General features: G+C 36.1%; 55 protein-coding genes, 1 tRNA gene and 2 riboswitches (2 of these 58 cut by a window edge). Of the genes, 6 read left to right on the top strand and 50 right to left on the bottom strand.

Going from position 1 to position 57,671, the window contains the following annotated elements; translation table 11 throughout:
* The 5 genes from polA to ACWZFG_RS02625 form a co-directional block, all read right to left on the bottom strand.
* On the bottom strand, window positions 1-312 hold the start of the coding sequence (gene polA, locus ACWZFG_RS02645; protein ID WP_455577000.1) for a DNA polymerase I. 2,322 nt of this gene lie to the left of the window's left edge; only the first 312 of its 2,634 coding nucleotides appear in the window; it begins with the start codon at window positions 310-312; the stop codon falls past the left edge of the window.
* A gap of 135 nt (window positions 313-447) precedes the next feature.
* Complete coding sequence (locus ACWZFG_RS02640; RefSeq protein WP_147669921.1) at window positions 448-1,428, bottom strand: L,D-transpeptidase; 981 nt, start codon at window positions 1,426-1,428, stop codon at window positions 448-450.
* Between the two features lie 81 nt (window positions 1,429-1,509).
* Window positions 1,510-2,646 carry a two-component system sensor histidine kinase NtrB gene (locus tag ACWZFG_RS02635; protein ID WP_147669920.1) on the bottom strand — a complete coding sequence of 379 codons (1,137 nt, stop codon included), beginning with the start codon at window positions 2,644-2,646 and terminating at the stop codon, window positions 1,510-1,512.
* A 662-nt stretch (window positions 2,647-3,308) separates the two neighbouring features.
* Window positions 3,309-3,599 carry a cyclase family protein gene (locus tag ACWZFG_RS02630; protein WP_418627207.1) on the bottom strand — a complete coding sequence of 97 codons (291 nt, stop codon included), beginning with the start codon at window positions 3,597-3,599 and terminating at the stop codon, window positions 3,309-3,311.
* Between the two features lie 83 nt (window positions 3,600-3,682).
* Window positions 3,683-3,943, bottom strand: coding sequence for a cyclase family protein (locus ACWZFG_RS02625; RefSeq protein ID WP_177504952.1), 261 nt, complete (start codon window positions 3,941-3,943; stop codon window positions 3,683-3,685).
* Between the two features lie 206 nt (window positions 3,944-4,149).
* Between ACWZFG_RS02625 and nrdD the strand changes: the two genes are divergently transcribed.
* The 3 genes from nrdD (at window position 4,150) to ACWZFG_RS02610 (ending at window position 5,430) form a co-directional block, all read left to right on the top strand.
* Window positions 4,150-4,428, top strand: a complete 279-nt coding sequence (nrdD, locus tag ACWZFG_RS02620; RefSeq protein ID WP_309320789.1) for an anaerobic ribonucleoside-triphosphate reductase — start codon at window positions 4,150-4,152, stop codon at window positions 4,426-4,428.
* Between the two features lie 140 nt (window positions 4,429-4,568).
* A tRNA-Leu gene (locus tag ACWZFG_RS02615) sits at window positions 4,569-4,656 on the top strand.
* A 258-nt stretch (window positions 4,657-4,914) separates the two neighbouring features.
* A complete protein-coding gene (locus ACWZFG_RS02610) occupies window positions 4,915-5,430 on the top strand; it encodes a hypothetical protein (RefSeq protein WP_147669916.1) in 516 nt (171 codons plus the stop codon).
* Window positions 5,431-5,475: 45 nt separating this feature from the next.
* On the opposite strand, the gene ACWZFG_RS02605 is transcribed toward ACWZFG_RS02610, so the two are convergent.
* The 19 genes from ACWZFG_RS02605 to gpr all read right to left on the bottom strand — a co-directional run bounded on the left by ACWZFG_RS02605 (window position 5,476) and on the right by gpr (window position 23,983).
* The gene (locus ACWZFG_RS02605; RefSeq protein WP_177504951.1) at window positions 5,476-5,919 is read right to left on the bottom strand and encodes a hypothetical protein; all 444 of its coding nucleotides are present in this window, start codon (window positions 5,917-5,919) and stop codon (window positions 5,476-5,478) included.
* Window positions 5,920-5,924: 5 nt separating this feature from the next.
* Window positions 5,925-6,923, bottom strand: coding sequence for a flotillin-like protein FloA (gene floA / locus ACWZFG_RS02600; protein ID WP_177504950.1), 999 nt, complete (start codon window positions 6,921-6,923; stop codon window positions 5,925-5,927).
* A gap of 25 nt (window positions 6,924-6,948) precedes the next feature.
* The gene (locus ACWZFG_RS02595; protein WP_147669913.1) at window positions 6,949-7,587 is read right to left on the bottom strand and encodes an NfeD family protein; all 639 of its coding nucleotides are present in this window, start codon (window positions 7,585-7,587) and stop codon (window positions 6,949-6,951) included.
* Window positions 7,588-7,740: 153 nt separating this feature from the next.
* Entirely contained in the window at window positions 7,741-8,193 is a 453-nt protein-coding gene (locus ACWZFG_RS02590) for a GatB/YqeY domain-containing protein (RefSeq protein WP_147669912.1), read from the bottom strand.
* Window positions 8,194-8,216: 23 nt separating this feature from the next.
* Window positions 8,217-8,396: a 30S ribosomal protein S21 gene (gene rpsU, locus ACWZFG_RS02585; RefSeq protein ID WP_019553266.1), complete on the bottom strand. Its 180-nt coding sequence runs from the start codon at window positions 8,394-8,396 to the stop codon at window positions 8,217-8,219.
* Between the two features lie 88 nt (window positions 8,397-8,484).
* Window positions 8,485-8,832, bottom strand: coding sequence for a histidine triad nucleotide-binding protein (locus ACWZFG_RS02580; protein WP_147669911.1), 348 nt, complete (start codon window positions 8,830-8,832; stop codon window positions 8,485-8,487).
* A gap of 91 nt (window positions 8,833-8,923) precedes the next feature.
* Complete coding sequence (mtaB, locus tag ACWZFG_RS02575; protein WP_177504949.1) at window positions 8,924-10,225, bottom strand: tRNA (N(6)-L-threonylcarbamoyladenosine(37)-C(2))-methylthiotransferase MtaB; 1,302 nt, start codon at window positions 10,223-10,225, stop codon at window positions 8,924-8,926.
* Between the two features lie 21 nt (window positions 10,226-10,246).
* Window positions 10,247-10,993 carry a 16S rRNA (uracil(1498)-N(3))-methyltransferase gene (locus ACWZFG_RS02570; protein ID WP_147669909.1) on the bottom strand — a complete coding sequence of 249 codons (747 nt, stop codon included), beginning with the start codon at window positions 10,991-10,993 and terminating at the stop codon, window positions 10,247-10,249.
* 2 nt (window positions 10,994-10,995) lie between these two features.
* Complete coding sequence (prmA, locus tag ACWZFG_RS02565; protein WP_147669908.1) at window positions 10,996-11,934, bottom strand: 50S ribosomal protein L11 methyltransferase; 939 nt, start codon at window positions 11,932-11,934, stop codon at window positions 10,996-10,998.
* A gap of 71 nt (window positions 11,935-12,005) precedes the next feature.
* The gene (gene dnaJ / locus ACWZFG_RS02560; RefSeq protein ID WP_147669907.1) at window positions 12,006-13,142 is read right to left on the bottom strand and encodes a molecular chaperone DnaJ; all 1,137 of its coding nucleotides are present in this window, start codon (window positions 13,140-13,142) and stop codon (window positions 12,006-12,008) included.
* Between the two features lie 104 nt (window positions 13,143-13,246).
* Window positions 13,247-15,088, bottom strand: coding sequence for a molecular chaperone DnaK (gene dnaK, locus ACWZFG_RS02555; RefSeq protein ID WP_147669906.1), 1,842 nt, complete (start codon window positions 15,086-15,088; stop codon window positions 13,247-13,249).
* Window positions 15,089-15,134: 46 nt separating this feature from the next.
* Window positions 15,135-15,701, bottom strand: a complete 567-nt coding sequence (gene grpE, locus ACWZFG_RS02550; RefSeq protein ID WP_418626633.1) for a nucleotide exchange factor GrpE — start codon at window positions 15,699-15,701, stop codon at window positions 15,135-15,137.
* Window positions 15,702-15,726: 25 nt separating this feature from the next.
* Window positions 15,727-17,283 carry a TCP-1/cpn60 chaperonin family protein gene (locus tag ACWZFG_RS02545; protein ID WP_177504947.1) on the bottom strand — a complete coding sequence of 519 codons (1,557 nt, stop codon included), beginning with the start codon at window positions 17,281-17,283 and terminating at the stop codon, window positions 15,727-15,729.
* 73 nt (window positions 17,284-17,356) lie between these two features.
* A complete protein-coding gene (gene hrcA, locus ACWZFG_RS02540) occupies window positions 17,357-18,388 on the bottom strand; it encodes a heat-inducible transcriptional repressor HrcA (RefSeq protein ID WP_147669903.1) in 1,032 nt (343 codons plus the stop codon).
* 104 nt (window positions 18,389-18,492) lie between these two features.
* Window positions 18,493-19,653 carry a radical SAM family heme chaperone HemW gene (hemW, locus tag ACWZFG_RS02535; protein WP_455576999.1) on the bottom strand — a complete coding sequence of 387 codons (1,161 nt, stop codon included), beginning with the start codon at window positions 19,651-19,653 and terminating at the stop codon, window positions 18,493-18,495.
* Window positions 19,646-21,442, bottom strand: a complete 1,797-nt coding sequence (lepA, locus tag ACWZFG_RS02530) for a translation elongation factor 4 (protein ID WP_177504945.1) — start codon at window positions 21,440-21,442, stop codon at window positions 19,646-19,648. Before lepA ends, hemW begins: the two co-directional genes overlap by 8 nt.
* Window positions 21,443-21,529: 87 nt before the next feature.
* Window positions 21,530-21,766 (bottom strand): hypothetical protein, encoded by a 237-nt coding sequence (locus ACWZFG_RS02525; RefSeq protein ID WP_177504944.1) that lies wholly within the window; start codon window positions 21,764-21,766, stop codon window positions 21,530-21,532.
* Window positions 21,767-21,780: 14 nt separating this feature from the next.
* Entirely contained in the window at window positions 21,781-22,800 is a 1,020-nt protein-coding gene (gene spoIIP / locus ACWZFG_RS02520; protein WP_418626637.1) for a stage II sporulation protein P, read from the bottom strand.
* A gap of 211 nt (window positions 22,801-23,011) precedes the next feature.
* Entirely contained in the window at window positions 23,012-23,983 is a 972-nt protein-coding gene (gene gpr, locus ACWZFG_RS02515; RefSeq protein ID WP_147669898.1) for a GPR endopeptidase, read from the bottom strand.
* A 175-nt stretch (window positions 23,984-24,158) separates the two neighbouring features.
* On the opposite strand from gpr, the gene rpsT reads away from it, so the two are divergent.
* A complete protein-coding gene (gene rpsT / locus ACWZFG_RS02510; RefSeq protein ID WP_147669897.1) occupies window positions 24,159-24,425 on the top strand; it encodes a 30S ribosomal protein S20 in 267 nt (88 codons plus the stop codon).
* 126 nt (window positions 24,426-24,551) lie between these two features.
* Here rpsT and holA read toward each other — a convergent pair whose 3' ends face one another.
* From holA to ACWZFG_RS02380, 26 genes are all read right to left on the bottom strand, one after another.
* On the bottom strand, window positions 24,552-25,577 hold the full coding sequence (gene holA, locus ACWZFG_RS02505; RefSeq protein ID WP_177504941.1) for a DNA polymerase III subunit delta: 1,026 nt from the start codon (window positions 25,575-25,577) through the stop codon (window positions 24,552-24,554).
* Window positions 25,578-25,650: 73 nt separating this feature from the next.
* Window positions 25,651-26,055 (bottom strand): hypothetical protein, encoded by a 405-nt coding sequence (locus tag ACWZFG_RS02500; RefSeq protein WP_177504940.1) that lies wholly within the window; start codon window positions 26,053-26,055, stop codon window positions 25,651-25,653.
* A 352-nt stretch (window positions 26,056-26,407) separates the two neighbouring features.
* Window positions 26,408-28,465: a glycine--tRNA ligase subunit beta gene (gene glyS, locus ACWZFG_RS02495; RefSeq protein ID WP_455576998.1), complete on the bottom strand. Its 2,058-nt coding sequence runs from the start codon at window positions 28,463-28,465 to the stop codon at window positions 26,408-26,410.
* Window positions 28,458-29,342, bottom strand: coding sequence for a glycine--tRNA ligase subunit alpha (glyQ, locus tag ACWZFG_RS02490; RefSeq protein ID WP_147669893.1), 885 nt, complete (start codon window positions 29,340-29,342; stop codon window positions 28,458-28,460). The genes glyS and glyQ overlap by 8 nt, the downstream gene beginning before the upstream one ends.
* Window positions 29,343-29,685: 343 nt before the next feature.
* Window positions 29,686-30,438, bottom strand: a complete 753-nt coding sequence (gene recO / locus ACWZFG_RS02485) for a DNA repair protein RecO (protein ID WP_455576997.1) — start codon at window positions 30,436-30,438, stop codon at window positions 29,686-29,688.
* Between the two features lie 24 nt (window positions 30,439-30,462).
* Window positions 30,463-30,606 (bottom strand): YqzL family protein, encoded by a 144-nt coding sequence (locus tag ACWZFG_RS02480; RefSeq protein ID WP_147669891.1) that lies wholly within the window; start codon window positions 30,604-30,606, stop codon window positions 30,463-30,465.
* Between the two features lie 225 nt (window positions 30,607-30,831).
* Window positions 30,832-31,479 (bottom strand): DUF502 domain-containing protein, encoded by a 648-nt coding sequence (locus tag ACWZFG_RS02475; protein WP_455576996.1) that lies wholly within the window; start codon window positions 31,477-31,479, stop codon window positions 30,832-30,834.
* An 85-nt stretch (window positions 31,480-31,564) separates the two neighbouring features.
* Window positions 31,565-32,455, bottom strand: a complete 891-nt coding sequence (gene era / locus ACWZFG_RS02470; protein ID WP_147669889.1) for a GTPase Era — start codon at window positions 32,453-32,455, stop codon at window positions 31,565-31,567.
* A gap of 73 nt (window positions 32,456-32,528) precedes the next feature.
* Window positions 32,529-32,996, bottom strand: a complete 468-nt coding sequence (gene ybeY / locus ACWZFG_RS02465; protein ID WP_418627526.1) for an rRNA maturation RNase YbeY — start codon at window positions 32,994-32,996, stop codon at window positions 32,529-32,531.
* Entirely contained in the window at window positions 32,914-35,112 is a 2,199-nt protein-coding gene (locus ACWZFG_RS02460) for an HD family phosphohydrolase (protein WP_418627527.1), read from the bottom strand. Before ACWZFG_RS02460 ends, ybeY begins: the two co-directional genes overlap by 83 nt.
* 27 nt (window positions 35,113-35,139) lie before the next feature.
* Window positions 35,140-36,102: a PhoH family protein gene (locus ACWZFG_RS02455; protein ID WP_455576995.1), complete on the bottom strand. Its 963-nt coding sequence runs from the start codon at window positions 36,100-36,102 to the stop codon at window positions 35,140-35,142.
* A gap of 15 nt (window positions 36,103-36,117) precedes the next feature.
* On the bottom strand, window positions 36,118-37,281 hold the full coding sequence (gene yqfD / locus ACWZFG_RS02450; protein WP_455576994.1) for a sporulation protein YqfD: 1,164 nt from the start codon (window positions 37,279-37,281) through the stop codon (window positions 36,118-36,120).
* Between the two features lie 4 nt (window positions 37,282-37,285).
* Entirely contained in the window at window positions 37,286-37,555 is a 270-nt protein-coding gene (yqfC, locus tag ACWZFG_RS02445; RefSeq protein WP_177504934.1) for a sporulation protein YqfC, read from the bottom strand.
* A 116-nt stretch (window positions 37,556-37,671) separates the two neighbouring features.
* The gene (locus tag ACWZFG_RS02440) at window positions 37,672-39,168 is read right to left on the bottom strand and encodes an ATP-binding protein (RefSeq protein WP_418627435.1); all 1,497 of its coding nucleotides are present in this window, start codon (window positions 39,166-39,168) and stop codon (window positions 37,672-37,674) included.
* 250 nt (window positions 39,169-39,418) lie between these two features.
* Complete coding sequence (locus tag ACWZFG_RS02435) at window positions 39,419-39,631, bottom strand: cold-shock protein (RefSeq protein ID WP_147669884.1); 213 nt, start codon at window positions 39,629-39,631, stop codon at window positions 39,419-39,421.
* Between the two features lie 206 nt (window positions 39,632-39,837).
* The gene (locus ACWZFG_RS02430) at window positions 39,838-40,437 is read right to left on the bottom strand and encodes a hypothetical protein (protein WP_455576993.1); all 600 of its coding nucleotides are present in this window, start codon (window positions 40,435-40,437) and stop codon (window positions 39,838-39,840) included.
* Between the two features lie 137 nt (window positions 40,438-40,574).
* The gene (gene nifH / locus ACWZFG_RS02425) at window positions 40,575-41,390 is read right to left on the bottom strand and encodes a nitrogenase iron protein (RefSeq protein WP_455576992.1); all 816 of its coding nucleotides are present in this window, start codon (window positions 41,388-41,390) and stop codon (window positions 40,575-40,577) included.
* 26 nt (window positions 41,391-41,416) lie between these two features.
* Window positions 41,417-43,324 carry a VWA domain-containing protein gene (locus ACWZFG_RS02420; protein WP_177504932.1) on the bottom strand — a complete coding sequence of 636 codons (1,908 nt, stop codon included), beginning with the start codon at window positions 43,322-43,324 and terminating at the stop codon, window positions 41,417-41,419.
* 24 nt (window positions 43,325-43,348) lie between these two features.
* Window positions 43,349-44,374, bottom strand: coding sequence for an ATP-binding protein (locus tag ACWZFG_RS02415; RefSeq protein WP_455576991.1), 1,026 nt, complete (start codon window positions 44,372-44,374; stop codon window positions 43,349-43,351).
* A gap of 4 nt (window positions 44,375-44,378) precedes the next feature.
* Window positions 44,379-45,350 carry an ABC transporter substrate-binding protein gene (locus ACWZFG_RS02410; protein ID WP_455576990.1) on the bottom strand — a complete coding sequence of 324 codons (972 nt, stop codon included), beginning with the start codon at window positions 45,348-45,350 and terminating at the stop codon, window positions 44,379-44,381.
* 60 nt (window positions 45,351-45,410) lie between these two features.
* Window positions 45,411-47,303, bottom strand: a complete 1,893-nt coding sequence (locus ACWZFG_RS02405) for a TonB-dependent receptor plug domain-containing protein (RefSeq protein WP_455576989.1) — start codon at window positions 47,301-47,303, stop codon at window positions 45,411-45,413.
* Window positions 47,304-47,475: 172 nt separating this feature from the next.
* Window positions 47,476-47,652, bottom strand: a riboswitch (cobalamin riboswitch).
* Window positions 47,653-47,725: 73 nt separating this feature from the next.
* A complete protein-coding gene (locus ACWZFG_RS02400) occupies window positions 47,726-49,027 on the bottom strand; it encodes a nitrogenase component 1 (protein WP_455576988.1) in 1,302 nt (433 codons plus the stop codon).
* Window positions 49,017-50,306 carry a nitrogenase component 1 gene (locus tag ACWZFG_RS02395; protein WP_455576987.1) on the bottom strand — a complete coding sequence of 430 codons (1,290 nt, stop codon included), beginning with the start codon at window positions 50,304-50,306 and terminating at the stop codon, window positions 49,017-49,019. The genes ACWZFG_RS02400 and ACWZFG_RS02395 overlap by 11 nt, the downstream gene beginning before the upstream one ends.
* A gap of 15 nt (window positions 50,307-50,321) precedes the next feature.
* Window positions 50,322-54,047, bottom strand: coding sequence for a cobaltochelatase subunit CobN (gene cobN, locus ACWZFG_RS02390; protein ID WP_455576986.1), 3,726 nt, complete (start codon window positions 54,045-54,047; stop codon window positions 50,322-50,324).
* Entirely contained in the window at window positions 54,047-55,159 is a 1,113-nt protein-coding gene (locus ACWZFG_RS02385) for an adenosylcobinamide amidohydrolase (RefSeq protein ID WP_455576985.1), read from the bottom strand. The genes cobN and ACWZFG_RS02385 overlap by 1 nt, the downstream gene beginning before the upstream one ends.
* Window positions 55,160-55,316: 157 nt before the next feature.
* Window positions 55,317-55,643, bottom strand: a complete 327-nt coding sequence (locus ACWZFG_RS02380) for a hypothetical protein (RefSeq protein WP_418627442.1) — start codon at window positions 55,641-55,643, stop codon at window positions 55,317-55,319.
* A 203-nt stretch (window positions 55,644-55,846) separates the two neighbouring features.
* Between ACWZFG_RS02380 and ACWZFG_RS02375 the strand changes: the two genes are divergently transcribed.
* Window positions 55,847-56,683 (top strand): MerR family transcriptional regulator, encoded by an 837-nt coding sequence (locus ACWZFG_RS02375; RefSeq protein WP_455576984.1) that lies wholly within the window; start codon window positions 55,847-55,849, stop codon window positions 56,681-56,683.
* Window positions 56,684-56,774: 91 nt separating this feature from the next.
* A riboswitch (cobalamin riboswitch) is annotated at window positions 56,775-56,954 on the top strand.
* Window positions 56,955-57,100: 146 nt separating this feature from the next.
* Window positions 57,101-57,671: the 5' portion of a tetratricopeptide repeat protein gene (locus tag ACWZFG_RS02370; protein ID WP_309320253.1), read on the top strand. It continues 47 nt past the right edge of the window; 571 of the gene's 618 nt are visible here — the first part of the coding sequence; it begins with the start codon at window positions 57,101-57,103; its stop codon lies beyond the right edge, outside the window.

Genomic DNA, 57,671 nt, shown 5'->3' with positions numbered 1-57,671 from the left:
TAAGACTATACCAAAAACCTCAATTAACTCATGCAATAGAGGAATCTGCGAAGATAATTCACTCGGTGTTTGCTTACGCGTAGCTTTATATTCATTAAACAATTCATTACGAAAAGTCTTTTTCCCTTTATCAAACGCAATAACTAATCGATCCGGTTGTAACTCTCCAATTAATTTCACCAGCATACTAGCAAATCCATAGACAGCATTTGTGTATTGTCCACTTGCCGTAGATAACAACGGCAATGCATAAAACGCGCGATAAAGAAAACTACTTCCATCTATTACAACAAATTTTTTCACTTTTTCCACCCCATCATTTAACCTCTTACTTTATATATTTATTTTAGCTATAACCATTATAACATTTGCTATTCACTTGAAAAGTCCTTTAAAATATGATAAAAAGGGTAAATTCACTTTGAATTTACCCTTTCTTCAATACAATTAAAATTGTTCATTACAACTTTCAATTCTCATCATATTGCGCCCAGCATCCCAATTTGCATACAATCCATAAAGCGTATGTACATCATCTTTATTTATATATAAAATATTATCTCGCACAAATCCTCTTGCATTTCCATAATAGCTAGTCAAATTTTGTGTATCTGGATTCCATTCTACATTTGTTTTTTGCTCAATTGCAATTGGAATGACTGGTAGATAGTAAATACCATTTTGTAGAACACCACGTTTATCTATCTTTTTTCCATTAACTAAAATCGAAAATGACTTACCGAGTACCATCGGCTCACCATTTGAATAAGCTAAGGCTTCATATAGCTTATCATTATCTACAAAACCGTTTAAACCATATCTAGTAAGTTGTTTATTAATCCCATCCATCGTTATCGTTTGGCAACCGTATTCATCAGGATAAATTTTTAAACTAACGTTTCCATCTAAGCCCTCACAAATAATCAATCGTTGATATGTAATTTTGACTGGAGTACCTATTTGTACTTTTTCATATAAATCTTCAACGTCAGCTTCAACCATCCGTACACAACCATTAGATACATATCCGCCAATAGATTCTGGTTTATTCGTCCCATGAATACCATATACCCCGTCAAATTCAATCCAACGATATCCTAAAGGATTATCTGGACCCGATTCTATAATGACTAATTCTTCCTTATTATCCTTTAAACTATTAACATTTTCTTGAAACGGCTTTATCCAGATAGGATTTTTTTCTTTTGCCTTTACATTAAAATCACCTATAGGTGTCTTATTTTCTTTAGTTCCAATCCCTACATTATAAACTTTTATAGCCTTTCCATCTGCAAAAATCGTTAACGTACGACTTGGAATATTAACTACAATACTTGGATTTGTAATTTCAGCAGCAGCTACAGGTAGTATCATTATAGATATCACCATAAAGCTCATTGCTAAAATCAAACCAAAAGACTTAAGCACACTACAACATCCTTCCCTATTTTAACTTTATTCACCATATATGATATTCAGGAGGTTGTCACACTATGCTTAAAAGCTTGTCTACTGTAAATTTAACACTTGCTGATGTACAACGGACAAACGCCGGCTATTATCCTCGAGTACTGGTAAATAAATATGAACTTTAGTTCCTGTTGTATCTCCAGTTGCCAGAGTTAAATTAATAAACCCGCCATGCTCTGCTACAATTCGATAAGCAATCGGAAGTCCGAGCCCCATGCGATCAAGCTTTGTTGTATAAAAGGGTTCAAAAACTTTCGGTAATATTTCCGTTGGAACTCCCGCTCCCGTATCAACGATGGAAATCACAAGCATATTCGTTTCATAATCGCGCCAAGTTTTAACTGCTAAAACACCTTTATCTCCCATCGCTTCTAATGCATTTTGTAAAATATTTACCAATGCTTGTTGCAACAAACTTGCATCACCCGTAATCGTCGGTAAGCCTTTTATAATTTGTCTTTGTAGTTGAATCTCTTCATTTCCAAAATGATTAAATGTTAATAGTAACGCCTCATTTAAAATACGATTTATATCTACACCCGGCTTTTTTACGACTGAAGGTTTAGCAAACATGATTAATTCTTTGACAACATTATTTATATACGACACCTCGCCTAACAAACCTTCTAAGATATCTCGTTTTACAGTATATTTATCATTTTCTAATCTGCCAAGCATTAATTGTAAATACCCACTAATTGTTGTGAGCGGTGTTCTAACATGATGTGCAACACCTGCAGCAACTTCGCCAAGCGACATTAACATTTTAGTTGTGTGTATCTGCTTCAATGCCGCTCTTACGGCGGAAACATCTTGCATTATTATAATATGTCCGACAACACTACCTGTATTATCAAAAATTCGTAATGTATTTACTTGTAAATAAATCTGCTGCCCATTAATTTTTATCTTCATCGTTCCACATTTAATTTCTTCATCTTTTCCTACAGAAAAAATATTTAAAAATTCATCACCAAAATCAGCAAAAACCAATTCTGCTTTTCTGCCTATTATATCATGATGATCTAAATGACAAATTCGTTTGGCTTCATTATTTAGATTTTTAATACGATGATTTACATCTAAATAAACCACTCCCGTAGTTGCATTGTCAAAATATTCCTTATAATCATCTTCTTGTACTAACATTGATTTATTCGCAAGCGTACTATACATAATTCGCACCTCTTCATTTATCTTTTGTGCTTATAAAGATTCTTGTAAATATATGTATCTCCTGCTAAAAACGTTTAAAAAAATATCGTAAAAAACCGACATATTCTAAAAAAAAGAACCAGTAATTATCGACAAAATATAAGTAAATCTACAACTCAAAGAACTTTTTATTAAAAATAATGATACCAGCGTCGATAAGGCACCTTAATATAATACATTTTTTACCATACTATCCATTTATTTTTGTGAGTTTCTTACATATTCTATATTATAATTCATTAATACTTCAAAATTATTCCATTTTCCTCTTTTTATGGATTTGACGATTTTTCTTTTTGAATAAGATTTTTCTATACAAAAACTATTTAACAATGGTCAATCGTTTTCCTTATATAGAATTTTGATAATTTAAGAGTCTATCGAAAGAAATAATTCCATCGCGTATTGCCTCTTGTACAGCGCAACCTGGTTCATCAAGATGCCCACAATCATGAAATTTACACGTAGATGCAAGTTCTTTAATATCTAAAAATGTTTTAGATAACTTGGCATTATTATTTTAATCTATAATTTTACTCTTCCATTTCAAATCTACTTATTCGCTAAGCTTACTGAAATAAACATAAGCATTAACTAAGAAGCTAATGCTTATTATTCTAATATTATTCATCTGTTAGTCGTGCAATTGCACGAACTGGCGACCCATCTGCGCCTTTTATATTTAATGGCAAAACATAAAACTCAAAGTATTTGTGTCTCACACCATTAAGGTTCTTTAAATTTTCAATTAAGATAATATTATTCTTCAAAAATTTTCGATGATTCATAAAATCTGTCGAATCTACTGAATCAACAGAAATTGTATCTATGCCAAATCCTTTCAGATTAAAATTTATCAACCAATCTGCAGCGTCTTTGCTTAATATCGGATATCCATAATAGTATGCTTCAATACCCCACTACTTGCACCAATCTGTTTTTAACAGGAAAAAATCCGTCTGCTTTATCATTGATTCGTATTGTTTTAAATCCTCAATCAAAATTTTTTCCCAGCTAAATGACTCACATCTATAATTATTGCACACCCACAAAATAAATCGACCAGCAACCTATCTACTGTCAATCCATCTGACATCATATGATATGGAACATCTATATGTGTGCCAAGATGATAATTCATTGTTATTTTAGTACTATTATACCCATCTTTGTCAGCAATAGCTACGGTCTCAAAACGAGGTTCATCATCCTCTGGATAAACTATCATATTCGCTTCTAAATGAATGAGATAAATCAACTATTTTCATCATAAAAATCCTTCATTTTTTATTTAGTGAAGCTATTCACCTTTTATCTATTTCATTTTTAAAATATATAATTCGATGATATTGTATACCCTCCTTTTAAACCTATTATTTAATTTTCAATAATAAATTAATAACAATTTTCTAATGACAATCATTATTAAAATGTGATAAACTAAAAACAGAAAACTTTAGGGGGATTTATATGAATTATAAAGATATCAAAATTAATGTTATAGGAAATCTTGAAGACAAAGAAATTCAAGCATATGTAAACTATATCCACGAAAATAATCCAAATAGATTAATAGAGGAACTAGATATTAAAGTCGACGGAGACTATGTAGATTTGAACTATCGTTTAAAGCCTCTTTCTTTCGAGCGAATTCGCCGTATAACAGGTTATTTAGTTGGCAGCGTAGATCGTTGGAATAATGCAAAAGCAGCTGAAGAAAAAGATCGAGTAAAACATGGATAAATAGTCTTTTTACGAAAAATAAAAATATTTATTGCAGCCCAACAAGATAAATTTACAATAAATATTTTTATTTTTTTATTGACTTAATATGATTAAAATGATATCATATTAAATGTTCCCGATAGGAACGCTAAACAAATGCCGAAGTGGCGGAATTGGCAGACGCACTTGACTCAAAATCAAGCGTAGTTACCCTACGTGCCGGTTCGAGTCCGGCCTTCGGCACCAGTAAATTCAAGTCTTTGCAGATTGCAAGGGCTTTTTTTATTATGTTTTAACAGTATGGCGACATTATTCCATATGTACATTTAGCAGAACTATCGCTCTCTTAATCATCTTTACTATTATTACTTGTTTAGCTCACGTTAAGCAGTTTTTTATCTATATCATCAAAAGCAAATAAAAAATAATACTTATAGATTGCCTAAGTATTATTTTATGATAAACTGTAATTAAGATATATTTATATATAGGTGGTGGTTTATCATGAAATTTTTTTCGAAAATTTTTATTATTTTTTCCCTATTCTTTTCTGTACATTCTCCTTTTGCTTATGCTGAACTATCAACATTTGAAAGTTCTTATTCTAATGAAGAAACGAACTATTCTGTTTCATTAAAGCATTATACACGATATTTCCCTAAAGAAAATAATTCCTATCCCGTCTATGGATTACGTTTTGCTATACATAACACAGATAGCCCTTATATTTTCGAACAAGAAAATCCTCCGATATTAATTATTGATAATATAGAATATAAACAACGCGCTTCTCATCAAGACATTTTTATTTTTCACGATATAGAAGCTAATTATAACGGCACTACATATTATGACTCTATATTTATACGAACTTTAACAGAAAAAACTGTACAAGCCTTAATTACTGCAAAGAAAATTTCCATTATTATTCCCATAAAAAATCAAGCTTCCATAGAAATTGACTTACCAAAAGATATTGTAGCCGAATGGCGTAAATGCTCACTTTTATCAAAAAGTTAGATTCTAAAATACCCAGCCAAAAAATTTCTTTTGGCTGGGTATTTTTTATTTATTATTTTGCCATTCACCACGACAAGACTTGGTGGCCATATACTGATATGCTTTAGGTGGTTGTAATATCTGCGAGTAGGCAACAGCGTTCAGCAATACATCTGAATGAATATCTGCCGTCTTACGCACTACTTTATCACTTGTGGGCGTTTCAATAGCCACTTGCTTTGCTTCTATTGGCTTCGTCTTCGCTAATAAGTATTCTCGATATCTATTAGAGGCTGTATTAGCGATCGCTTCTTCTGTTTTAATCATAGGCTCTTCAATAGACACCTCTAATTTTTCTACCTTCTCCGCATTTGGATTTCCTTTTATCGTCGGAATTTCAAACCTCGGTTCATCTACTTCAGTAGGTTTCACATCTCTTTGTTTCTTTTTTCGCCCGCCAAAAATCCCGTAAAGAATAATTAACAGGACAAGAATATCTCCAAAATCCATATCAACTACCTATTTTGAGGCAGTTCGCCTGGACTTGCTTGCGGACCAGCCTTACTGATAGCTTCACGCATTTGCGTATCAGCAGTAATATTATTCATATTATAATAATCCATCACACCAATTCTACCTTCACGAAGCGCTAGTGCCATAGCATGCGGAACCTCAGACTGCGCTTCAACTACTTTAGCTTCCATTTCTTGCGTGTAAGCCTTCATCTCTTGTTCTTTTGCTACAGCCATCGCGCGACGTTCTTCGGCTTTCGCTTGAGCTATGCGTTTGTCAGCTTCAGCTTGATCAGTCATAAGTTCTGCACCGATATTACGCCCTACATCAACATCGGCTATATCAATTGATAGGATTTCAAATGCTGTTCCAGCATCTAATCCTTTTGAAAGAACCGTTCTAGAAATATGATCCGGATTCGCTAATACATCTTTATGATCATCGGATGAACCAACTGTAGTAACAATGCCTTCACCAACTCTAGCGATAATTGTTGCTTCACCAGCTCCACCCACTAATCGGTCAATGTTTGCGCGCACAGTAACACGTGCTTTGATTTTTAATTCAATACCATTTTGAGCAACCGCAGAAACAACAGGTGTTTCAATTACTTTTGGATTTACGCTCATTTGTACAGCTTCTAATACCTCACGACCAGCTAAATCAATTGCAGCTGAACGTTCAAAAGGCAATGGAATCTGCGCGCGATGTGCGGCTATAAGTGCATCAATTACTCGATCAACATTTCCCCCTGCTAAATAATGTGCTTCAAGTTGATTTACACTCACATCAAGACCTGCTTTGTTTGCTTTTATTAGTGGCATAACAATGTATGAAGGTGGTACCCTTCTCAATCTCATTCCTACCAATGTAAAAATTCCTACTCTAACCCCTGCTGCAATTGCTGAAATCCAAAGACCTAACGGTACAAAATGCAAAAAAACCATAATTGCAACAACTGCAACCACTAAAATTAAACCTGTCCCAAGTAATACATCCAATCTTCAATTCCTCCATTTCTTTTATTTAATCGAGTTGTCTTACAACAATTCGACTACCAAATACAGCAACAACTTTAACATTTGTGCCTTTTTCAATATAGCTTCCCTCGGAAACAACATCGATTTTTTTATTTTCAATAAGCGCTGTCCCTGAAGGACGAAGTTCTGTTAAAATAACACCTGATTTTCCAACTAGAAATTGATGATCATCAGCACTAACATATCCAGCTGTAGATGTTTCCATATCCTTTAAAACAACCTTTGACCACAATTTACTTGATGGAAGCTTTTTAACAATAAAACCAAAAAGAATCAATGATGCAATTATACTTATTACTAACAAATATATTGCCGTGCTGTCTCCACCTAGAGCCATAATAAAACTATATAAAACACAAATTACTCCTATTCCTGCAAATAAACCAATACTTGGTGTTAATAATTCAATAACAACAAATATGATTCCTACTAAGAAGAGAGCAATTTCGAATAAACTAACCAATCCCGTCATAAATTGACTGGCAAAAAATACGCTGGCGGCAATAAGACCAAATAATGCACCTACTCCCATCCCCGCTGTTTTTATCTCAACAAGTAGCGAAAGAAAAATAATCGTCATTAAAAGTATTTTTATGACAGGTAATGCCATAAACTCTGTTTGCATATGACCTTCCCCCCTTTTTGCAAATAAAGTATATAAACCTTATCAATTACTTCTTTAGTATATTCCACAAGTATAATTAAATTCCTCTATCTACTAGAAAGACTATATTTAGACAAAATAAAATCCGATGCTCAATTCAGCATCGGATCAAATTTATTGATTTAAAAATTCACGCACAATGGTATTAACAAGCTTGCCATCTGCACGACCTTTTACTTTTGGCATCAATACCGCCATAACTTTACCCATTTCTTTAGCAGACACAGCACCTGTTTGCGCTACTGCATCACTGACTAAAGCACGAATTTCTTCTTCAGTTAGTTGTTGAGGAAGATATGGCAATAATATTGCAATTTCTTGTTCAAGCTGTTCAACTAAATCTTGACGATTTCCTTTCTTGAACTCTTCCATCGAATCCTTGCGCATTTTTACTTCTTTAGCGACTATATCAAGAACTTCATCATCATTTAGTTCTTTTTTACTGTCAATCTCAACTTTTTTTATCGCGGCACGAACCATGCGAATAACGGAAAGACGTTGTTTACCAGCCTCTCTCGCTTTCATAGCCTGCTTCATGTCTTCAGTCAATTGCTCTTTAAGAGACATTTCAATTACCTCCGAAACGAAATTTAAGCCTTAAATTTGCGTTTACGTGCAGCTTCGGATTTTTTCTTACGTTTTACACTAGGTTTTTCATAGTGTTCACGTTTTCTAACCTCAGCAAGAGTTCCAGCCTTTTGGCAAGTACGTTTAAATCTGCGGAGTGCACTATCGATTGTTTCGTTTTTTCCAACTTTAACTTCTGACATCTATTTCTCCCCCCCTCCACTCGACATGGGAGTGTACTGCTTAACTACACCTAAGTATTATACATGAAATATAGTTTTATTGTCAACCTTAACCTGGCGGCCAATTCATTGATCGGCCACCTAAAATATGAAAATGTAAATGATCTACAGTTTGCCCACCATCTTCTTTGGTATTAGCAACTAAACGAAATCCTTTTTCATCAATTCCTTGATCTTTTGCAATACGTGGAATGACATTTGTCATGATATTCACCATCAATTGGCTATCTTCGTTCGTTACCTCAAGGAGGCTGGCAATATGTTTTTTCGGTATAACAAGAATATGAACTGGAGCTTCAGGACTAATATCATGAAACGCCATTACCATTTCATCCTCGTATACAAATTTCGCCGGAATTTCTTTATTGGCAATTTTGCAAAAAATACAATCCATCATGCACAAGCACCTCCTTTCAAACTACACGATCAGTTATACGTTGATATAATTCGTCCTCTTTTTACATTTCCCTGCTAAAACTTATAATCTTTTATTCGACAATTCGTTTTCCCCACAAACCATCTTTATATATTTTTTCTAAATATACTTTGTATATTTCCCCCGTATGAACACTATCAGAATCTACATAGACACGAATATAATTGTCAGTTAGGCCATCTGTAACCTCGTTATGTTTCGTTTCAAATAACACCTGTACTGTTTTGCCTACAAAAGTCTTATGAAATTCCTGCGCCTTTTCATCCGCTAATAATTGCATGCGATGCACACGCTCTTTTTTTTCATGCTCATCCACTTGATTCGGGTAAGAGGCTGCTGGTGTCCCCTTTCGTTTTGAATAAGGAAATACATGCATTTTAGAAAAATTCATTGTTCGCACAAAATTTAAACTTTGTTCAAATAGTTCTTCTGTCTCACCGGGGAATCCAACAATAATGTCTGTAGATATAGCAATGTTGGGGACTTTTTCAAACACATGATTTATCAATTCACGATATTCAGCTACTGTATAATGACGATTCATTGCTTTTAAAATATCATTTTGGCCTGCCTGCAAAGGTAAATGCAAATGCGAGCAAAACCTATTATCAAGAGTAAAAAGTTCAAGCAATTCTGGCGATAATTCAATGGATTCTAAAGAACCTAACCTTAATCTTTTTAATCCTTGGATAGATAATACAGTCTTAACTGCATCTACTAAATTTATATTATCCTCTAGATCACGTCCATATGCCCCTAAATGAATTCCTGTCAAAACAATTTCCTTAAATCCACCCTCTACTAATTTTTCCGCTTCTTTTTTTATACTCTCAAGTCTTCTTGAACGTAAAGGGCCTCTAGCATAAGGAATAATACAATATGTACAAAAATTTGTACATCCTTCTTGAATCTTAAGAAACGCACGAGTTCTACCTGGAGACTGAAATAGAGGAATATCTTCAAATTCTTTTGCTTTCATAATATCTGTAATGGCATTAATAACGCCTTCTTCTTTTGCTGCTCGTTCCACTAACTCAACAATTTTATGGCGGTCTTTAGTTCCTACAATAACTTTAACACCTTCAATTTCACTCACTTGATCAGGTGCTATCTGAGAATAACATCCAGTAACCGCGATAATCGCCTGTGGATTTAAACGCATTGCACGACGAATTAATTGACGTGATTTTTTTTCGCCTAAATGCGTAACTGAACAAGTATTGATTATATAGAAATCCGCATGTTCGTCAAAATCTACGATTTCATAATTACGTTTTTTAAATAAACCTTCCATAGTTTCGGTTTCAAACTGATTTACTTTACATCCTAAAGTAGTCAACGCAACTCGTGGCAAAAAATTCACCCCTCACTTCTTTTAACCTTTCATCATTGCTCCTAAGTCACCTTTTTCATACATGACTATAGCAGATGCTGCAATTGCCGCAGTTTCTGTTCTCAAAATTCTTTTTCCTAAGGTAGCTATTTTTAATCCAGCCTTTTGGCAAATCTCAACTTCATTTTTAGTAAATCCACCTTCTGGACCGATTAAAACAAGAAATCTATTTGCCAAAGATTCTGCAAGAATTTTTTTGATTGGTTCCTCAGCTTCTCCTTCATAACACATCAAAGCTTCAAGATTACTATCGATATTTTCCAAAAATATTTTCAATTCCGTAACGGATTCAACTGTAGGAAGAATTGTTCTCCCACATTGCTTTGCGGCTTCATCTGCTATCTTTTGCCATTTTATTTGCCGTGCCATTTTCTTTTTTTCATCATATTTTACAACACAGTTTTCACTGACAATTGGATAGATTGTACTGACACCTAATTCCACAGCTTTTTGTACAACTAATTCCATCTTATCTCCTTTAGGCAGACATTGCGCTAAAATAAGTTCAATCGGCGATTCTGTATTATTATCTAAAACTTCTTTTACCTCAGCAATAACCATTTCATCGCTAATTTCAATGATAAATGCCTCCATAACTTTACCACTGCCATCTACTACAATTAATTTATCTCCTAATTTATAGCGCAATACACGTCTAATATGGTGCGCATCACTGCCGTCAATCTTTATCTTATCTTCTACGACATCGGCAACAAAAAATCTTCTCAAAATCAGTTTCCTCCATTATGGATTACCATTGCCACCCAGCCGCCTTCTTCAATAACACGATCAACTGTTAAGCCATGATCAATCACAGCTTTTGTTACATCACTGAGACGATCAGCGATAATACCACTAGCAATCATCGTTCCACCTAGCTTTAGTCTATTTGGAATATCATCAAGCAAACGAATAATAATATCCGCAATAATATTGGCAATAATAACATCCGCCTTGCCATCTACATTTTTCAATAAATCACTCTGACCTGTCGTAATAATATCACTTACATGATTCGCTTCTATATTTTCTTTTGCAACACGTACAGCTACAGGATCAAAGTCTACTGCCGTCACTTTCATCGCTCCAAGTTTTGCAGCTGTAATTGCTAAGACCCCTGAACCTGTCCCAACATCAAATACTTCCTGTCCACCTTTGATAATCTCTTCTAAAAGGCGAATGCACATAGAAGTTGTATGGTGCGTTCCCGTACCAAAAGCCATTCCAGGATCAAGTTCAATAATAATATCATCTGGACTAGCATTATACTCTTCCCAAGATGGTTTGATTACAATGAGATCCCCAACTTTAATCGGATGAAAATACTCTTTCCACGTTGTTGACCAATCTTCATCTTGAATCTCTGTGCAGTTAATATCACCAAGACCTTTATCAATATTATGCCCAGCCAATTCATCTACCCGATTTTTAAACACCGCTAATTTATCATCGAGTTGCTCATCCACAGGCAAGTAAGCTTTCACTGTAACGATTTCTGTATTAGTTGCTTCTGGTATATCGGTATAATCCCAAGCACCTGAGGCACGATACTCGTTTACAAGTGCCGGATCTTCAATTACAACACCACTTGCTCCTACCTCATGAAAAATCTCTGCAATCACTTCCGTTGCTTCATGGGTTGTTTTAATACTAATTTCTGCCCATTTCATGAAAATCTCTCCCTTAACATCATTTGCCTTAGACGAGCAATGCCGAGGTTATCTGCCTCGGCTAACTGCTACTAAATATTAAATATTTTTTTAAACCAGCTTTTTTGCTCAGGATTCACACTTTCACCTGTGGCTTTAGCGAAATCTTTCAGCATTTGTTTTTGTTGTTCATCTAATTTTTGCGGTGTCAAAACTTTAATTTTTACATGTTGATCACCACGGCCTTGCCCTCTAAGATATGGAATGCCTTTATTTTTAAGACGTAAAATTGTACCTGATTGAATCCCTTCAGGGATTTTCATCTTCACTTTTCCATCTAGTGTAGGAACTTCAATTTCATCGCCTAATGAAGCTTGAACAAAGTTAATTGGCACTTCACAAATAACTTCTGTACCTTCACGAGAGAAAATTTTATGTGGTTTTACAAAAATGTATACGTATAAGTCCCCTGCTGGACCACCACGCATACCAGCTTCACCTTCGCCTGAAATTCGAAGTCTAGAGCCATTATCTACACCAGCTGGAATTTTTACGCTGATCTTGCGTTTTGCGCGTTTCTTCCCTTTACCACCACAAGATTTGCATGGAGAGTGGACAATTTTTCCTTCCCCATTACAGCGTTCGCATGTTTTCATATTTACCATTCTGCCAAATGGTGTATTTTGTGCAAATTGCACTTGTCCAGCTCCTTTACATTGCGGACAAGTTTCTGGATGTGTTCCAGGGGCAGCACCACTACCATGACAAACTTCGCACTCTTCAGTTCTTGGTATACTGATTTCAGTTTCCTTACCAAAAGCTGCTTCTTTAAAATCAATTTCTAAATCATAGCGTAAATCAGACCCACGTTCCGGTCCTGGACGACGAGAACCGCCAAATCCACCTTGACCGCCAAAAAACATATCAAAAATATCTCCGAAACCGCCGCCGCTAAAGCCTCCGAATCCACCAAATCCGCCTTGACCACCACCTGCACTGCCATCAAACGCTGCATGACCAAATTGATCGTATTGCGCTCTACGCTCTGCATTTGATAATATTTCATAAGCTTCATTTGCTTCTTTAAACTTTTCTTCTGCTTCTTTGGGATTTTCACGATTCATATCGGGATGATATTTTCTGGCTAGTTTTCTAAACGCTTTTTTGATTTCATCTTCTGATGCCGTTTTCGATACACCAAGCACCTCATAATAATCGCGTTTACTCACTTTACACCATCCTAAACTATCGTTCTGTAGTCATTTGACTCCGACCAAATAAATAAGTCGGAGTCAAATAGCTAATCTACTATCAATTTAATGTAACTTTACTATTATTTCTTTTCATCGTCAACTACTTTGTAGTCTGCATCCATAATATTTTCATCTTTTGGAGCTTGTTGAGCGTCATCCTGTGGATTTTGTCCTGGAGCTGCAGCACCTTCAGCTGCTTGATATGCAGCTGCACTCATTTCGTATAAAGGTTTTGTTAAAGCTTCTGTATCAGCTTTGATTGCGTCAATATCTGTACCTTTTAATGTTTCTTTTAATTTTGTCACAGCAGCCTCAATCTCAGATACTTTAGCTTTATCGGCTTTATCTCCTAAATCTTTAATTGTTTTCTCCGCTTGGTAAATTAAAGAATCTGCATTATTTCTTGTTTCTATTTCTTCTTTACGTTTTTTATCATCTGCAGCATGAACTTCTGCTTCTTTTACCATACGATCAATATCGTCTTTATTCATACCACCGGAAGAAGTAATCGTAATTTTTTGTTCTTTTCCTGTTCCAAGATCTTTTGCAGATACATGAACAATACCATTCGCATCAATATCAAATGTAACTTCAATACGAGGTACTCCTCTTGGAGCTGGTGGAATGTCGGACAATTCAAAGCGCCCAAGTGTTTTATTACCAGCTGCCATTTCACGTTCCCCTTGCAATACATGGATATCAACAGATGGTTGATTATCCGCAGCAGTTGAGAATGTTTGACTCTTAGATGTAGGAATTGTTGTATTTCTTTCAATAATTTTTGTACAAACGCCACCCAATGTTTCAATACCTAAAGAAAGTGGAGTTACATCTAATAGCAATACGTCTTTAACTTCCCCAACAAGTACACCAGCCTGAATAGCAGCACCAATAGCTACACATTCATCAGGATTTACACCACGATGAGGTTCTTTTCCTAAGTTTTTCTTAATCGCCTCTTGAACAGCTGGAATACGGCTGGAACCGCCAACTAAAATAACTTTATCAATTCCACTTGCTGAAATACCCGCATCTTGAAGTGCTTGACGAGTTGGTCCCATGGTAGCTTCAACAAGGCTAGCTGTTAATTCATCAAATTTTGCACGAGTTAATGTTAAATCTAAATGCTTTGGACCTGTCGCATCAGCTGTGATAAACGGTAGATTAATATTGGTAGATAATACACCTGACAATTCAATTTTTGCTTTTTCAGCAGCTTCAATTAAGCGTTGTGCAGACATCTTATCTTGAGATAAATCAATACCAGTTTCTTTTTTGAATTCAGCAACCATCCAATCCATTACACGTTGATCAAAGTCATCACCACCAAGACGGTTGTTACCGTTCGTAGCTTTTACTTCAAATACGCCATCACCAAGTTCAAGAATAGATACATCGAAAGTACCGCCACCCAAGTCAAATACTAAAATTGTATGCTCTTCACCTTTATCTAAACCATAAGCAAGTGAAGCAGCTGTTGGTTCATTAATAATACGAAGAACTTCAAGGCCAGCAATTGTACCAGCATCTTTCGTCGCTTGACGTTGGCTATCATTAAAATATGCAGGAACTGTGATAACAGCTTGAGTTACAGTCTCCCCTAAGTAAGCTTCCGCATCAGCCTTTAATTTTTGTAAAATCATTGCTGAAATTTCTTGTGGTGAATATTTTTTATCATCAACAGATACTTTATAATCAGTACCCATATGACGTTTAATAGAACTAAATGTATGGTCTGGATTTGAAACAGCTTGACGTTTTGCTAGTTGACCAACTAAACGTTCGCCCGTTTTCGAGAATCCTACAACAGATGGGGTTAAACGACTTCCTTCTGTATTCGTAATAACGGTAGGTTCTCCACCTTCCATAACTGCAACTACCGAGTTTGTTGTACCTAAGTCAATACCTATTACTTTTGCCATAATCAAAAATCCCCCTTGCAAAATATATCAATTTTTTATTTGAATATTAATTACCTATTACCTTAACCATACTTGGCCTAATTACGCGACCTCGTACACTATAGCCACGTTGCAACTCTTCAGCAATTGTATCATCTTCCTTAGTTTCATCAGCAATACGCATAATAGCTTCATGAAAGTTAGGATCAAACTTTTCACCAACAGCTTTAATCGGTTCTAGACCATTTTTTTCAAGAGTCGCTATAAATTGTTTTAAGATCATATCTACTCCTGCTTTAAAATTTTCTCCATCTGCACTTTCTACCGCCAAAGCTCTTTCAAAATTATCAAGTAAAGGTAGCAATTCTTTTATCAAATTTTGCGATACAATTGCTGATAGCTCTTCTTTTTCCTGACGAGTACGCCGTCTAAAGTTATCAAAATCAGCCTGCATACGTTTTAGTCTGTCAGCACTTTCCTGAACAAGCTTATCTTTTACATCTAATTCTTGTTTTAAACGTGTAACTTCTGCATTTTGTTCTGTTTCTTCTGGTTGAATTTGTTCTGTAGACTCATTTACTTCAGCTTTTTTCGCTAAATTTTCATCTACAGGGTTCTTTATTTCTTCAGCCATTAAAAATTTTCACCTCTTTAAATTATCAGTCAAGTAACTCTCCCTGACCTTTGCATTTCTTTTTTCTTATAATCGTGCCTATTCTTAAAATTGAAATTGCAATTTCACCAGCACTCTTTATAGCATAGTATTTTACTAATGCTGGATCAACTATTCCCTTGGAAATCATATCAGTAATCTTACCATTATCACAATCAACTCCCAATGCTCCATTTTGTTTGTCAAATTGAGCACCGATGACTTCCTCCACTTTTTCTAATGGATGATATCCAGCATTTTTTATTATTTGAGACAATGGAGCCTTTAACGCTTGCACAACGCATTCAACTCCATAGTCAATCATCCCTGCAAATTCCTTTTTACGGCTTTTTAAGTTGCGTGCTAACATAATTTCAGCAGCACCGCCCCCCGCAACATATCCACCTTTTACAGCAGCCTGAACACTTGAAGCAGCATCTTTCGCAATTCGCTCTTTTTCACCAGCAATTTGTTCCGTCGCTGCACCAACTAATATTGCCGCTGTCGGTATTCCTTTGCCGCCAAGAACGCGAACTTGCTGTAATTTTTCATCTTCAATTACAGATTCGGCATAACCTAAATATTTTTCTAACTCACTGAGTGATTTTTTTAACCCAGTTCTTTTTAGCTTGCGGGCACCAACATGCTCTGCTACCCGATTTAGGATTTCGTTTTCCACACGTCTTAATATCATAACGCCTGCATCTGTTAAAACTTCTTCAGCATCAGAATTTACTCCACGGTCAACTAAAACGAATTTAACACCTAAATCAATAATTTTTTGTAAATTCTCTTTAAATTCAGCTTGCTGTTTCATGTATTGCTGAAATCCACTTTCAGTTCCCAAAGCTTCACTGCTCATTGTTTCAATCTCTAAAGCATCATCAATCACTAAAATCTTAACCGATTCTAATGTATGCGGCATCTCAGTATTCATTCGCTTTTGATGAATCAATACACCACCAAAAACTTCATTTTCTACACCATTTTGCGAATACACGATATCTGACAGTTTAAACTTTGCATCACAAAGCTTATCTTTTCCTATAAGCTTTGCCGCTTTTATGACCATATCCGCAACATCATTATATTTGCGCCCAGCAATTATAGCAATATTGTATAAATATGGATCATCTAAGGAGATCACTTTATGACTACAGCTTTCTATTAACTCTAAGGATGATTGAATTCCATAGGCAATTCCATCAATTAATTTGGCTACAGGAACACCCCGAATAACTTTATCTAAGCCTTCTGAAACTAAACTGCTTGCAACAATCGTCGCTGTCGTCGTTCCATCGCCAACTTTCTCCTGCTGATTTTTAGCGATAGCAATCATCATTTGCGCGGCTGGATGATCTACTTCCATTTGCTCTAAAATCGTCACGCCATCATTCGTAACGATTACACCACCATCACGATCCACAAGCATTGTATCAAGTCCTTTAGGACCAATTGTGCCCTCTACTGCACTTTTTACAGCCCGAATTGCACTTACATTAGTCGTCAATGCCGCTAGTTTGTCTTCAACTTCAGCACTGCTTTCCGCTTGCTTCAACGCCATTAATTATAACCTCCAAAATCATCAGAGTTTCATCATTTCTACACTAGAAATTATTATGTACTATAGGCAATGCCTATAGTTTGTATTGTGTTAATATCTTTTCTAAATTGTTGTGCATAAATTCTAATAGTGACATTACTTTGCCATATTCCATCCTCGTTGGTCCAAGAACAGCAATCGAGCCAATGACTTGCCCCTCTAATTTATACGTTGCACGAATGATGCTACAATCCTTAATTCCACTATACTTATTCTCTTGACCAATTGTCACGATAATCCCCTGCTCATTTTCATGAGAGTTTAATAAATCGCATAAGAGCTGCTCCTCTTCAAGCATATTAAGAAGATTTTGCATTTTTTCGACATCACGAAACTCTGGCTGGTTTATTAACTGTGTAGTTCCGCCCATATAAAGGCGTTCCTTTTTTTCAACTGTCAGCGCACGAGCAATCATATCAATCGCACACTCAAATAAATCAGTATCAGCCATAACTTCCGCTTTAATTTTTCTTAATACGGATGGCTTAATAGATTCCAATGAACGACCTGCTAAATGTTTGTTAATAACACCAGCAATCAATTGTAAATCTTCTACTGCCGCACCTTTCGGTATCGTCATCAATTTATTTTCAACGAAACCAGCATCAGTCATAATAACAACAATCACACGTTTTTCATCAAGTGGTAAAAATTGCAGATACCTAAAATTTGCCTGTGATAACTGTGGCGCTAAAACTAAAGAAATATTTTTTGTCAGCCTTGATATAATCTTAGCTGTTTCTTGAAATACTTCTTCAGCACGCTTGGCTTTTGCCTTATACCAGTTACTGATTAAATTCATTTCATTTTCTGTAATAGCCTCAGGAGCTAACAAGTCATCAACATAGAGCCGATACCCTTTTACCGAAGGAATACGCCCAGACGACGTATGAAGCTGTTCCAGATAACCAAGCAATTCTAAATCAGCCATTTCATTGCGAATTGTCGCCGAACTTACCCCCAAGTCATATTTACGGGCAATCGTTCTTGATCCAATAGGCTCTGCGGTGGAAATATAGTCATTAATAATCGCACGAAGAATTTTCTGCTTTCGTTCATCAAGCATCTTCCCACCTCCTATTGTTAGCACTCTACACCAGTGAGTGCTAATGTCTAATTAGAAAATACCACTCATTCGTACGATTGTCAAGGCGTTATTATTTATTTTCTTTAGGAATCTAATAAAAATTCACAAAAAACCTGGTTACCATATTTCATTCCTAAGGAAGTTAAAAAAATTTGTCCATTCAATTCGGATAGTAATTTTTTTCTTTTTAAATTTTCAATAGTATCTCCATACAAATCTTTTAATTCATATCCAAAGGTATCCATAAATTCTCGGCAACTAATTCCCGTTTTTTTTCTTAACCCTAAAAAACAAAACTCTTCCACTTTATCTTTATGACTAAGAAGTTCTTCGTGCGCCACTGCATTACGTTCCCATTTTATTTTTTGTATATATTTTTCAACCTGCTGTTCATTATAAAACCTTTTATTTTGAAAACAAGAATGTGCTGCTGCTCCCAGTCCTATATACGGCAAACACTGCCAATATTTCAAATTATGACGACTTTCAAAACCAGCTTTTGCAAAGTTAGAAATTTCGTAGCGCTCAAATCCAAATGCCGGTAACTGCTTCATTACAAATTCATACATTTTATCTTCCAATGTTTCATCTGGCAAAAAAAGTTTATTTTGTTCTTCTAATTTTGCAAAGACTGTTCCCTCTTCCACTTTTAACCCATACACAGAAATATGCTGAATTGGCAACTTTATAGCCTCTCTAACACTGTATTCCACCTCATCCAGCGTTTGCTTCGGCAACCCATACATCAAATCTAAACTAATATTTTTAAATCCAATACTTGCCGCGTCACAAACAATCTGCCGTGCCTCATCTGCCGTATGAATACGCCCGATTCTTTTTAAAAGAGGATCTTGAAAGCTTTGCACACCAAAACTTATCCTATTTACACCAAATTCATATAGCCTGTATAATCCTTCTCGGTTTATCGTTTGTGGATTTACTTCTATCGTAAATTCGACATCATTTGTTAGCTTAAATTTTTTTTGTATCGTTTGTATCAAATTCGTCAGCAGGTGTATCGGCAATACCGTTGGTGTCCCACCGCCAATATAAACTGTATTTATTGAATAGGCAGATAAAAGACCGCCCTGTAAAGCAATCTCGCTAGACAAGGCGGTTATATATTCATCTTGGAGTCCTTCCTTATTTGCATAGGAAGGAAAATCACAATAAAAACATTTTTGCTGACAAAATGGAATATGCAAATATAAACCTAATTGCATCTTCTCACCTTCATCAATCAATTTTTAAAATAGCCATAAATGCTTCTTGTGGTATTTCCACGCTACCTACAGACTTCATGCGTTTTTTACCCTCTTTTTGCTTTTCAAGCAATTTACGTTTACGTGAAATATCTCCACCATAACATTTTGCCAGTACATCTTTACGCATCGCTTTGACCGTTTCGCGTGCAATTACTTTATTTCCTATTGCCGCCTGAATCGGAATTTCAAACATTTGCTTCGGAATAATCCCTTTTAATTTTTCAGCCAATTGACGTCCTCGATATGCAGCCTTGTCTTTGTGTACAATCACTGACAATGCATCAACAGGTTCACCGTTTAATAAAATGTCCAGTTTCACTAATATAGAAGTCTGGTAATCCGTTAACTCGTAATCAAGTGAAGCATAACCTCTAGTGGAGGATTTTAAGCGATCAAAATAATCGTAAATAATCTCACTTAAAGGAATATGATACGTAATCATTACGCGATCGACATCAAGATATTTCATATCTTTAAATTCGCCACGTTTTTCTTGCGACAATTCCATCACGGCACCAACAAAATCATTAGGAACAATAACTGTTGCTTTAACATACGGCTCATCAATATGATCAATTTCTGTTGCCGGTGGTAGATTCGCTGGATTATCAATTTTAAGCATTTCGCCATTTGTTTTATATACTTGATAAATTACGCTTGGAGCTGTTGTAATGAGCCCTAAATTATATTCGCGTTCCAACCTCTCTTGGATAACATCCATATGAAGCAATCCCAAGAATCCACAACGGAAACCAAAACCTAAAGCAATCGACGTCTCTGGTTCAAACAATAAAGATGCATCATTTAATTGCAGTTTTTCTAACGCATCTTTTAAGTTGTCATAATCAGAGCTATCCATTGGATAAAGACCACAATATACCATAGGGTTTATTCCACGGTAACCCGGTAAAGGCTCTTTTGCGGGTTTTAGTGCATCAGTAATCGTATCACCAACACGAACATCTTTTACATTTTTAATACTTCCTACTACAAATCCAACTTCACCGGTACTAAGTTCACCTATATTCGCTAAAGCGGGACGGAAAATTCCCACTTCAGTAACTTCAAACTCTTTATTGGTCACCATCATTCTAAGTTTCATCCCAGGCTTTATTTTTCCATTCATTACCCGTACATAAGCAATAACACCTTTATATGCATCAAAATGAGAATCAAAAATCAACGCGCTTAGCGGTGCATTTTCATCGCCTGTCGGTGCTGGTACCTTTTCAACTATTGCATCAAGAATCTCTTTGATACCAATACCAGCTTTTGCACTGGCAAGTACAGCCTCAGATGCATCAAGTCCAATCACTTCTTCTATTTCATGTTTTACTTTATCCGGATCTGCACTTGGCAAATCAATTTTATTTACAACAGGGATAATTTCCAAATTATGTTCCAATGCTAAATATACATTGGCTAAAGTTTGTGCTTCAATTCCTTGCGCCGCATCAACAACTAAAAGAGCCCCTTCACAGGCAGCTAAACTACGTGAAACTTCATAAGTAAAATCAACATGTCCTGGTGTATCAATTAAATTAATTTGATATGTTTCTCCATCTTTGCCCACATACTCTAAACGAACTGCTTGTGCTTTAATTGTGATCCCACGTTCTCGTTCTAAATCCATCTGATCTAATACTTGTGCTTCCATTTCTCGTTTTGATAATGTTCCTGTATATTCAATAAGACGATCGGCAATCGTTGATTTTCCATGATCAATATGAGCAATAATAGAAAAATTGCGGATATTTTTTATATTCATTTTTTCCTCCTGTACCTAAAACTGCAAACACTTCTTTAAATTATAGCATCTGCAAGATACCAACTGCAAGTATCACATCTATTCCTCTTAATACGGTTTTACCTTTTCTATAATTTGTTCCATATAGCGATTGCCCTCAAGATAGATATCTAAAGTATTTTCTTCGACTAAATCATAATACTTTTTGGCTTCTTCCTCAATAATTGGTTGATTTAATGTTAACTTATTTAATTGCATTTCAGCTGTTAAAATACCAACACTTACAAAAATAATAAAAATCACCATTCCTAAAACTATTTTTAAATCAAATGTGTTCTTTAACATCAAATCGACCTCAATTATTTGTTTTCTTGAATAATTTCGCTTAGAATATCTCCTAGTAAAAACATTGCTTGTTCGCCTTCCTCCAAACTCGTTTCCTGACTACCAACTTCTAGCAATAAAGCATGCGGATGTAAATGCTGATTATAACGCCAATCAACCAGTTGTATACTTTTTATCAAATCGGGATACTTTGCATCGCATTTAGTTTTTATTAATTTTGCAAAGGCGTAGTTTTCTTCCCAATGTGGTTGTGGTAAATCTGCCTGTCCTTGCGCCACAATAATCATAATTTGAGCTACATTTTTTCCTTGAATTGTCGTTACCACATTTGCCCTTTTATCAGCATCACGATGCACATCAAAAATCATTTCAATAGATGGATTTTCTTTAACAATTCTCGTTACTGTCTCCTCAGATTTACCATACGCTTTCATAAAGCTTGGATAATCATGAATCGTTTTATCATGTAAAGTAACAATATTTTTTTGTGCTAATGCTTGTACCAAAGCATCTCCAACTTCAACAATCTCACCAGTTTGCCCTCCAGGTGCATGAGCCGCCCCAGAACTCGGAATAAATGATTCTGCTGTATGTGTATGATATAAAGCAACAATTGGCTTACCTTTAGGAATTGTTTTTATCTTATCAAAATTCGGCAAAGCTGACGTATTTGAAGCAATCGCCGTCGTTGTCTTCACCGTAGCTAACACTGGAATTTCAGCCCTTATTAAAGATCGAATATCTTGTCTATCAATATTCGTAACAAGTCTTATCATATTAAATACACTTTGTCCCATTCCATTTTCCGATTTAGCCCCGTCTTTATTTACGGTTTCAATTCCAGGGATACCATAAGATAAAACTTCATACCATTTTGTATGTGTAGAGACAAACTGATTTCCATAAGCCGAAGCACTAGCAGGTACAGAATCCTCAATATAGTTTTGATATAATGTAGCAATTAAAAGAAACACTGCAAATACATTTATAAAAATTCGTCGTTTACTGGCCCATAATAGTTTTCGCCTTTGCATCCTAGTCACAAAAACAGCCTCCTACTTAAAGAATCTCTTGTCCATTGACTAACGTGTCATTTAGTTAAACACTATCTGCCAGCCTGTAGATTCCTTCTCTCTTTAGTGCCAAGTAATGCCTTCCACTAAATAGATTTATCATTTTTGTCCACATAAGATATATATGCAAAAGCCATCATAATATAACTAATAATATTCATTAATAAATTACCTAAAATTTCAAATATTGCGAAATGTTTTCTTCATTAATCACAGGATGCAACACTTCATTAATCGCACTAGCAATTATTTTAGAAATATCATCCATTAACCGATCAATTTCTTTTGGAGTCACCATTAAATCCCCCAAACTTTCAGGTAAAATCTGCCTAACAATAACCTGTTGTTCCGTTGGGGACAATTTTTCTAAACTTTTAAAATATCGTGCAAATTCAGCATATTCTTTTAATGTATTTATTGTATCCATGGCAATTGTGGAAGCGTGAATAACTGTTGGAACACCTATTGCAATCACAGGTCTGCCTAATGATTCTTCATTTAATCCAAATCTTTTATTACCAACACCAGACCCTGGATGAATTCCTGTATTAGCAATTTGAATCGTTGTATTAATTCTTTTGCTTGAAGCAGCAGCCAAAGCATCTATTGCTATGATAAGATCAGGTTTAACTTTTTCAACAACACCTTGAATAATTTCTGCCGTTTCCATTCCTGTAATTCCTAAAACACCAGGAGCTATCGCACATACTAAGCATACATCATTTTTTATCTCCTCAGTCAACATATCACCTAAATGACGGGTAACAAATAGTTTCTCTATAGCTTTAGGCCCTAATGCATCAGGCGTTACATGACGATTTCCTAACCCAACAACTAACACAGTTTTATGTTGATTAGCATCTACGATTATTTTTAATTCATCGGCTAATAAACGAGTAATTTTTTCGTGTAAGACTGGTATATTCTCTTTAATTCCCTGTGCTTCTATCGTAATATATTTTCCTTTAGGTTTTCCTAACGCTTTCTCAGCTTCATGATTCGTTACATCTACGCGAGTGATTAAAACATCCTCGTCTGTGCTTGTCACCATTTCCACTCCTGGAATATCATGAGAAATGCGTTTCGAAAGCATTTCTCTCGCCTCAATGGCTAAATCTGTTCTAAAATCTAAAAATTCCTGCATAAAAATCCTCCTTTATAAAAACTTTTCGACATTTTCAAAGTTTTAATTGACCAAATTTAAAAATTTCGCTATACTATTTTTTAGTTTGTGTGTTTATTTAACAAATCATGCTTGCTTTTTAGATAAGTACATGCTAGAATATCTAGGTAAACAAACCCTTAAGGAGGTGAACCACTTGCCAAATATTATTTCATCCGTACGTAGCGTAAAAACTGACGCTGAACGTCGTGCAAAAAACTTCGCTGTGAAATCAGCTGTTAGAACTGCTTCCCGTAAATTAATTGAAGCTGTTGAAGCTGGTAAAGCTGATGAAGCTAAAGCCCTCCTTATTGAAGCTACTAAAACGATTGATAAAGCTGCTGCTAAAGGTGTTTTCCATAAAAATGCTGCTGCTCGCAGAAAATCCCGTTTAGCTCGTAAACTTAACGCTTTAGCTAAATAATTTACATTGTGTAATTAAAAGCCTATTCACTTTAGTGAATAGGCTTTCTTACTTTATCTTTCCTAAAAAATCAATACATATACATATATACTTAATGGCAGACAGAAATATTTCCGTCTGCCATTTTTATTCACTGCACAAATTAATAATAATTCTTTCTAATGCTATACAATCAGCTTGACTGGATTTTAATTGATAATCCACTTCGGCTAAATCTATCAGCACTTGTTGCAACACTTCCTGCCTAAAAGATCTGCTTTTCTTCATTAATTTTTCCGCAATAAAAGGTACCACACCAAGGCTTTCCGCAATCTGTCTACTCGTAGCGCCTTGTTTTAACAACACATTTACTTGCAATAATTGTCTAGTATGTCGGCTTAACATCGTAATTAATCTCAACGGATGTTCTCCTGCAATTAATTGTTCCTCCAACAAAACCAATGCTTGCTTTAACTTCTTTTCACTAATTGCATCAAGCATTGCAAAAATAGAAACCTCTGGGATGCTACTAAATACTTTGATTAAATCCTCTTTTTCAATTCGCGTTTTATCAGTATATAGCGTTAACTTTTCAAATTCCTGTTCGAGATATCCCAATGAAATTTGTGCCATCACACTAGTTGCTTCTATAAAGTATTCATAAGCTTCACGAGAGAATTCCCGGTGAATCTCATATAATTTATTTTGCAGCCAATCTTTAATATCACGAGCTTTTATCGGCAATGCTTCCACATGTATTCCATGCTTATCAATGGCTTTATAAAGCTTTCTTCGCTTATCTATTTTGTCTACGGTCACCAATAGCAATATGCTATATGTCGGCATATCACTAAATAGCTGTATCAATTTTTCTTCATTTCTATTTGCTTGTTTCTCATTTGCATTTTTTCGCTCTTTAAATAAAGTACTATTACGCACGATAATTAAGTTTTTTTCACTAAAAAACGGCATTGACTCCACTGAATTTACAATTTCATCAACACTTGCTTCAGTGCTTAATATTTGTACCCCATCAGTGTTATTTCCTGGAAATGTTTTTTTTATCACAGCTTTTTCAAACTTATTCGCTAGATATGATTCTTCGCCACTAATTAAATAAAGCGATGAAAGCCCTTTTTTCTTTAAATTTGCGATTGCTTCAAAATAATTCATTATAACTCTCCATATTAATCAATATTAATAGCATACCATAAAATAATAGCAGGTAAACTAAAAAGTCCACCTGCTATTTTTTTATTTTTTTATTTGAAAGCTGCGCTATTAGCTCATCTATTACTATCTCATTAATCCGATTAAATTCTTGTGAATCATTATGATCTACATTCAATTTTTCAGCTTTTTCAATAATTAATTTTTGAAGATTATCTTTAGCAAAAATATTTCCTAACCGTCCCGATCCCTGTTTCGCAACACTATATGTATTTTCAAAATCATTTTTCTTGACTTTATAAATTTCTGTACACACCCTATTAGCTAAATCACTTTTAATGCCATGTTCCTTAACTAATAGCTCTTGAAGCAATACTGAAGCCACAGCTTTGTAATTGTACTTCATTCCCTGATACTTAATAACCGCAATAACAATAACACCTATAATACATATTCCTAATCCCATTACTGTAGTATCCACAAATCTACCTCTTTTCTCATAGTATTGTATCGAAATAATTATACAACATTTTACAACAAGCAACAACCCTAAGTTATAAAATACATTATATATTCCACTACTGTTTTATTGGCATAGACCAGCATCTAAAGCATATAACTAAACTTCTCTGTATTCCACTTAAAATTAAACACTATTTAGAATGTTAAATTTTAATTTATTTTTCTTTTGAATTTTTAGATATCAAGTAAAAAACAGCTGCTCTAAAACTCTCAATTTTTATATGAGAGCTAAGAGCAGCTCAATCTCTAAGTAAGGAGATTAGGGTTCAGATAGAGTAAAAAAACTATCTGAATCAAATCAACTTGATAACTTATACAATTTTACTAAAATCAGCAACTTGATTTACCATATTTGTGATACTGCTTAATAAAGCCAAACGATTTGTTTTGATTGCTTCCTCTTTATCCATAACCATAACGTTGTCAAAGAAGTTATCGATTGGTTCGATTAAATCCATCATTGCATCAATTGCACCAGCATAATCTTTTCCTTCGATTAGACTTTCAACCGCACTATTAACGGATACATATGCTTGATAAAGATTTTTTTCTTCATCTGTAATAAACAATTCTGCTTTTACAATTGCAGCTTTTGCTTTTTTCGCAAGATTTCCCACGCGAACAAAGGCTTGAATTGCTTTTGTCATATCGCGTTCTTCAATTTCAGCAGTCACAGCAATTGCCTTTAAATACACAGCATATATATTATCCATTCCCGTAGCAAGAACTGCATCAATAATATCATAACGAATATTTTCATCCGTTAATACATTTTTGATTCGTAACCGGAAGAACTCTTGAACATCCGCAATTAATTTATCTCGTTTTTCTATATCAGCAATCGATAATAAATTCATAGCTTCTTCAACAAGCCCCGCTAAAGAGACATCATATTTACCATCAATCAAAATATTTACAATTCCTAATGCTTGCCGACGTAATGCATACGGATCTTGAGAACCGGTTGGAATCAATCCGCGGCTGAACGTTGCCACAATATTGTCAATTTTATCCGCAATACTAATAAATTGACCAGCTACGCTTGCAGGCAATTCATCGCCAGCAAAACGGGGCAAATAATGTTCATAAATCGCTTGTGATACTTCTTTAGTTTCACCGTTTAATAACGCATATTCTCTACCCATAATGCCTTGTAATTCCGTGAATTCACAGACCATACCTGTAACTAAATCCGTTTTTGCTAATTTCGCACCACGTTCAATCGTTACTAGTGCAGATTGATCCACACCTGTATGTTTGACAAGAAAAGCAGATAATTTAGCTAAGCGTTCAGCTTTATCATAAATCGTTCCAAGACCTTCTTGGAACACTATTGTCTTTAATTTTTCCAGTCGATCAATCAACTTAACTTTGCAATCTTCTTCAAAGAAAAATTGTGCGTCAGCAAGTCTAGCTCTAAGTACACGCTCATTCCCATGTTGTACAATTTCTAAATGTTCTTTTCCACCATTTCTTACGGTAATAAACATCGGCATAAGAGATCCATCCGCTGCTTTCACAGGGAAGTAACGTTGATGTTCACGCATCGGTGTGATTACTGTTTCAGGTGGCAATTTTAAATATTTATCCTCAAAATTACCACATAAAGCTGTTGGATATTCAACTAAGAAAACAACTTCTTCTAATAAATCTTCGGAAATTTCAGCATTTCCGCCTTTACTTTCTGCCAATTCCAGAATTTGTTTTTGAATCATATCACGACGTTTATCTTGATCAACAATTACAAATTCTTTTTCTAATGTTTCCACATAAGAATCTGCATTTTTGATTACAATATCTCCTTTGCTAAGGAAACGATGTCCACGAGATACATTACCAGTTTTTACTTCCGCAACTGAAAAGTCAACAACCTCATTGCCAAATAGTGCAACAATCCATTTGATTGGACGAACAAACTTCATATCTAAGTTAGCCCAGCGCATATTTTTCGGAAAGTTTAAGCTATAAATAATCTCTGGTAAAACAGTTGCCATCATCCCTGAAGTTTCTTGTCCAACTTCATGTACCATCGCATAAACATAACCATCTTTGACAACTAAATCTTTGACATCAACTTTTTGTCCTCTAGCAAAACCCATACCAGCCTTTGTTGGATTTCCTTCCGCATCAAAAGCAACCTTTATTGACGGCCCTTTGTTTTCACTTGAGATGTCTTCTTGCTTATCTGCAACATTTTTTACAATCAAAGCAATCCGACGAGGCGTTCCATAAGCTTGCACTTCATCAAACGCAATACGAAGTTCTGCAAATTTATTTTTTGCTATTGTTTCTATTTGATTTAAAATTCCTGTCATAAATCTTGCGGGAATTTCTTCTGTACCAATTTCTAATAATAAATCTTTACTCACTTGCTTTACCTCCTTTTAACAAAGGATAACCTAACTCTTCACGTTGTTTTAGATATCCCTGCGCACATAATCTAGCCATATTACGAACTCTACCGATAAACGCTGTACGTTCGCTTACGCTAATCGCTCCACGTGCGTCTAGAAGGTTAAATGTATGTGAACATTTCAATACATAATCATAAGCTGGTAATACAAAACCCGCTTCAATAACACGAATTGCTTCTTTTTCATATTTATCAAATAACTCAAATAATAAATCAGTGTCAGCAAGCTCAAAATTATAAGTAGATTGCTCTACTTCATTACGATGGAATACATCTCCATAAGTAACACCATTTACCCATTCTAAATCGTATACATTTTCTTTTCCTTGAATATACATAGCAAGACGTTCCAAGCCGTATGTAATTTCCACAGATACTGGTTTTACATCTACGCTACCTACTTGTTGAAAATACGTAAATTGAGTAATTTCCATACCATCAAGCCAAACTTCCCAACCAAGTCCCCATGCACCAAGCGTCGGAGATTCCCAGTTATCTTCAACAAAGCGAATATCATGTTCTTCTGGTTTGATTCCAAGCTTTCTAAGACTTTCTAAATATAATTCTTGAATATTATCTGGTGATGGTTTCATAATGACTTGGAATTGATGATGTTGAAATAAACGATTCGGATTTTCTCCATAACGTCCATCCGCTGGACGACGAGAAGGCTCTACATAGGCAACATGCCAAGGCTCAGGCCCTAATGCACGCAAAAATGTAGAAGGGTTCATCGTCCCTGCACCTTTTTCCACATCGTATGGTTGCGATAAAATACAATTTTGCTTCGCCCAAAAATTTTGTAAAGTCAGGATAATGTCCTGAAATGTCATAAGAAAAATTCCTCCTTTAAATTAAAGCCTCGTTTTGACCTTTGCTACAAAAACAAAAATCTCGTCCCTGTAACATACATTGTTACAGGGACGAGATATACATTCCCGCGGTTCCACCCTGATTGGCATATTGCCCACCTTATAAATATTGTGAGGTTTACTCGCTTGCGCTTTCCTCTCACGGCTTGGGAACGCCTTCACCTAAATTGTCAAGCTTTCACTATCCTCGACTCGCTAAGATTAGGATACTACTTTCCTTCATTGCCTTCATCAAAACTAAGACTAAATCTACTATATACCCATTGAGTTTAACAAATTGCACATACTTTGTCAATTCTTAACCCTATGTATGAACTTTTGGCAACTCTGCCAACTGCTGAATAAATTCAAGTGATTTTAACGGCTTTTCCAGAATAAAATGCAAATAATCAATCAATAATTTCTCCACTTGCATTAGTACCGCTCCAGACACACTAAAAGATTGTGGCTCTTCCCAGTTTAAAGCTAATAGCTGGTTGATAAAGTCACGCATTTTTAACGAAAAAGAAATCTGTGGCAATTCCTTACATGCTTCACATACGATACCACCCTTACTCAATGAAAAAAATGAATCAGTTGCTATATGCTTTCCACATACCACACATTGTTCGTAATTCGGCTGGTAGCCTGTATATTCTAAAATCCGATATCCTGCTGCTAAGGCAACTAATCGAGGATTTCGTTTAGAAAACAATTGAAAAGCATTAAGTAGTAAATCATAAATATGCGGCTCCGGATGACGCTCTGGACAAACTTCATTTACCACTTCCGTCAAGAAAGCCGCATATGCCATACAATCTAAATTTTCCCTTAGCTGCTTAAACGCTTGCTTAGTTTCACATTGTTTTATTGTATCTAAACTATTGCCCCCCATCACCTGCAATTGCAGATGACTAAATACTTGCATGCCACCTGCAAGCGGACTTCTTGGTCGACGGCAACCATAAGCAACAGCTGCTATTTTCCCGAATTCTTTTGAAAAAAAATTTACCATTTTATCTGCTTCACCCCAATTGCGAACAGATAAAATCAAAGCTTCAGTTGCATATTGCGCCATTTTTACCTCAACCCATAAAACTAATTACTTATTTGGTATTTGTTCTAAATCATCTTTTTCTTTAGGCTGGTTATCAGCGAAATTAGTTGCACAATTCCGATACATTAAATACGCTTCTATTTGTCCAGTATTTTGAAAAATATCCCACATGACATTTCTAAGTAACACTAAACAACACCCCCGCCAAAGTTTATAGTTTTTCTCTCTCTCTCTACTACTCTACCAACGGAAACAAATTTAAAATTCGCCTAAACAAAGCGCCTATGAAAAATTATGATTCTATAAATCCCTACTAATAGCATAGCCTATTTTGATAAAAATATAAAGAGGATTTTAGCAAAAATTTTCCCAATTTCCATACAAAAATCTCCTATAAGTATAAAAGACGAATATTCATGAAAAGTACTTTGCATTTTTAATCGCATCTTTTATATATTGATTATAATTACCTGCATCACTAATATTTTCCATTTCTTTTATTGGCATTACCGAACCGGCTGTTAAAGTGTATTGTAATGCACTTTCTACACTTACATCAAGATAGATGACATCCTTTTTAGGAATAAGAATATTGCTTCCTGATGTTACATTTAAGCTCCAAGGAATAAATACGCATACATATTCATCATCAAGTTTCTCTGTAATTGCTTCAGATAAATCTGCCATAATAAAACCAACAGCTTTTACTCCTTGATGCGGATACGGAACAAGCACTGCCTGTTTAAATAAATTCTTTGATTCAAAAACAGCACTGGATAGATGCTTAACACTATTATAAATAAATTTCACAAACGGAATCTTACCAACAATAAATTCACCAAAATGAATAAATTGCTTCATAATCCAGCATGAAGACAACCATCCAATACATAAAATAAGACCTATAACTGTAACAAAGCCAATGCCAGGCACATCAATTGGGATATATTTTCCCAAGACACCTTCTGTAAATTGAAAAACTTCAACAATAACTAAAATTGTAATTGCAATTGGTACGATTACTAATAATCCATTAATAAAATATCGCGATAAAAATTTCATTTATTCTTCTCGTCCTCCTATACGATCATTCTACCATAAGGAAATTCAGATAGCAAAAAGAAAAGGGTGGCAATATCGCCGCCCTTTATTCATATCCTAAACCACGTAATATCCCATCACGATTACGCCAATCTTTTTTCACTTTCACCCATAAATCAAGATATACTTTCGACCCTAACAGATGCTCAATATCAGTTCTGGCAAGAGCCCCAATTTCTTTTAGTAATGCACCACGTGCTCCAATAACAATTCCCTTTTGAGAATCACGTTCAACATAAATCGTCGCCCGAATATAAACATCATCGTTTTCACGTCGTGACATTTCCTCTAAATCTACAGCTATTGCATGTGGAATTTCTTCACGAGTCAAATGTAATACTTTCTCGCGAATAAGTTCTGCTGCTATTAAACGTTCTGGCTGATCCGTAACCATATCATTTGGATAGTATTGCGGGCCTTCTTCTAAATGTTTTTTTATTTCATCCACTAAATAGTCTAAATTTGTATTTTGCTTAGCCGAAATTGGTACAACACCAATAAAATTATACCGATCTGCATATCGAGAAATCGTTGGCAAAATTTGTTGTTTATCTATTTTATCTATTTTGTTCACAACAAGCACAACAGGCTTTTTGGTATTTCTTAATCTTTCCAAAATATACATTTCACCTGCACCTAAATCTTCACTTGCATCCACAACAAATAAAATAACGTCTACTTCTTTTAATGTATTTTCCGCCGCACTCACCATATATTCCCCTAGTTTATGTTTAGGTTTATGAATCCCAGGTGTATCTATAAAAATAATTTGCGCATCTGGCTGTGAAAGTACACAAAGAATTTTATTTCTCGTCGTTTGTGGCTTATCTGACATAATTGCAATTTTCTGCCCAATCAAACTATTAATCAATGTAGATTTTCCTACATTCGGTCTTCCTATTACTGCAACAAATCCTGATTTGTAACCTTTTTCCATAACTCTCTCTCCTTGAACTTCTTGATAAAAAAAACATTTCGAATATTTTTAAATCAATTCTTAATTTATTAAATTATTTACGTGGTATTCCTAATTCTCCCAACACATACTCTTCTTCTTTTCTCATTTCAATTCTATCTTCTTCTTCAATATGGTCATACCCTAGCAAATGCATCATACCATGCACTGTAAGAAAAGCTAATTCCCGCTCTAAACTATGTCCATATTCCTCAGCTTGCATTTGTGCTGTTTCAACTGAAATAATAATGTCACCAATTAAATTAACTGAAGGACCATCGACAATCTCAGGCTCTTCTCCCTCATTTAATGCAAAAGATAATACATCTGTCGAACATTCTTTATTTCTATATTTTGTATTTAATTCTTTGATATACTCATTGTCCGTTAAAGTAACTCCAACTTCCGCATCTTCTTCAAGTCCGTATAATTCTGCAACTTTATTTAAGACTTTCTTCACGATTTCCTCCATCGCTACCGTCACTTGAACTTCCTGCGGAAAGTTCTCTAATACTATTTCCATCTTTATCTTTTTTCCTTTCTATCTCCTTAACACTATCCGGATACTCTATTCTAGAATGAAACATACCTGATAAAATTCTAATATATACATCACCAATTATCGTTAAATTCTTTAATGTCAAATCACACTCATCAAATTGTCCATCATTTAAACGCTCGCGGATTACTTTTCGTACCATTGCTTCTACTCTACTTACATTCGGTTTACCAATAGATCGAACAGCTGCCTCACAAGCATCAGCAATCATAATAAGGGCGGCTTCCTTCGTCTGCGGCTTTGGCCCTTCATAACGGAAATCCTTTTCCAACACACACTCGCCATGCTCCGTCTCAGATGCTTTTTTATAAAAAAATGATGCTAGCAATGTTCCATGATGCTGTGCTACTATATCAGAAATTACTTTGGGTAGCTTATATTCATGACATAAATCTAGTCCATCTTTAACATGCGAAGTAATAATCAACGTACTTAAAGTAGGCGATAATTTGCTATGCGGATTATCCACACCAAATTGATTTTCCACAAAAAAATAAGGTCTTTTTATTTTCCCTATATCATGATAATATGCTCCAACTCGTACAACCACAGGATCTGCACCAATTTTATCAGCCGCAGCCTCTGCTAAATTTCCGATCAAAACACTGTGATGATATGTACCTGGAGCTTCCAATAGCAGCCTTTGCATCAACGGTTGATTAGATTGCCCAAGTTCTAAAAGTTTAATCGGCGTTGTTATACTAAAAGCATGCTCTAGATAAGGCAATAACCCAGTTGTAATAATCGCTGCAGCAAGCCCGCCAATCGCACCAGTAATACCTTGAGTTAATAATTGATAATCATCAATTTGCATTAACATTCCCATTGAATAGATAATAATAAAATTCGCAGCACCAATCAAAAGTCCTGTTTTTGTTAGGCTATATCCATGTGCCATTTTCGTTACACTATATACTCCTGCCATACTTCCAACTAAAGTAAAAGCTACAGCGCGCAAATCATATTCGACAATTATACCATAAAGCATCGCTAAAACTACACTTACAATCAGCCCAACTCTAGGATTAACCAAGATAGCTGCCAATAAAGCTCCAGCAGCCACTGGTCCAGCTAGATAATAAGAATAATAAGCAAGTTTACCTAAAGATAATGCAATTAATATAATAAGCGCAAGTAAAATTATTTTTTTATCATCTCTATATACATTTTTCTCTAACTTATATAAATAAGCAGCCATAATTGCCACAACAATTAAAATAAAAATCAGCAATCCTACAAATCGACTAACGCTAACTTGCCCACGATATAAGCCAACTTTCTCCATCATGACGATTTGTTGATTTGTAATTACGTCCCCATGTCTTGCAAGAACTTGTCCCTTGCGAATAGTTTCGCGCACGGGCTCAACATTTGCAATCGCAGCTTGCTTTCTATTCTCAGTTTCTTTTTCATTTAAAATCATATTGGGCTTTAATGTATTTTTTAGTAAATCTTCAGCAGCCTCTTTCTCCTCTTGATTCAAAGGAGCAGATTCTAAATCAATTGCTAAATGTTTCTTTACTAAACTAATTTCATCTGCATGAATCCCTCGTTGTAGATATTTGCGTAAAAAGGTAATCGTACTCACTCTTACATTTTCCACGCTATTCATGTCTGCATAAATTAAAAAATTTACAGTATTCTTGCTAACTCCTATACTAATAGCATCCGATAAAGCTTTATGCTTTAAAACTGCTTGTTCATCCGGAAGCATCGTAGAAAAATCTTTTGTATTTACAACATTTTGCAAAGCATTGAAAATTCCATTTACTTGATCTTCTGATTTTAGAAGTACAGCAACATCCATATCATAGACATCAGCAACACCTTCTAGAACTTCTGATTCGAGCTTCTTGGTCTTTTCTTCGTTTACATAGGATACCGTACGCGGTGCAATAATATCTCGATCGCTTACCGCTCCTTCTTCAACAGCGATTCTTTCCGGGATAACATCTGCAACAACAATAACTAATACTAAGAATAAAAAAGCACCTGCTAGCCAAATACGTTTAAGCATTGGATAAGAATGTAAATCCCCTAATTTATATAGAATCCATTTGAAAGGTTCTTTTATATTCACATCTCCACCGCCTTATTGCTGCGTTTCCTATCTTCTTGCATATTGATCATATGCTCTTATAATCCTTGCAACAACCTCATGCCGAATAACATCACTATCATCTAACACAACACTTCTGATTCCCTTTACATCCTTTAAAACCTCTTGCGCCTCAGCAAGACCAGATGTGATGTTCTGAGGTAAATCTACCTGTGATAAATCACCAGTGACAACAATTTTCGAACCAAATCCCAGACGAGTTAAAAACATTTTCATTTGCGCAGGCGTCGTATTTTGCGCTTCATCTAAAATAATAAATGCATTTTCTAATGTTCTGCCTCGCATATAAGCCAAAGGAGCAACTTCAATTATGCCTTTTGCCAGAAATTTTTGAAAAGTCTCATTACCTAAAATATCATTTAATGCATCATAGATAGGCCTTAAATACGGATCTACTTTCTCTTGCAAATCGCCTGGTAAAAAGCCTAGCTTTTCTCCAGCTTCTACCGCTGGACGCGTTAATATAATTTTCTCAACTGTTTTATTCTTAAGCGCAGAAACTGCCATTGCAACTGCTAAATATGTCTTGCCTGTTCCCGCAGGTCCAATTCCAAAAGTAATCTCATTTTGTTTAATTGCACTTAAGTATACTTTTTGTCCTAATGTTTTAGGCCTGACCTGCCGTCCTTTTGCCGTGATTAGAATACTTTCATTGAATAAATTATGCAGACTATCTTCTTTTCCTTGTAGTACTAAATCAATACTATATCTTACCTCATGCATTGTAAGCGCATGCCCCTGGCTAATCAAAAACATTAGCTCTTGAAATATTTTTTCAACTTTACTTACTTCATCTTCCTCACCGCGAATCACGATTTCATCACCACGACTCGTTATCTGACAAGAAAATTTTTTGCAAAATAAATCTATATATTCATCATTTCGGCCTAACAGTGCCAATGCCATCTTTTTTTCTTGAAATGTAATTTTTTTTTCTAAAATCCCCTGCAAAAAAGCAGCCTCCTATCAACTATGATTACTATGCTTACTAATCTCTTCTTCTGTAATAAACGTAATCTCTACTTCAATCCCATCTTCTATATCCGTTACTTTCACTTCATTATCAATTAACAAAGCATCCTCGGGAATTGAATTTTTGCTCATATTTAAAGCTTCTTTTATCGCTTGTTGTTTGGCTTGATCTATTGATAAGTTTTGCCGATAAGCAATTAACTCATCATAAATATCTATAATAAATTCGACAGCAAAGCCACTATTCCTCCACCATGGAATTTTTTTAACAATTTCTTCTTTTTCAAAAGCTCCAAAAGAGTTTTCATTAAATACTTTAAGAGAATAAAAAAAATCTCCCCATTTCACTGCAAATGAAAAATCCTTTTCCCCGCTCTTTTCATATAAAACTTTACTAAAATCCGCTTTTCCATGCCCATGATAAGATAGTTTTGCTTTTACGATACCTTTTGCTTTCATAGTATCGTTGTCTGTATGTATATTATTATACGATTCAGCACCTTTTATTAATAAATCCCCTTCTTTTACTATATCACCAACTTTGACCATAGGAACCCCTTGAAAAACTATGCATTCTGTGATGACTCCATCTTTACTAGCAATTAAATCATATGAATTCATCTCTTCTACAATCGGCATTACTTTCTCAACGACCTCAATATCAACTTTTGTTCCCTTTGTATTTATACCTACCCACGCCAGCTCAGGAAACCGAATTAATAATTCTCTTTCAATTGACTTACTTGAAAAGTCATCACTATGGGCACCACGTTTCAATCCATACTCTTTTGCAATCTCTAAAATTTGTTCATCACTTACAGCTTTTGTTCCTGTAACTTCAATAAACCAAATATAATTTGACAAAATATATAGACAAACAAAAAAAAGGCATGCGCCAATCATCATCACTTTACGCTTTTTCCAGCGTTTAATTAAAAAAGGCAGTCCAAAATGCTTTAATACCACAATCTTAACACCGCTCTTTTTTACAATTGGTCTTAATTTAAAAAAATCTTCTACACAAAGCCATGCAACTAATCCATCTTCCGTATGACGAACACCCCATAAATAAACATTATCGTTCATACAAAAATTTATGAATTTTTCTACATATCCATTTTTCACCTTTATACACACAGACCCTTTCCGATAATTCATCAGCCTATGTATCATAATGAATTTCACCAACCTTGCCTTCTACTAAAATCTGTTCTAATTGCAAATTTCCTAGGACAAGATGCGTGCCTTTTATCACTAAAATTCCATCAACTAAATTAAGTCTTATATATGTAGGCGTATATTCAATAATCCCTCGATGATTTTCAATAAGTAATTGTTTATTTCCCAGCATCGTTAAACGAGATAAATCGCCCATAACATCTTCAGGTATCTCAAATGCTTTAACCAGCTTTCGTAAATTATTTCGCCGCATAACACATACACCTGCCTTTACAGATAATCCTATGCCTTCAAAATAAAAAACATACCAACATACTTAATGAACAAAATATGGTGCACAGTAAAAATCTTCACTGTACACCATACATATCAATGACTTAAGTGTTCTAGATAATCTTCATATTTATAAACCTTTACTGGTGCCGCAAACCTCATATAGTTTGTAGCAGCAATCATTTCTCCGCAATCAAGATTTTTAATTTCGTTGCGTTGCTTTAGAATATCCTTTCGACTCATGGACTCTAATTTGCTTCTATCTGCTTTTGATGCAAGACCCAAAATAAATAAAGTATTTAATTGTGATAAAACTTGATCTGCTAACAATCTAGGCTGCTGATCAATCACGCACATTCCTAAATTAAATTTTCGCGCTTCACTCACAAGCTGTGCAAAAATATTATTATTTGCATGTGATTTTTTCCCTAAAAATCTATGCGCTTCTTCTAATACAATCAATACAGTTTTTGTTTTTTCTCGCTCAACTTCTGTTTTACATGTATAGTAATGCAATAAAGCTTGCGATAATAATGTTGATAATGCATATTCTCCTAAATTCGATATTTCCTTCATTTCAACTAAAACGATATTTCCTGTTTCTAATTTATTGATAATTTCCTTTAAAACATCTTCTTCATAACCATTAATATTTAATTCTTGTTTTAAATTCCAACAAATACTTTTAATTTTACTAATTGTTCTCGACTGAAATTTCTGTCCAGTTTCCTCTTTTAGCGCTTCAATAATATCTTCCACTTCATAATTCAAAATATATTCTAACCATTTGTCTTGCCATACTGTACTTAATTTAAAAAGAGCATCCAGTTGTGGTTCAGTAAAATTCGCACAGGATACGATAGCTTCAATACTAAGCTGTGAATAATCAAGTTTTAATTGCTTTGCATACCCATTGCTCTCAGCTGTATGATAAATAAAAACTTTTTCCTTTGCCCTTGGATGCTGAATCAAGGCATTATGATATTCATTATGCACATCAAAAATCAATACACCGTAGTTCCCATTTGTTGCGATCGAACCAGCTAAAACCTTCACTAAATTACTTTTTCCAGATCCCGTTGTTCCAAATACGCCAATATGTTCTCCAATCGTTTTATTTCCATAAATACCAACAGGTAAATCCATAATAGCTCTGCCACTTTTTAATAATCCAATCTCTAAATCACCTTTTAATTCCGCAAGCAATATTGCATCTTCTTTTCTTAAGGCACGAACTTCACAGAAAAAATCGGGGCAAGTCTTTGGATTAAACAAGTCACCATTTGCATTAGCGTAACACAGTTGCTCTGCCATACCAACTTTAACGGTATGATTTCCGCCAAGATAAAAATCTAATTCTTCTTGATTTTCTGCCTTGCCTTCACCATCAAGCTTGCTCATCAAGTAACCAACACCTTTTAAATCTGACCAGCGCGACTTTACCTTAAAGTCATACACTCTAATATAGAAAATATCGTCATTCTTACCTTCAACCGCTAAAATATCACCAAAGTCAACATCCTCATCCGGTGCAACAACAAATTCTACATAAGTTCCCTTTGCCAAAGTCAACCTACCTTTATAATCTTGCATTATGCACCACCCTTTCGTAAAAATTTCTACAAAATTCTATCGAATATTTCATATTTTGCGCAAAATAAAAAATAAAATCCACGATTTCTATATTGAAAAATATAGAAATCGTGGATTTTAAAAAACCTCCAATCACAGCTGAACTGTGTCTGGAGGTTTTTTAACCGTTATTTTGAATGTTTTTTCCGTACAAAAATCTACTTAATCGTGGTTTTTCTTTGTTGCGTTCACACATCAATAACATAATGTTCTATGCACTTAGAACATTAACAGCAATAATTTTACTACTATTTTTTGCATCACTTGCAATATCATAAAAAACTTTTTGACCTTCGGCTAAAGATTTAAAGCCTTCTGTTATGATTGCTGAAAAATGTACAAATATATTTTTATTATCGGTATCATTTACAATAACACCAAACCCTTGCTCTGGGCAAAACCATCTTACTGTACCTTTATTCATAAAAAGAACCTCCTAATTTTTTCAATTATTCATTCCGTATATAAAAAAACACATATACTCGCCAGCGATTGAATGATCAACAACTGACAAATATATGTGAGTTAAATTGCTACATCTGAATATTTTTATATATTACCACACGAATCCATGGATGTCAAGCTCTTAATAATTTATTGCCCCAACTTTATACCATAGTATTGTAATTTTTATTTATCACACAAAATTGCTACACCACTTACATCTTTTAAGTCAGTGATTTCATATCCCGAATTCACATCAGTATAAGCGCCGTCTTGATAAGCAAGTACTATGTAACGCCCTTTTACGCCGCCACCGAAATTTCTAACGATAATATCCCTATAACCATTTGTCATGCTTTCACTAATAACGATTGGAACATTAACCAAAGTAAATTTTTGTTTGATTGATAATCTGTGTCTTTTTTCCTCTAAAATAAAGGCTGTACTTCCTCCTGAGCCACTAGTATAAGGACCAACTACTAAAACAAAAATTTCATTATCGCCATCATTATTTAAATCGATATAGTTATAGTAAAAATCTGTTTTTCTCATTATAGAAGGTGGTATATCCAATTCCTTTTTTATTAAATTTTCCATGCGAACATTACGGTTATATTCTGAGTCCACACATTTGATAAACGTATTGTTCCCATTATCAAAATAATGATGATAAGAATAAAAACCATTTGCATAAACATCATGGTTAATAAAATTTGATTGCATCATAAATATGGCTATAATAAAAAACAATATCTTTTTTAACATAAAATCTCCTGCTTTCTCCACTTTACTAACCAAAATTCGCGATAACAATAAAAAAACCTCTACCGTAAATAAAATGTTTTTTAACTTCATATTTTTCTACATACAAAAAGGGAATTACATTTTTATTCGTGTAATTCCCTTTAATCTAAACTCTATTTTTATTCGTTTCCATACTTCATAACCAAATTCTCTAGCTCTGCAAAAGTTAATGGTGTAGGAACATTTAATTCGTTATTATCGGTAATTTTTTTTGCGAGATTGCGATAGACATCTGCTTGTGCAGAATCTGGTGCCCACTCAATCACCGTCTGACGATTTACCTCAGCTTGATTTACAGATCTATCACGCGGAATAAATTGAATTAACCGCGTATTCAATCTTTGTGCGAACTCTTCTAATAATTCTTTTTCCTGCATTACATTGCGACTATTTCCGATAATTCCGCCCAATCTGACCTTCCCACGCGCAGCAAATTTTTGAATTCCTTTAGCGATATTATTTGCTGCATAAAGAGACATCAATTCCCCCGAGGATACAATGTAAATATCCGTTGCATAGCCTTCACGAATCGGTACTGCGAAACCGCCACAAACAACATCACCCAAAACATCGTATAAAATGATATCCTCTTCCTCAAGTGTCGATAACGACCTAAGCAAATCAAGTGCAACGATAATCCCTCTTCCTGCGCAGCCAACTCCAGGCTTAGGACCGCCTGCCTCAATGCACTTAATTCCATGAAATCCTGTGTGGATGATATCTTCTGCCGCGACTTCTCCCGTTTCACTATCTCTTACCGCATCCAAAACAGTTTGCTTACAAATATGTCCTAATAAAAGACGCGTGGAGTCATTTTTCGGATCGCAGCCAATCTGGCATACTTTTTTTCCCATTTCACTAAAAGCTGCTGAAACATTCGATGCTGTCGTAGATTTCCCGATTCCACCTTTTCCGTAAAATGCAATTTTCTTCATTTTCTTCTCCCCAATATAATCAAAGTCTATCCCGCTGTAATATTGCGAACGATATGTACAATATTTTCCTGTGATAATTGTTTTAAACTAAAATATGTTGCGCCCATTTCACGAGCAAGATTTTTAGCGATACCTAATTTTATAAAATCAGTTTCTGTATCTATCACTACCGATGTTACATTGGATTCACGCAATCGCTCAGCCGTACGCATCGCTTCTTTTACTGCATCTTCACCTGCATTTGCTCTGCCATCAGTAAGCAATACGAGCACCGGCTCTTGTTCCTTATCTTTTTTATTCATTGCAGTCAGTGTCATCAAGGCCGTATCAAGCCCTTCTGCCAAAGGTGTTTTTCCACCTGTCGGCATTTGTTGTAGACACTTTTGCGCTAAATCAACACTGCGTGTAATCGGCAAAAGCACCTCCGCTTTATCACGACGAAATGCAATCATGCCCACTTTATCACGTTTTTGATACGCTTCTTGCAGCATATAAAAAATTGCACCTTTTACGGCTTTCATCCGCGTTCTCGCCCCCATTGAGCCGCTGGCATCAACAAGAAATAGAAAAGTATTGCCAATGCGTTTTTCACGAACTTTTTGTCTAAGGTCTTCCTGCTGAATATTTAATGCGCAGCCATTCTTACTGCGCATCCGTTGAAATGGTGCGGCGGCGCGAATCGTTGCATCAAACGCCAAGTCCTCAATCTTGCCTTTTGGCATTGACGCCCTAACGTATCGCCCTTGTTTTAAATCAGTTCGCGTAGTGCTGCGCTTGCCACTGCCACGGCGAATCGTACGATCTTTGCCCATATCTAGCATCATCTTTGGTAATTGAAAAGTTTTATCAATTTCAGCTGTTTGCTCTTCTGGCGCTAGCTGATTTTCCGAATTGTCTGGTGTTTCCTCTGTTTTATCATCTTCTTGCTCAGATTCACTTTCATCATCGTCCTCTTGCCCATCCTCGTCTGCCGACGGTGGTGGTAATTCAGATTCTTCCTGCTCATCATTATTTTCCGTATCATTATTCTCTTCTTGTTCGTTTTGTTCTTGCTCTTCCTGCTCCTGGGGTTGCTGCTGAGGAAGCTGACGCATTCGATGTACCAAAACAAACATCGCTGCTTCATCCATATCCTTAGGCAAGATATACAACCGTTCTTCAAGTGCCGCAATCGCTTTTGCTGCTTCTAATAAATAGATTTCCGCTCGATGACCTGCGCAAAATGATTTTGCACACATTTGCGCTGCTAACTGCATCATCGCTTCTGATACTTCAATTTGCGAAACAATTGCTTTTGCTTTTTTTATTTTCTCTGCTAAGGTTTCTATCTCTGTCGCATAACGAGCTTTAAACATTTGACGGTTTTTCTCAAAATCTAAAAGCAATTTTACAATCTGAACCCGTTCTTCAACCTCTATTGCATTTGTCGTTTCCGCATACATGCCAAAGCGATCTAAAATTTGCGCAGACAACGTGCCTTCTTCCGGATTCATTGTTCCAATTACGATATAATTTGCTTCATGCGAAAACGAAATTCCTTCGCGTTCAATTCGATTTATCCCTGCAATATTGGTATCTAAAATCGCCGTTAACAATTCACTGCGCAGTAAATTTACTTCATCAATATAAAGAATATTGTTATTTGCTTTCGCCAGAATTCCCGGTAAAAATTTTCTTTTCCCCTCTTGTATGGCATATTCCAGATCAATATTACCAAACAACATATCTTCCGTAGCATTGAGCGGTAAATCTACACATCGCTTATCACCACTGACTTCACGTATCGAACGTACAAGTGTCGATTTTGCCGTGCCCTTTGGTCCGCCAATTAATATTCCACCCGCTTTTGGATTAACCAGAGCAATCATGAGTCCTTTTTTAACCTGCTCTTGCCCAACAATTGCCGCAAACGGATATGCAGATGGTATCATCATCTTTCTTTCCTCCCACAAAACCATTTACTCTGCAAGTAAAGCTTCAACTTTATCCCAATCCAAGGCACCTTCTTCAAATGGACGACGGCGCATTCTATGCGGCAATACCAATTTTGCCGCATTTTTTATATCTTCAAGTAAGACTTCTTCTCTACCATCAAAAGCAGCCAAAGTCATCGCTGTTTTAATCGTTGTAATATCACTGCGATGGCCATCGACGCCTAATTCTATCGCCATTTTAGCAACTGCAACTAAAAGTTCATCAGAAATCGTTACGTTTGTCAAAATTTTTCTTGCTTGAATAATTTTTGTTGCTAAAGCTTCTTGCTCCTCTTGACAATCTGCAATAAAAGTTTCCGGGTCAGCTTCATAAGCAAGACGTCTTTTGATGACTTCCACCCTTTTTCCCGGTTCATGTTCACCAGTAACAACTACAGATAGTCCAAATCGATCTAGCAATTGCGGACGAATATCGCCTTCTTCCGGATTCATTGTCCCGACAAGGACAAATCTCGCCGGATGAGAGTAGGACACCCCTTCACGTTCAACCGTATTAATTCCCATTGCTGCCGCATCTAAAAGAACATCAACGACATGATCATCAAGTAGATTAATTTCATCAACATAAAGAATATTGCGATTCGCTTGGGCAAGAATCCCTGCTTCAAATTTCTTTTCCCCATGTTTAATCGCATGTTCAATGTCAAGTGTACCAACCACGCGATCTTCCGTCGCACTTACCGGCAATTCCACCACACGCATTTTTACCGCATGATGACTTACTAATTTATGTTCTTGCTGTTTCTTCTGGCAAGCTTCACAAAGCAAATTCACTTCACTTGGATCACAGTGGAATTGACAGCCATCAACAACTTCCATCGCCGGTAAAAGTTCTGCCAAAGCTCTAACCGCAGTTGATTTTGCCGTTCCTTTTTCCCCTTTAATTAAAACACCGCCTAACGATGGATTAATGACATTTAAAATTAAAGATAATTTCATTTCCTCCTGTCCAACGATAGCTGTAAACGGATATACTACTTTTCTTTTCATGTTTTTACTCCTTCAATTTAAACTTTTCTGGATACATCGCCTTTGCCATGTCTTCAATCGCATAAACGATATAATGTGATAATGATTGCATATGCGCTCCGGGCAAGGCGACAATTGCATGATTTTTTATTGCTTTAATCGATTGATACGCAGGATCTTCTTGAATTTCTTTACAACGCTCCTGCGTCTCATGTTTCCCATCATAATCCCATGCCGATAAAACAAAGGCATCTGGATTTAATCGAACAATTTCTTCTTTGGATAACGTAATATTCTTTTGATAATTCAGCTCCAATGCCGCCTCTTTTACCCCTGCAAACTTGCAAATATCATGAAATGTGCTTTCAGGACGAAAGGTTGCTCCATTGGTCTGTATATAAATCACTCTTTTTCGTTCACTTTCCAGAATTTCATTCACCGTCATTTCGATTTGTGCTAATTTTGCATCCATCATCGTGAGTAGCGGTAAAGCATTTTGTGGTTCTCCTACAACATTTGCCAGTTCCACAATGGAATTTTTTACATCTTGAATATTTTTTTGCGTTTTATATACATAAACCGGAATTCCTAGCTCACGTAAAGTCTCAATCATTTCTACTTTAAAAAAATCTGCAACAATAACTAAGTCAGGTTTTAGTGCCAGAATTGCTTCCGCACTATTTCCGTCCAAACGAGCTAAGACCGTTTTACTTTTTTCAACTGCATTTGATATCCCAGGATCATCAACTAAATAAGTTAAAGCTGCGATTCTATCCTCAGATACCAACTCCAATAGGATTTCATCAGTACTGATAGTCAATGAGACAATTCGTTCCGGCTTCTTTGTAAAATGAAGCTTTGTTCCTGTAGAATCTACAACATCATAACCTGTATTAAGAATCGTCGTATTCACATCATCCCGCGTCGATCCACAGCCTCCTAATATACATGCAAAAACAAGTAAAATAAGCACTATGCAACGATTAAATCTTTTCATCTATTTTTATTCCACCCTTAGCAAGAAGGATGAACCGAATGCTTTCGGTTCATCAATGATTTAAAAAGTGTATTCCATCCCTACAAGTACATTTCTGCCCGGTGCACTCCACCATTGCTCATCCGGAGTTGTACTCCAGTTATAACGCGCATTTGAATGCTCAGCATAAAACTTATCAAAGACATTATTCACTTTAATAAAGGCTTTAATATCATCGGTTGCTTGATAATTGATTCCAATATCCCAAACCCAATAGGTATTTGCCGGGAAGAAGTGATCTACCGCATCAGCTGTTTGCGGCCCTGGTCTATCAATTGCCCCGCGCCCTAATACGGAAAGATCTAACTTACCAGCTTTATAATCGAGACCAACGTTCCAAGCTCCCTTCGGAATATACCCGTCAATATTTTCTGCCCTTTGGTCTGTCGGGTCTACATTGGTATGGGTATAACCAACAAATCCACTAAATGCGTCAGAAAATTGCTTTTTCAATTGAATGTCCCAGCCATCTGCTTTTTCGTCACCCACATTTGCATATTTACCGATCTTGCTGATATAGCCAATTCTATCTTCTGAATCACGTTTAAAGATATGTGCAGAAGCCACAAACGTATCATCAATCCGATGATTAATCCCAAACTCAAGCGTATTCCCGGATTCTGGCTTTATGTTCGGGTTTCCATATTTTGCACTATACAAATTGGTCGGAGAAGGCGGAATAAAATATTCGCTATACCCAACATATAAATTCGTTGCATCACTTGCCATATAACCAAGGTTTACACTCGGGGAAGTATGACTGCCAAAACCGGAGTTATTATCATAGCGAATTCCGCTCGTCAGCGTCCAACGGTCATCTATCCCCCACTCGTCTTGTAGATACAAAGCACGATTGGTAAGTTTCACATTATTAAAAGTAACGACTTTATCCTGCGTAAACTCAAAGCCTGCAATCAACGTATTATTTTCATCCCACTGCCTTGTATATTGATCAGAAATTCGATAAGTTTTTATATTGGTGAAATATTTATTGTAATCTGTATCAAAAACACTGTTCATATAAGAGAACTGATTCGTCGATTTATCATCAATCTGAGTATTATAAATCAATTTCCAATTATAATTATCAATACTTCCTTTTTTAAACGCATCTTCCCACAACGCTGTATAACCTTCATCCGCTTTATATCCATCATAAGTAAACGTCAAATCAGATTTTTCACCAATCTCTTTTGTTATTTTTATACTCGTTGTATCTCCATTTAAATGCGCTGGCGTCGTCACACCTCTACCATCTTTAAAATCGCCAAGCAGATCTTTCTGGCGCGAAATTCTCCATGACCAATCTTCATCGTGCCCCTCTGTGCTAAATAAATAGTTTTCCGTAGCATAACTGCCGCCAGTGATTTTTATTTTCGATTGATTGTGGTTGATCTTCTTCGTGATGATATTGATAACACCACCTTTTGCATCAGAGCCGTATAATGTTGATGCAGAGCCTTTCAAAACTTCAATACGCTCTACATTATCTAAGTTTTTAAACATCGTAGCCGAAAATTTATTGCCCGCTGCATTCATTTTAACCCCATCAATTAATACAACAATTTCATCTGCGCCATTAATTTTTAACCCATTGCTATTATCATAGCCAGCTAAACTATAATTGGCGATTGTAACGCCAGGAATGGAACGCAACGCTTCCGACAAATCCGTATAATGATTTTTAGCAATATCTTCACTTGTAATTACATTGATATTCGCATTGACCTTAAATTCATTCACAGGTGTTCTTGTTGCAGTTACAACAACTTCATCAAAGAAATATGAAGCTATCGCTTCTTGGGAATTTTCTTCAGCAAAGGCTGTATTAGCATAAATAAAGCTTGTCGCTAAAGCAATTGTTGGCATAAGTATCGCTGCCAGTTTTTTTGATTTTGAAAATTTTCGTTTCACGTATTTTGACCTCTCCTCAATTTCATTTCACTTCAACGAAAAACCATGCTATTACGTGAAAAAGCCTTTTCGCAAAAGCAAAAAGGCGTTAAATTCCATATCTATACCTACAAATGCATACAGCATTGTATAGTTACAGTATCTTTCACCTTCCTATCACTCGTAGGATTTCATGGCAAAATGAATCTAGGCAGTTCTTCTGACTCTGTATCATCGCTTCCCCACGCCTTCCCAGAATATATCCAGTGACATCTTTGTGGAGTTACTCCCCATTACAGCGGCGGGACCGTACCGGTTTTTCACCGATTTCCCTATTAAGCCTTTCGGCACCTATCTTCTCAATATGAATTTGTCGAAATGATTGCATCGTTTTCCACCATACACTATATAGTGGTCATACAGTCAAGATTTTTTAATGTTTTTTATTTTCCAACTTTTGCCGGATGTAAGTAAGCAATCATATGAAACACTTCTATCACTTCCGCCATAAAGTGCTTCCATCCCAAAACACCTGCATAGGGACGTTCTGCAACAGGAACACCTTGCATTGGCATAAGAAAATTTTTAAAAATCATCCGATCGTATTGCCCAACTTCCAATCTCGTTTGCCAATCTCCAAGGACAAGCGAAATACCTGCTTCTTCAACAGATACAGCACTTGGTTGCACCTGCCAGGCGCGTACGCCTTGAATCATTGGATATTCTGCTTTATTCGGGCCTTCTATTTTGAGATAAATATCATTAAATTCAGGAAACTCTGTTTTTAGTGCTGCTACGATTCCATAAGCAACTCCGTAAGGAAGCGTTAAATATACGTCGCCAAAGCCAAAGTTTTTACAATCCGCTTTGAGCTGAAAAATTGCTTGATCCAGCTTTTCTTGATTGATGTCGATTTCTGTTTCTAGTTTTTCTGTGCAGATATTGATCTGTAATTTTTCTGCAATCCGATTTAACCAGGCAATGGAACATTGCATTCCATAAGGTGTAGGCGCAATAAGGTAATCTTGCCCCCATTCTTCTGCTAACCGTTTTGCCGCTTCAACTCCAAGTTCCGGAGCTAAAACAATATTGCAAGCAGCCAATGGCAATTGCATCATCTCAGCTAGAGAAGTTTCATCTGCACCAAGGCAAACACCAACTTCAATCCCAGAGGATATAAGCATTCGCTTGATTTCAGCTAAATCCCCTTGCCAATTGGGATAGTTATTGCACCAGCCAAAAAGATTTACGCGATTTTTCCGCACAACTTCTTTTTTAACTTTTACCTTTGCAGTAACTAAGTCAAGAATTTTATCTAATGCTTCCTGATACCCTTCCCAAAATTCTCCCTTAAGTCCGCCTGCATCAACCGCAATAATCTCACAAGCTAAATTAGCTCTATGACAAATCCCCTGAATGTCATCACCGATTAAGCTGACTGAGCAACTGTTGATGACTGCAATCATTTTAGGATTACATTCTTTTTTTACTTCTTCTAACGCCAGCAAAAGCGCATCATCTGCGCCGTACAACAAATCGATTTCCTTTACTTCACTACAAAAGATTCTTCGCTCATATTTTTTCTCGACTCTTGCCATCTCGCGTTCGGCAATCGTTGCACACCAACGAGGCCCGTTTATCAAAATCACACAATCTTTTAGACTTAAAAAAAATGAGGCTGCGCCCGCCATTTCACAACGACTTTTACACGGCAGCCACCGCTGCAATTTCTGATTAGTATTCATATAGAATCCTCCTGCCACGTCCATGAATTGCCATAGATACTTTATTTAGCAGATTTTCCAGACCCCAAATGCCAACTTGTTGAATTGAGATAGACAACTGATGGGGAAGATCAATTAAATCTGTCGTCGTTAAAACAAAGTCCACTTGCTCTGCCAGCGTTTTTATCTCTTCTTCTGTATAGCAGGGAATATCCGTTAGCTCCATGATTCGCTTGCGTTGCTCTGCTTTTTCTTTACTCGTTAAATCATTATGTAAAACTACCGCTTTAAGTTCTGCACCCACAGCTGATAACGTTTCTAAATGAAACTTCGGATCAAAATAACGGCTTGCATACCCAATAACAAAAATGTAACTTTTCCCCGACAAAACTTCGCGTTTTTTTTGTAAAAACTTTTCCAGACGTGTATTTTCTATTTCCCAGGCTTGTTTAGCTTCTGCTTCGCACGCTAAAACTTCTCCGATTTTTTTAAACCATACTTTCGTTTCTGCCATCCCTTTAGGATAGTTCCCCGTATAACACTTCGTTTGATAACGCTCAGCCAACACTCTTGCATATTCTTGCATCTTGGGATAATATTCACGTGCAATTCCTACCGATAAAATTAAATTCGCTTCGGGAATCATCGCAAATTCCTCTTTTGTCATCGTATTGGGCGGAAATAAAATACGCGTAAAACCAAAATAATGAAGTAGTCGTTTTATTTCACGAACATTATTTTCATTGCCCGCTCCACTATTTTCACCAATGATAACGGCAAGCTTTTCTTTTTTCTCTCGCTCTTTCGGCTTAATTGTTGCAAAGCGTTCCAGCAAAGTTTCCAGCATCTTGATGTTATGTTCCGTATAATGCTTACTCATAAAGCCGGCACCTGACACAACGATAATCGGTAACTTTGTCTTTTCCTCGACGTCCTTGCATACCGCTTCGACATCATCGCCAATTACACCGGCTGTGCATCCGGGAACAACAACGATATATTGCACATTCTCCATTTGTGAAATATCCAGCAAGCATTGGCGAAGAATCTTTTCTCCGCCAAAGATAGCTTCTTTATCCGATATGCCAGTTACAAACAGATTGTTTTTCTCTGGCAGCATCGCTAAAGGATCACGCAGCAGTCCGCGCCGTTTTATACTCCAATAATTACGCAAAGCTAAATGAGAGCAAGCTTTTGGTGTATGAAACACTACCACTGCACCAGGATTACAAGAAACAGATAAGTAGGCATTTCCCAAATTACAGTAAACGAGATTTTTTCGTTCTGATTGCCGAATCATTCCTTCGCCTCCCCGTTAAGCATTCGATTCACTGCGCTCTTCCAGTTCACCTTCAAGCGATAAGTAAAGCTTTTGCAATTCTTCCTTCGTCTCCGCTTTCGCATTCCACAATCCGCGTTGCTCCGCTTCGAGCAATACTTCAGTCAACCGTTGCAATGCCCATGGATTTACTTCTTTCATCCATTCCTGCATTTCTTTATCAAATGCATATTTCTCTGCATATTTCTCATACATCCAGTCTTCCATCACATTACTGGTTGCATCCCATTGATAACTGTGTGCAACATAATTTGCTAAATCCTGTGCACCTTTATAGCCATGTTTTTTCATGCCTTGGATGAACTTAGGGTTAATCGCTTCGCCTCTAAATAATCGTTTTGTTTCTTCTTGCAAACTACGCATTTCTACTTTACTGCGATCACTGCTGTCACCGCAATACGAACGCGGTTGTTTTCCGCTTAAAGCGCGAACCGTCGCAATCATCCCGCCATGATAAGCATTAAAATCATCCGAACTGAGCATATGACTTTCACGGTTATCTTCATTTTTTATCGTCACATCCAAACTTGCCATGCGTTTTTTAAACAATTCCGGACGGTATTCCCCCTTGCCCTTTGCGCCATATGCATGTCCGCCAAAACGAACATATACATTTGCCAAATCCTCAATCGTTTCCCAATTTTTTGATTCGAGCAAATCGCCAATTCCTGCGCCATATGCACCAGGCGGATCGCCGAAAATACGATAAGATGCCTGCTGCCAAGCACTCTCCTTGTCAACACCTTCTGCTTCCAATTGCGCTGCGTCTTCTAAAACATGCTTTCTGATATAATTCATATCCATCGGTTCATCAAGCTCGGCAATTTTCTCTACCGCTTTATCAAGCCACAAAATTGCATCCGGCATACTATCGCGAAACAGTCCGCTGATTCGTCCCGTCACGTCAATGCGCGGACGTTTTAATTCTTCTAATGGGACAACATCCACATCAATTACGCGCATACTGCCGCGTTGCCAAACTGGTTTTAACCCCATTAAATACAAAAATTCAGCAATGCATTGTCCATGGCTGCGCATATTTGCCCCTGCCCATAATACAATGCCGACACATTCTGGGTATCTGCCTTCTTCGTGAATATAACGCTCAATCACTTCATCGCCCATTTTCTTGCCGATTTCCCAAGCAGCCGGCGTTGGCAGAGTCCGTGGATCGACGCCATAAAAATTACGTCCCGTAGGCAGTAAATCCGCGCCGCCGCTTGTCGGCGCACCAGCGGCACTTGGTTCAATATATTCCCCTTGCAAAGCAGCCAACGTGTTTGAAATTTCCTGCGTAGTCTTTTGCAAATTCGGCACAATGGTCGTACAAATATATTCCGCAACACAACTTACTTTTGCATAGGCTTCTTCATTTAATTCACCTAACCATGCGATTTCTTTTAATTGCTCTACAGCCATTGAGCTAAAATCTTTATTTGCCAATAAAAGAACGATTTCTTTACTCTTTTCGTTTAATTCATCAATAAATGCGCCATAAGTCTTCGTATTGCCCGCCATCATCGTTGCACTGTTTTCTAAAAGCTCATAATAATCAAAACCATATGCATGTGCCAACGTTTGTCTAAGCGAAGGTTTATCTCCATTTTCTAGACGAGTCAACGCTAAGATGTATTCAATCATGTCATCGCCTTGCGGCGGGCGACCTAAAATATGAAGGCCCGTACGAATCTGCATATTTTTTATATCTGTTACATACGCATGAATTTTTCCGATATAATCATCAAACGTTTCCGCTTCTGCCTCTTTAATATCTTCCTCTAAATTGGCGGCTTTTACTTTTTCTCTGACGAGTGCTTGTATTGTTTCCATTGAATCCGGTTGCGTCGTTTTAAAATGACAATATTCATCTAAGACTTTTTCTAATTCCTCCAGCTCATCATATGTGCCAGACTGACTCATCGGTGGCGTCAAATAACTGATCAAACAGGCGGCACTGCGCCTTTTCGCTTGTATTCCTTCACCGACAATCGTAATCCAGTACGGATAAATGTTTGGCATATCACCGATTGAAATATCCGGATAACACTTTCTCGACATGCCGGCACCTTTACCCGGTAACCATTCCAAAGATCCATGCGTCCCGACATGAATTAAAACATCCGCTTCCCAAATGTCCCGCAGCCAATGATAAAATCCAATGTAGTGGTGCGTTGGCGCACAGTCTGGCGAGTGAAGAAGTTTTCCCGGATCTTCACCAAAACCACGCGGCGGTTGTACCGTGATGAACACATTTCCTTTTAACGTCCCGGGAATCAACAGCTCTCCATCATAGTTAAATACTTCTCCCGGTGCTTCTCCCCAATCATTTTGCAGCTGTGCTTTCGTCTTTTCATCCAAAGGCTTAAAAAAGTCTAAATACTGCTGAGCAGATAAGTGCTCGGCGCGTTCAATCTGTTTTTCCGTAATATAGCGACGATCATTGGTCGCGTTTGCCAATAGTTCCTCCATGAAGCTTTTGCTGTTTTCAGGAATAGAATCCACGTTGTATCCTGCCTCTTGCATTTCGGCAAGTAAAAGCCTAACACTTTCCGGAGAGTCCAATCCTGCGGCACTGCCAATATTAGAATTCAGTGCAGGATAATTATGAAATACAATTCCTACTTTTTTTTCTTGATTCGGTTTGTAACGAAGATTTGCCCATTTTTGTGCCTTGCGTACGACTAAATCAATGCGCTCTTCAAGCGCTTGATAACTGGCAATTCCCCGCCCGGTATCCTCTTTTGTCGCAATTGGTGCGGAATGTAAAATGCCATCAAATTCAGGCAAACTCACGCTAACAGAAATCTCCATCGGCGTCATGCCTTCTGTACTTTTTTCCCATTCCACCAGTGGATTAAACAAAGTATACGCTTGCAAAACAGGTACATTTAACGCTTGAATCTCAGATAAATCTAAAGCCCGCGTTGCTGTTAAAGAAAATTTAATCGTATTAATTAAAACATCAATCACTACATTTTCATCATCATGAAAATATTTATCAAACGCATCTTTTAATCCTGGAGCTCCAATTAATGGATTCGCTTGACCGTTGGTAAACACAACAATTGCATTCATCCCGCGCCGCTCTATTTCGCGAATGATCGCATTTTGATACGACAAGTCCTGCAAAATCCATTCATCACGATAGAAAATCACACCAATTGTTGGACGATTGGGGCGAATAAATTTATTTTTATATTCAGCTAAATCCTGATAAGTTTTTTCACTATCCGGATGATAAATTCCGTTCCAAGGTAAAAGGTACGGCTCTTCAAATTCACAGGTTTGTTGACAAAAATGTGCAAGCAGCCATAACATACAGTTGGCAATATTATCAGCACCACCATAATTAAAGTACTGATAAATGCGCTTTTCCTCTTCATCAGAAACCCCATATTTAAGTAAGTCATTTCCAGCATCCGCAACTAAAAAAAGATGGCGGATTTTTCTTTCTTGCAGAAAGGCAGAAGTGTTTTGTAAAAAGCGACAATCTAGCCCCGTTCCCATCCAACGGACTAAAATAATATCTTGCGCCTCTAACTTCGTTTGCCATTCTCTCCCCCATGGAGTAGATTCAGCGATTGTTTTACTTTCGCAACGTGCTTTAATGCCCTTCTGGTTTATTGATTCACTCGCTTGATTCCAAAAATAAATCTGTCGTTCAATATTTGTTAAAAATAATATTTTCCCCTGAACGTCCATCAGTTTTCACTTTCTCCTTCTTCATTTCTCCGATGTAAATAATTTTGTAACAGCGTTGCCAATACTCTTACCACGCCTTTTGAAAAACATTCCACCGAACTTTCTTCTATTTCAATAATTTCAGTCTGATAACTCTCGCCTAAAATACGAAGAAGCTGATTTGCCGCAGGTAGTATCTCCTCTTTTGTAAGCAACCCCCATAAGAGTTGGTCTAGTAAGTGAATATAAAGGGATAGATATGTCACCATCACACTCTCTTTTACTACCTTGTCTAGCCTTTCTAAAAAAGCGGGTTTAATCACCGGATTTTTTTCTAAAGTGCAATACATTTCCCATACTAAATCTGAAGTTACTCCGAATCGCTTCATCCTCTTTAATACATCATGCTGATATTTAGGATTTAGACCAGTTTGCCTCTCAAGTGCCTCTTTTACCGCGCCCATAACAACTTTCCCAATCAGCTCACCCATTTTTGAATGTTTGCCTGCACTTTCTAAATAGAGTGACGAATCAGCATTTGCAACGACAATTGTTTGATCTGTTCCCGAACCAGTCGCCAACCCCATTGAATAATTGCTTCCCGCCATGAGCTCTTGAATGGCCGCCGTTTTTGCCTCCGTACAAGTGACTAACGCACGTGCTAAAGTTCCCGGCGGCATATCGCTATCAAGCACCAGCATAATGTTAATCGTCCCCAAGCGGTTTGGTTTTTCGAGTGGTTTATAATACGTAGCAGGATCACCGACTCTACCACCATTTACTTCTATTCCACCCGTAACAATTGCCGTTACTGTTAACTCTTCATGAGATAAAGAGTGAATTGCTACATTTTCCATATCTGCGGCTGTTCCCATACCTGATACAGTTTCCGGATCTAATCCTATTCGTTTGGCGATGATTTTCATATGCTCTTCATAAGTTTCCGCCAGCATCTCACATGCCATTCCTGCACCACGTTTACCATCATGATTAAACACAGCAGTCAAATCTTCATGATATCCCCCATGATAAACGGAAGTACTAAGTACTTTGCGTTTTCCATCAAAAAACATTACAATACTTCTTTCATAACGATAGACTTTATCACCCGTAGAAACTTCATGTATTTTCATTTTGCTTTTCCTCTCATATAAAAACTTTAAAGAAAAACGAAAAACCGTCCGCAAAGGGACGGTTTTATCATATTTCCTCATTGCAAGGAGATGTACTTACAAAAATTCTTTACTTTATGAATTTTTGTCCTTTTAATTTACTGCCAGTAAAATCAACTTAGGAATGTTTCGTATGCCCTTTTGTATTCCCTGTCACGATATTTTGAAAAATTTGATGTACTTCTTCGGAACTTTTTCCATTTTCCATCGCTTTTTTCGCGTGAATTACTGCCAAGCGATAATTTTTATGCGCCTCATCCGTAGGAATTGAATCAATATCCATTGGATCAAACTCCATAATTTTATGAAAAATTGCATGAATTTCTTCCGAGGACTTTCCTGCTTTTTTTGCATGTTCTACATGTTTCATTGCACTTTCATAACGATGTTTTGCATGTGGATTATCTGGTATTTTATACTCTGGATGTTTTTTCTCCATTGTCATATCCTGTCACCTCATAATAACTAAATTTCGAGATTTATTATATGCTATATAGTGGTCATACAGTCAATCATTAAATTTAAGGTTACGTAAATTTTGTCTAAAATAAGCGAAGCGCCTCACTTGACATAAAAATTTCTTTTGATAATAATAAAACTAAATAAATTTGAACGGAATAAATTCATTTGTATAATGAGGAGTGCACTATGGAAAACGAAAAAAATTATTTTACTGCTGGCGAATTGGCTTCCTTATATGGAATTCCCAAACAAACATTATTGTATTATGATAAAAACGAATTACTCATCCCCGCTTTTGTCAATAAAAATGGCTATCGTTATTATTCCGTTTCACAATATCTAGTCCTTGAAATCATTCTAAATATGCGCAAATTAAATATATCTGTACATGATATTAAGCTATATCTTGAAAACCGTAGCGATGAAAATTTCGGGAAAATATTGCAAGACAAAATAAAAGAATGTAATGAACTTATCGATGATACACAAAAAGTAAAAAATAGCCTTGAATTATCTTTAGCCACTTTAGAAAAGATTCCAAAAATTCGACTTAATCAAATAGAATTAAGCTTTCAACAGTCAAAAATTTTGCTACTCAGTCCCCCAATTACCAAAACTACACAAATAAAAGACCGCGTAAAAACTCTTGCCCATCATAACCAAGCTGCTTTTTCCAAAAAACATTTTAAAGAATTTACGACCGGTTGGATTATTGATAAGGATGATTTTTTTGCTAAAAAATTTAATCGGTCAATTCAATATTTCACCCCTGTATCTCATTCCTTTTCAAAAAAACATTGTTATACCCGTCCTGAAGGCTTTTATATTTCAATTTTTTTTGAAGGAACTTATTATCAAAAAGCAGCTTCGATCTATTTGCGCTTAGAGGATTTTATAAAACGAAATCATTTAATAGTGGTTGGAGATATCTACGTATTTCCAATCAAAAATCATTGGCTCACAGAAGATACTAAAAGTTATATTAATCAGATTTCTTTTCAAGTAGAGTATCAAAATGAGTGATAGAAACGTAATGAGTCATACTTTTGAATCAAATTATCGCCTTATTGTTTGACAAAATTTTACCTAACGTGCTATGATTAGTGTTGGAAAATTATATTGCCTTGGAATAGGTGCCCGAAAGGGCTTAATAGGGAAATCGGTACAATGCCGATGCGGTCCCGCCACTGTATTAGGGAGCAAATCCATAGAATGCCACTGAAGCTTAGCTTTGGGAAGGTTTGGATACGCAATGAACTAGAGCCAGGAGAACTGCCTATTTATCAATCACCGTATTTTACCTACGAGAGATAGGGAGGGGATTTTAATACATTATTTTTGTATAAAGTCCTGACAGATTGTCAGGTTTTTTATACATTTTTATTAAATCTTCTATGCATGTAGAAGATTTTTATTTTTTTAAGAAAGAAGCGAAAAAAAATGAAAAAATTTTTATTATGTAGTTTACTTTTTTTATTAATGCAAATTTTAATCATTCCAAATGTTTTAGCTAAACAAGCAAATTATGAAGCTGATAAGGATGCACTTTTAAATTCAGGATTACATATGGGAGAAAACCAATTGGATCTTTATTGGTTTGAAAAAGGTGAAAAACTGTTTGAAATTGCTGAGTTTGAAAAAGCAATTGACGCTTATACAAAGGCTCTGGCAATCAATGAGAATTATACAGATGCTTACTTTAAACGCGCTGAAGCGAATTTAGAACTTAAGAATTATGAGCTAGCAAAAGAAGATTACAGCCATACTTTAGAAACAAGAAGTACATATCTTGAAGCTTATTTCAAACGTGCAGTTTGTTCTTATTATCTTAAAGAATATCAAAATGCAATAGACGATTCTTCTGTCGTTATTACTTTGAATCCGGAACATGGAGGCTCTTATTTAATCAAAGCAGTTTGTCAACAAAGATTAAATCAACCCGACGATGCAATCATTACTTATCAAACTCTACTCAAACAAGTACCAAAAAATCAAAAACAAATTATTCAAA

This window comes from Anaerosinus sp. (genome assembly GCF_965318445.1).
This window is presented reverse-complemented; position numbering and strand designations above follow the sequence as displayed.

Coding starts and splice junctions, on each gene's coding strand:
- ACWZFG_RS02635 (WP_147669920.1), bottom strand. CDS start 2,646: ATGTATAGTACGCTTGCGAATAAATCAATGTTAGTACAAGAAGATGAT.
- ACWZFG_RS02610 (WP_147669916.1), top strand. CDS start 4,915: ATGAAATTTTTTTCGAAAATTTTTATTATTTTTTCCCTATTCTTTTCT.
- ACWZFG_RS02605 (WP_177504951.1), bottom strand. CDS start 5,919: ATGGATTTTGGAGATATTCTTGTCCTGTTAATTATTCTTTACGGGATT.
- ACWZFG_RS02595 (WP_147669913.1), bottom strand. CDS start 7,587: ATGCAAACAGAGTTTATGGCATTACCTGTCATAAAAATACTTTTAATG.
- ACWZFG_RS02590 (WP_147669912.1), bottom strand. CDS start 8,193: ATGTCTCTTAAAGAGCAATTGACTGAAGACATGAAGCAGGCTATGAAA.
- rpsU (WP_019553266.1), bottom strand. CDS start 8,396: ATGTCAGAAGTTAAAGTTGGAAAAAACGAAACAATCGATAGTGCACTC.
- ACWZFG_RS02580 (WP_147669911.1), bottom strand. CDS start 8,832: ATGATGGATTGTATTTTTTGCAAAATTGCCAATAAAGAAATTCCGGCG.
- prmA (WP_147669908.1), bottom strand. CDS start 11,934: ATGAAATGGGCAGAAATTAGTATTAAAACAACCCATGAAGCAACGGAA.
- dnaK (WP_147669906.1), bottom strand. CDS start 15,088: ATGGCAAAAGTAATAGGTATTGACTTAGGTACAACAAACTCGGTAGTT.
- grpE (WP_418626633.1), bottom strand. CDS start 15,701: ATGGCTGAAGAAATAAAGAACCCTGTAGATGAAAATTTAGCGAAAAAA.
- ACWZFG_RS02545 (WP_177504947.1), bottom strand. CDS start 17,283: ATGGCGTTGAAGCAAGCGGAAAGCAGTGCTGAAGTTGAAGACAAACTA.
- hrcA (WP_147669903.1), bottom strand. CDS start 18,388: ATGCTTGATGAACGAAAGCAGAAAATTCTTCGTGCGATTATTAATGAC.
- lepA (WP_177504945.1), bottom strand. CDS start 21,442: ATGAATATAAAAAATATCCGCAATTTTTCTATTATTGCTCATATTGAT.
- ACWZFG_RS02525 (WP_177504944.1), bottom strand. CDS start 21,766: ATGTTAAAGAACACATTTGATTTAAAAATAGTTTTAGGAATGGTGATT.
- spoIIP (WP_418626637.1), bottom strand. CDS start 22,800: ATGCAAAGGCGAAAACTATTATGGGCCAGTAAACGACGAATTTTTATA.
- gpr (WP_147669898.1), bottom strand. CDS start 23,983: ATGCAGGAATTTTTAGATTTTAGAACAGATTTAGCCATTGAGGCGAGA.
- holA (WP_177504941.1), bottom strand. CDS start 25,577: ATGAATTATTTTGAAGCAATCGCAAATTTAAAGAAAAAAGGGCTTTCA.
- glyQ (WP_147669893.1), bottom strand. CDS start 29,342: ATGACATTTCAGGACATTATCCTGACTTTACAAAATTTTTGGGCGAAG.
- recO (WP_455576997.1), bottom strand. CDS start 30,438: ATGGCGCAATATGCAACTGAAGCTTTGATTTTATCTGTTCGCAATTGG.
- ACWZFG_RS02475 (WP_455576996.1), bottom strand. CDS start 31,479: ATGAAATTTTTATCGCGATATTTTATTAATGGATTATTAGTAATCGTA.
- era (WP_147669889.1), bottom strand. CDS start 32,455: ATGGAAAAAGGTTACAAATCAGGATTTGTTGCAGTAATAGGAAGACCG.
- ybeY (WP_418627526.1), bottom strand. CDS start 32,996: ATGGAAATAGTATTAGAGAACTTTCCGCAGGAAGTTCAAGTGACGGTA.
- yqfD (WP_455576994.1), bottom strand. CDS start 37,281: ATGAATTATCGGAAAGGGTCTGTGTGTATAAAGGTGAAAAATGGATAT.
- yqfC (WP_177504934.1), bottom strand. CDS start 37,555: ATGCGGCGAAATAATTTACGAAAGCTGGTTAAAGCATTTGAGATACCT.
- ACWZFG_RS02440 (WP_418627435.1), bottom strand. CDS start 39,168: ATGCAAGATTATAAAGGTAGGTTGACTTTGGCAAAGGGAACTTATGTA.
- ACWZFG_RS02435 (WP_147669884.1), bottom strand. CDS start 39,631: ATGAATAAAGGTACAGTAAGATGGTTTTGCCCAGAGCAAGGGTTTGGT.
- nifH (WP_455576992.1), bottom strand. CDS start 41,390: ATGAAGAAAATTGCATTTTACGGAAAAGGTGGAATCGGGAAATCTACG.
- ACWZFG_RS02420 (WP_177504932.1), bottom strand. CDS start 43,324: ATGATGATACCATCTGCATATCCGTTTGCGGCAATTGTTGGGCAAGAG.
- ACWZFG_RS02415 (WP_455576991.1), bottom strand. CDS start 44,374: ATGAAAAGAAAAGTAGTATATCCGTTTACAGCTATCGTTGGACAGGAG.
- ACWZFG_RS02410 (WP_455576990.1), bottom strand. CDS start 45,350: ATGAAAAGATTTAATCGTTGCATAGTGCTTATTTTACTTGTTTTTGCA.
- ACWZFG_RS02400 (WP_455576988.1), bottom strand. CDS start 49,027: ATGAATACTAATCAGAAATTGCAGCGGTGGCTGCCGTGTAAAAGTCGT.
- ACWZFG_RS02395 (WP_455576987.1), bottom strand. CDS start 50,306: ATGATTCGGCAATCAGAACGAAAAAATCTCGTTTACTGTAATTTGGGA.
- cobN (WP_455576986.1), bottom strand. CDS start 54,047: ATGGACGTTCAGGGGAAAATATTATTTTTAACAAATATTGAACGACAG.
- ACWZFG_RS02385 (WP_455576985.1), bottom strand. CDS start 55,159: ATGAAAATACATGAAGTTTCTACGGGTGATAAAGTCTATCGTTATGAA.
- ACWZFG_RS02380 (WP_418627442.1), bottom strand. CDS start 55,643: ATGACAATGGAGAAAAAACATCCAGAGTATAAAATACCAGATAATCCA.
- ACWZFG_RS02375 (WP_455576984.1), top strand. CDS start 55,847: ATGGAAAACGAAAAAAATTATTTTACTGCTGGCGAATTGGCTTCCTTA.